Raw genomic sequence first — 56,825 nt, forward strand, 5'->3', positions numbered from 1 at the left:
CGGAGGCAGGTCATATCCGGTATTAGACCTCGTTTCCAAGGCTTGTCCCAGAGTTCAGGGCAGATTTCCCACGTGTTACTCACCCGTTCGCCACTGATCCACCCCGAAGGGCTTCACCGTTCGACTTGCATGTGTTAAGCACGCCGCCAGCGTTCGTCCTGAGCCAGGATCAAACTCTCCGTGAATGTTTACCCGTAATCGGGTCGACACTCGCGTTGAGCGGCACGGCAACCACCGGAATAGGGCGGCCCCGCGCACTGCGTCCTCGCTAGTGTTATTTCAAAAGGAATCTCCAACCCCAGGAAATCCTGAGGCCGGGGATGTCAACATATCTGGCGTTGACTTTTGGCACGCTGTTGAGTTCTCAAGGAACGGACGCTTCCTTCGGACCGCCTTCCAGCGGACCCTCCGGGCTTCGTTCTTTCGTGTTCCCAGCTTATCAGATGTTTTCCGCTCCGTTTCCGGGGCTTCGTTCATCCAACTCGCCGGTGTCTTCCGGAGCTTGACGCCCTGTCCGACGTTTCAAACTCTAGCCGATCCCCGCTCCGAAAAGCGAATCCAGCCGCAATCCGATAAAACGAACACGCCGAATAAGAACCGAGCCGCGACGCACAAATGCAGACGCAACCCAGCCCGAACCTGGGAAGTGGTGTTTCAGAGGATTGGCCGCCCCGGGACCGTCCGCGCCGATGCGTGTCCGGTGCTCCCTGCCGAGCGACTAGAGAACACTACGCCTGTCCGGCGCCGGAGGCAAACCGGTCCCGGGGACGGTCCGGGTGCAGAGCGCCCGGCCGGGTTTCACGTACTCGCCGTTGGGGTGGTCGTTGCCGGTGACCCACTGGTGGGCGGTGGTTTCGTCGCGGCCGCCGGCGCGGTGGCGGCCGAGCAGGCGCTCCTCGCGGACGGCGTCGTCGGTGTGGACGTACCAGAGTTCGCGCAGCAGGCGGCGGGCGTCCGGCCAGGGGGAGTCGGCGGAGGCGAGGTAGTTGCCTTCGGTGATGACGAGCCGGCTCCGCGGGCGGACCACGTGGCGGGCGGCGACCGGTTCGTCCAGGGTGCGGTCGAAGTCCGGGACGTAGATGTCCTGGAAGCGGTCGGCGGCGATGCGGCGCAGCAGGGCGACGTAGCCGTGGGCGTCGAAGGTGGCCGGGGCGCCCTTGCGGTGGGTCAGACCGAGGCGGCCGAGCTGGGCGCCGGAGAGGTGGAAGCCGTCGAGCGGGACGTAGGCGGCGGTGCCGGGTCCTTCGGCGCGCTCGACCTCGGCGACCAGGTGGCGGGCCAGGGTGGACTTGCCGGCGCCCGGCGGGCCGACAAGTCCGAGGATCGTACGGGCGTTGCTGCCCTGGCCGCGGAGGAAGCCGAGGGCGAGGGCGGTGAGGCGGTCCTCGTTCATGGCCGCACCTTACTCACCGGGTGTCCGCGGAACCGGGCGTTCGATAACGCTGCGGTCAGCGGGGCCGCTCGGCCAGCGCGGGCAGGTCCAGGGTGAGCGTGCCGGCGTCGGCGTCGAGCAGGGCGGGGACGCCCAGCGGGACGGTGAGGGTGGAGGGGCAGTGTCCGAACCCCAGTTCCCAGAGCACCGGTATGCCGAGCGCGCCGAGCCGGTCGAGCATCAGCTCGCGGATCCGCTCGGGCCGCCCGCAGCCCTCCCAGGAGCCGAGGGCGATGCCGGCCACGCCGTCGAGGGCGCCGGAGCGCAGGAACTGGGTGAGGAGGCGGTCGAGCTGGTACGGGTGTTCGTTCACGTCCTCGAGCACGAGGATGCTGCCCGCGTACGTGGGTCGGGCGGCGGGAGTGCCGCGCTCGGCGGCGAGGACGTGGGCGCATCCTCCGGCGGTGACACCGCGGGCCCGGCCGGGGATGAGCGGTGCGGCGGTGGCCGAGGTGAGGACCGTGGTCGTGGCGGGGTCGAAGAGGGTGCGGCGCAGGTGTTCGGCGGTGGGGCCGTCGGAGATGAAGGAGCCGGCGGCGGCCATCGGCCCGTACAGGGTGGCGAGGCCGAGGCGCTGGGCGAAGGCCTCGTGCAGGGAGCTGACGTCGCTGAAGCCGATGAAGGGCTTGGGTGCGGCGGCGCGCATCGCCGTCCAGTCGAGCAGGTCGACCATGCGGTGCACGCCGTAGCCGCCGCGGGCGCAGATGACGGCGTCGACGGTGGGGTCGAGCCAGGCGTTCTGGAGGTCGGCCGTGCGGTCGGCGTCGGTACCGGCGAGGTAGCCGAGGGTTGGGTGGGTGTCGAGGACGTGCGGGGCGACGGTGACCCGCAGTCCCCAGGAGCGGAGGATCGCGCAGCCGGCGGTGAGGCGTTCGGAGTCGATCGGGCCGCTGGGGGCGACGACGACGATGTGGTCGCCGGGGCGCAGGTGCGGCGGGCGGGTCAGCCCCTGGCCGGGTGTGGTCGGGTTCTGGTCCATGGGCCGGGCCGCCTTTCGGGCGCGGGAGCGGGGTAGGGCACGGGCGGCCGCGGTGTGGTCGCGGCCGCCCGGTGACGATATGCCCTCGCATCGTCACGCCGATGTCTGCGGGTCGGCGCCCAAGGGGCGGCACCCGCGAGACGCGGCCCCGCCGGGTGATGGCTCTTCAGATCACCGCGCCCATCACCTCTCGGACCTCCGCCAGGGTGGCGTCCGCGACGGCGTTGGCGCGTTCGGCGCCGTCGCGCAGGACCTGCCGCAGGTGGCCGCGGTCGGCGGCGAGTTCGGCGCGGCGGGCGCGCAGCGGGCGGAGGTACTCGTTGACGGACTCGGTGACGACGCGCTTGAGCACGGCGGCTCCACCGTCGCCGATCTCCTCGGCGACGGCTTCGGGGCGCGGTCCTGGCAGAGCGCGGCGAGCAGGACGAGGCTGGACACCTCGGGCCGGTCGACGGGGTCGTAGCCGATGCGGCGGTCGGCGTCGGTCCTGACGCCGCGGATGATGCGGGCGGTCTCGTCCTCGGTGGCGCCGAGGGCGACGGCGTTGCCCCGGCTCTTGCTCATCTTTCCGCCGTCGGTGCCGAGCAGCATCGGGGCGTCGGAGAGCAGGGCCTGCGGGCGGGGGAAGACGGCGCTGCCGTCGGCGTGCGGGTAGCGCTCGTGGAAGCGGCGGGCGATGGTGCGGGCGACTTCGAGGTGGGGCAGCTGGTCCTGGCCGACCGGGACGAGGTCGGCCTTGCAGAAGAGGATGTCGGCGGCCTGGTGGACGGGGTAGGTGAACATCAGTCCGCTGACGGCGGACTGGCGGGAGTGGGCGATCTCGTCCTTGACGGTGGGGTTGCGGTTCAGTTCGGCGACGCTGACCAGGCTGAGGAACGGCAGCAGCAGCTGGTTGAGGGCGGGGACGGCACTGTGGGCGAAGATCGTGGCCCGCTCGGGGTCGAGGCCGGCCGCGAGGTAGTCGAGGACGAGGTTCTCGGTGTGCTCGGCGAGCCGGTCGGCGAGGTCGCGGTCGGTGATGACCTGGTAGTCGGCGACCACGACGAACATCTCGATGCCCTGGTCCTGTAGCCGGACGCGGTTGCGCAGGGTGCCGAAGTAGTGGCCGAGGTGGAGCGGGCCGGTGGGGCGGTCCCCGGTGAGGACGCGGTGGGCGGTCGGGTCGTCGATGAGCGCGGGATCGGCGCCGGCAGCGGCGGCAGTAGCGGCGCCGGGCTCGGCCACGGCAGTGGCGGCGGCGGTGGCAGCGGCTGCGGTGTCGGCAGTGGCGATGGTCTCGACGGTCACGGTTTCTCCTCGGTACGGCGGTGGTGGCGGCCGTCCGGGGCGAGGGGCCCGTCCCGCGGGAGAGCGGGGAAACGCAACAGGGCCGTCCATCCCGGACGGCCCTGGTCAGGCGAGTGCTGGTGGCCGTCCTAGGACGGCCACCAGCACAGGCCCACGAAGCGCTTCATGTGCTCAAGATTAGCGTCGTTCCACCACCAGCGCGGGGGTTTCCTTGCGCAGCGTCTCGCCGCGGAGGAACTCCGGCCGCACCAGGCCGTAGCCGGTCATCAGCGCGGCGCCGAGCAGCCTCAACTTGGAAGCGATCGCCGCACTCAAGCCGAACCTCATCCTCGGTCGCCAACTGCGCACCCAGGACCAGTACGCGCAACTGTCCAAGATCGCCCTGACCGTCTTCTCACTGCGCCCCGGCTACCCCTGGAAGCAGAACTTCCTGCTCAACCCGAGCACGTTCGGCCTGGAAGCCGAGGCCAAGACACAGCTCGACGACTACCAGGCGGCGGCCACCGCGATCGGCGCCAAACTCGGCGACATGTTCGGCGACAAGCGGCCCACCATCACGCCGCTGCGCCTCATGCCGGGCCGGACCCGGCTGTACGCCGAGCCCTCCTTCAACGGCACCATCCTCACCGACGTGCCGCTGCCGCAGCCGCAGATCGAGCAGGTCGAGGAGCTCGCGGTCGAGGTCAGCCCGGAGCAGATCGGCAAGGCCGACGCCGACTGGATCTTCTACGGCGCGTACGGCAGCCCCGGTTCGACCAACCAGGACGCGATGCTGGGCGGCGCCCTCGGGAAGACGCTCGGAGCGGTCAAGTCCGGTCAGGCCCGGCCGGTTTCGGACGAGACGTGGTTCCTCGGGCTCGGCGTCATGGCGGCGAACGCGGTGCTCGCCGACCTCAAGGGGCTTGTCGCACCCGGCAGTTGATCCGGCATCCCGGGAAGGGGCGAGGTGACGCGGCCGTGACACCGCGGACGTGGCGCCACGGCGGTGCGACGACGGCGCGGTGGTGATCCCTTGGTGGCGCCTTGGTGGTGCCTTGGCGATCTCACGACGATCTCGCGACGGTTGCCGAAGTGATCTCACGATGATCTCCGCAGGGGTCCCCCAGTGATCCCCCAGTGATCCCGCAGCGGGCTCGCGATGGTCCCGCGGTGGTCTCGCGCACACCGCCGGGTTCGGCGCTTGGAGCTGGTCGCGCGGTGCGGGAGGATCGTCGAGACCGTCCCCCGAAGGGCCCGCCGATGACCTCGCTCCACCCCGCCCCGACCGATCCGTCCTTGCCCGGCCCGCCGGGGGACAGCGCCGGATCCCCACCCCCACCCGCCGTACCCGGGACGGCCGCCACGACCGTCCCGATGTGCTCGATCGCGACCGCCGCCGAGGCCGGCGCGTCCGCGTCCGGTTCCTCCGGCGGGGTGATCCGCCAGGGCTCCCTGTCCCGTCACGACTCGGTGCCGCAGCCGCGCTGCCGGGACGACGCGGATGCGTACGTCCTCCCGGCAGCGGCCCCCGCGACGGATCGCTCCACCACGGACGGCGATCCGACCGCGGCGCGCCTTCGGGCGGCGTTCGCCGAACGGCTGCGGGCCGCACGCGCCCAGGGCCGCTCGGTCGCCGAGCTGGCGGCCGCGTGCCGTCGGCCGGTCGCGGAGGTACGGGCGCTGCTCGGTGAGGCGGCCGGGGACGGTGCGGATACGTTCGCGCCCGCGCCCGTCCGTGACCACGGCCAGGACGGGGAGGCCGGAGGCGGGACCGAGACCGACGGCGGTGCCGAGGTCGGCGGGGAGGCTGAGGCCGAGGTCGGGTTCGTCCGTTTTCCGCCGGTCGCCGCGCCGGAGGGCGGCCTACCCACGCGCGCGGCACGTCCGGTACGAGAAGAGCTGTGGCCCATGGGGTCCCGGCGGCCGTCGCCCTCGCGCCGACTGCGCCGGATGCACCCGCAGGCCACCCCGAGCGGGCAGGAGGCGACCGCACGGGAGACGGCCGCGACCGGCCCGGCCGGCGTGGGCCTCCCTGGTACCACCGCGTGGACGGGTGAACTCGCCGGTACGGCAGGGACGGTGGCGGATGGGGTGCTGTTCGGGGCCGACGCCGCGACCGCGATCACCCCCGACACCCGTGCCGACGCCGGCGCCCCCGGCACCGAGGCGCCGCACGCCGAACCACCGCGTGCCGAACCACCGCTCGGGATCCTGATCGGCGGCAGCCCCGGTCAGCCCGAGGCTGTCGGCCGGCCCGAGGAGAGGGCGCCGGTCCGGGTGGTGGCCGAGCCGATCCGGGTCGGGCGCGGCACCAGCCTGGTGGTGCTGCCCTCCTGGCGCCCCGCCATCGCCGTCTCGGTGTCGACCGAGCAGCTGCTGTCCGCGACCGGGCTCGGCTTCGAGCAGCTCGCCGACGCCCGGCTGACGGTGCTGATGAACCCGAGCGCGCTGCACGACCGGGAGCTGGAACTGCACGGTTGGGAGCCCGGTCCGGCCACGCGCGGCCGGCGCGGCGGGCGGTCCTGAGGCAGTCCTCGGGCCGGTTCCCGAACCTGGGTCGACGGCCGGCAGTGGGCGGGGTGGAGGCCGGCGGCTATCGGTCGGCGGTCAGCGGACCACCGGGGCGTTCGGGATGTACCCGAGGTCGACGGGCACCGGCGGGCGTCCGTCCACGGCCCAGCCCCGGCGGACTGAGTCCAGCAGTTCCGGCAGCCGGGGCGGCCACAGCGCGTCGGCGTTCTCGTCGGCGAGGTCGGCCGGGGTCCACCAGCGCCAGTCGAGGATCCGGTCGACGGCGTGCACCGCGCTGACGTCGCCGACCGGGCCGCGGTGCGGTCCGCCGGTGAGGTAGATGTGCTCGTGCTGGCGGACCGGGGTGCCGTGCCAGGTGAAGTCGTGTTCCCAGGTGCAGAGCAGCGGGCCGGGTTCGAGGTCGGTCCAGCCGGTCTCCTCCCCCAGCTCGCGCCGGGCGCCCTCCCACGGGGACTCGCCCGGTTCCAGTCCGCCGCCCGGCATGGTCCAGTGGACGCCGACCTCGTCGTTGTCCGAACGGAGCAGGAACACCGAGCCGTTCTCGTCCAGGACCACCGTGCGGGCGGCCTGCCGGGGCACGCGCTTGTGGGGGCGGAGCAGATTGCGCATCGGATTTCGCATCGGATCACTCTCGCAGCGGCCGCCGGGGGCGTCGAGCGGATTCGACACTCCGGTCCGGCGTACGAGAGCTCCGAACCGCCCGGCGCGGCGCGGGACCTGTCCGTTCGCCGTACCCTGACGGCCATGCCCGTACCCGCGATCATCTTCCCCGCCGATCCGCTCAACCCGCGCCGGCCCGATCCGCACTTCGCCTGGGAGGCCAGGCTGCTGCGGGAGTTGGGCGGCGAGCACCACCTGGTCGACCACGACGCGCTGCTCGCCGGGCAGGCCGAGGAGGCGGTCCGGCGGGTGCCGCAGGACAGCGGCCCGCTCTGGTATCGGGGTTGGATGCTCCCCTCGGCCCGGTACGCCGACTTCGCCACCGCGCTCACCGCCCGGGGCGGCAACCTGCTGACCAGCGCGCCCGGTTACGCGGCGGCGCACGAACTGCCCGGCTGGTACGGCGTGTTCGAGGGGGCGACCCCGGCCAGTGCGTGGATCCCGTCCGACGGGCCGGTGGCGCCCGACCCGACGGAGCTGGCAGCGGCCGTGGCCCGGCTCGGCGGGAGCGGCCCGGCGATCGTCAAGGACTACGTGAAGTCGCGCAAGCACGAGTGGCACGAGGCCTGCTACGTACCCGAGTTGGCAGACCTGCGGGCCGTCGGCCGGGTGGTGGAGCGGTTCGTCGAGCTGCAGGGCGAGTTCCTGGCCGGCGGGGTGGTGCTGCGGCGGTACGAGGAGTTCGAGCGCGCCGCCGGTGCCGCGGAGGATGCCGAGGGCCAAGCGGGCGACGGCCCGGGTACGGGCGGGCGGCCGGATGCGGGCGACGGACCCGGTGCGGGCGGGCGGGCCGTCGAGGCGCGGGTGTGGTGGCTGGACGGCCGGCCGATCCTGGTCGGACCGCACCCGGACGCCCCGCGCCGGAACGTCGAGCCCGACCTCACCGACGTCCGGGCGCTGGTCCGGACGCTCGGCTGCCGCTTCATCACCACCGACCTCGCCAGCCGGGCCGACGGCTCCGGCTGGCGGGTGGTCGAGGTCGGGGACGGACAGGTGAGCGACCTGCCGCGGGGCATCGACCCGTCGGGATTGCTGACCTCGCTGATCGCCGCCTGACGGCCCATGCGTGCCGGGCCGTCAGGCAGATGATTCGGGGCGGGCGGCTTCCCCAGGCGGGCGGCCGCCCCCAGGGCAGGCGGCCTCCCGTGCGAGCGGCCCCCGGCCTGGCGGCCTACCCGGCGGCGACGGTCTCGACCGCCGGGTGGCCGTCCGCGATAAACGCCTGCCAGAGCCGGGCGTACGTGCCGCCCCGGGCGAGCAGTTCGGTGTGGGTGCCGTCCTCGACCACCCGGCCGTGGTCCAGCACGATCACCCGGTCGGCGCGCTCGGCGGTGGTCAGGCGGTGGGCGATGACCAGGGTGGTGCGACCGCCGCTGAGCCGGTCCGCGGCGTGGTTGACGGCCGCTTCGGTGGCCAGGTCGAGCGCCGCGGTGGCCTCGTCGAGCAACAGGATGTCCGGGTCGACCAGTTCGGCCCGGGCCAGCGCGATCAGCTGGCGCTGGCCCGCCGAGAGGTTGCGGCCGCGGCCGGCCACCTCGTGGTCGTAGCCGCCCGACAGCCGGACGATCATGTCGTGCGCGCCGACCGCCCGGGCCGCCGCCTCCACCTCGGCGGCCGATGCGCCCGGCCGGCCGTACGCGATCGCCTCGCGGACCGTGCCCGCGAACAGGTAGGCCTCCTGCGGTACCACGCCCAGGCGGTGGCGGTACTGCGCCAGGTCGTAGCGGGTGAGGTCGACCCCGTCGACCCGGACGGTGCCCTCGGTCGCGTCGTAGAACCGGGCGACCAGCTTCACCAGCGTCGACTTCCCGGCGCCGGTCTCGCCGACCAGCGCCACCGTCTGCCCGGCCGGGATGTGCAGGTTCACGTCGGCCAGCACGGTCGGGGCGCCGTCCGCGCCGCCGTTGTAGGCGAAGCCGACCCCGTCGAAGTCGATCTCGCCGCGCAGCCCCTTGGGCACCGGGACCGGGTCGGCCGCCTGGGCCGTGGTGGTCGGGGTGCGCAGCAGCTCGCGGATCCGGCCGAGGCCCACCGAGGCCTGCTGGTAGCCGTCGAAGACCTGGGACAGCTGGTTGACCGGCGCGAAGAACAGGTCGATGTAGAGCAGGTACGCGACCAGCGCGCCGACCGTCAGCGTCCCGGCGTCGACCCGGGCCGCGCCGACGATCAGCACCAGCGCGGCCGCCACGCTGGAGAGGAACTGGACGAACGGGAAGTACAGCGAGATGTACAGCTGCGCGCGGACCCGGGCCTCGCGGTAGGCGATGCCGCGCGCCACGAAACGGTCGGTGTTGGTGTCCAGGCGGCGGAAGGCCTGGACGATCCGCATGCCGGCCACGTTCTCCTGCAGGTCGGCGTTGACGGCGCTGATCAGGTCACGGGAGCGCTCGTACTGGTCCTTGGACTTCCTGCGGAACACCAGCGTGGCGATGACCAGCAGCGGCAGCACGGCGAAGACCACCAGGGCCAGGCCGGCGTCGATGATCAGCAGGGCGGCGAAGATCCCGGCGAAGGTCAGCAGGCTGACCACCGCGGTGACCATGCCGGTCTGCAGGAAGGACGTCAGCGAGTCCAGGTCGGTGGTCATCCGGGTCATGATCCGGCCGGTCAGCTCGCGCTCGTAGTAGTCCAGGCCGAGCCGGTTGAGGTGGGCGAAGATCTTGAGCCGGAGCGTGTAGAGGACCCGCTCCCCGGTGCGGCCGCTGACCCGGTTCTCGGCGCCCTGCACCAGCCAGTCCAGCAGCACCACGACCAGCGCGGTGAGCGAGGCCACCGCCACGCCGGACATCAGGCCCTTGCGGACACCCTCGTCGATGCCGTGCCGGATCAGCACCGGCAGGACCAGGCCGGCCGCCGCGTCCAGGGCGACCAGCAGGAGGGCGATGAGCAGCGGGGCGCGGAAGGGGCGCAGCAGGCGGCTCAGGGCGAAGTCGGAGTCGCCGGCCTCCGCCTCGGCGCGGGAGACGGCCGGGGTGTCGGTGGCGGGCGGGAGGGCGGCGACCTTGGCCAGCAGGTCCGGGTCGGCGGTGCGGGCGGCCTTGCCCAGGGCGGGGGTGGGGAGGTCGGGAACGCTCGGGGCGGGCTCCGGTCCGGCCTGCGCCTCGCTCTGCGGTCCGGCCTGCGGTTCGGCTTGCGCCTCGGCTCGGGCTTCGGTCTGTGCTTCAACCGGTTTCCCGGTCGGCGTCGCGGAGGCGGAGTGCTGGGTGGCGCGGCCCGCCTCCGGGTCGGTGATCAGGGCCCGGTACTGGGGACATCGGGCCTCGAGTTCCTCGTGCGTCCCGATGTCCAGCAGCCGGCCGCGGTCGAGGACGGCTATCCGGTCGGCGAGCTGGAGGGTCGAACGGCGGTGGGCGATCAGCAGCGTGGTGCGACCGGTCATCACCGAGCGCAGCGCGTCGTGGATCTCCGCCTCGACCTGCGGGTCCACCGCCGAGGTGGCGTCGTCCAGCAGCAGGATCCGGGGGTCGGTGAGGATCGCCCGGGCCAGGGCGATGCGCTGGCGCTGTCCGCCGGAGAGAGTCAGGCCCTGCTCGCCGACCTTGGTCTCGTAGCCGTCCGGGAGCTCGCGGACGAACTCGTCGGCTTGGGCGGCGCGCGCGGCGGCGACGATCTGCTCGTCCGTGGCGTCCGGGCGGCCGTAGGCGATGTTGGTGCGGACCGACTCGGAGAAGAGGAAGCTCTCCTCGGGAACGATGCCGACCGTCGCGCGGACCGAGTCCAGGGTGAGGTCGCGCAGGTCGTGGCCGTAGAGGCGGACGGTACCGGCGGCCGGGTCGTAGAAGCGGGGCACCAGCTGGGCCACCGTCGACTTGCCCGAGCCGGAGGCGCCGACCACGGCGAGGGTCTCGCCGGGGGCCAGCTTCAGGCTGAGGCCGTGCAGGACGGGGGCGGGGTGCTCGGGGTCGTAGCGGAACTCGACCCGGTCGAACTCCAGGGCGACGTCGGGGGTCCGGGGGCCGACGGTGGCACTGTGCGGGGTGTCACCCTGTCGGGTGGTGCCGTGCGGGGAGCCGTCCTGCTGCCGGGTGCCGTCCTGTTGCCGGGTGCCGCTCTGCTGCGCGGTGCCGTCCTCCGCGAGATCCAGGGTGAGCGCGTCCGGGCGCTCCTGGACCAGCGGGCGCTCGTCGATCAGCTGCAGGACGCGCTCCACGCCCGCCCGGGCCTGCTGGCCGACCGTGATGATCATGGTCAGCATCCGCACCGGGCCGGTCATCTGCGCGACGTACGTCGAGAAGGCGACGAAGGTGCCGAGCGTGACCCGGCCGTCGACCGCCAGCCAGCCGCCGAAGGCCAGGACGGCGACCTGGGCGAGGGCCGGAACCGCCTGCATCGCCGGGTTGTAGCGGGCGTTGAGCCGGATCGAACGCAGCCGGGCGGCGAACAGGTTGTGGGAGGCCTGCTCCAGCTTGTCCAGCTCCTGCGCCTCCTGGCCGAAGCCCTTGACCACGCGGACGCCGCCGATCGCGCCGTCCACCACGCCCGCGACCTCGGCCGCCTCCTGCTGGGCGGCCCAGGTCGAGGGGAACAGGCGCTTACGGCTGAACGCGGAAACCCACCACAGCGCGGGCGCCATGACCAGGGCGACCAGGGTGAGCGGCGGGGACAGCCAGACCATCACGACCAGCGACATCCCGAACATCAGCAGGTAGCCGGTCATCATCGGCACCATCGAGAGCAGGCCGTTGACCAGCTGGAGGTCCGAGGTCGCGCGCCCGACCACCTGGCCGGTGTCCAGCCGGTCCTGGCGGTGGCCGTCGAGCCGGCCGAGCGAGCGGAACAGGTCGCTGCGCAGATCGTGCTGGACATCCAGGGCGAGCTGGCCGCCGTAGTACCGACGGACCTGGGTACAACCGAAGACCACGGCGGCGGCCAGCAGCAGCACCACTGCCCAGGGGGTCAGCGAGCGGGTGTGGGCGATGATGACGTCGTCGATGATCAGCTTGGTGACCAGCGGCACCAGCGCGGTGACGGCCATGCCGAGGAGTGAGGCACCGAAGGCGAGCAGCAGGCTGCGGCGGGACCGCCAGCTGTAACCGACCAGGCGGCGCAGCCAGCCGGCGGGCTCGGTGCGCCCGTCGGTGGCGTCCGCTCCCGTGGCGTGCTCGTCGACGGGGACCTCCGGGGTCGTCGGACCGGCCGGTGTGCCGCTCGGGGATTGCTCCACCGTGGATCCGTGAGTCTCAGGCATATTTAGGGATGCTAACCATTTCGTCGAGTGGCCGCCACGACGTTTCCGACCCGGGTGGGTTCGGGGCGGGTCGGGGCAGCCCGGATCGTCCGGTCCGGTGGACGGGGCAACAGCCTGCGGCCGACGGAGATTCCCGATCGGACCTCCGCCCGGCCGGCATGGACCACCGCCCGCATCCAGGATCACCCACCGCCCGTCGAACGCCCAGCGGCCGGGGGTGGGCCGACCCCGTTCTTTCGACCTAGGCCTCCGGGCGGGGAGTGAGCGCGGGATTCGCCGCTCGCGGGCTCGCTCAGCCGCTCGCGGAAGCAGAACCCGCGGTGGCCGAGCCTGCGGAAGCCGAGCCCGCGATGGCCGCGTCCGCGGCAGCGGCGAACGCGCCGTGGGCGAGGGTGTGCAGCAAGGCGGCCATTGCGTCGCGCTGAAGACCGGACCGTTCGCCCTGGCCGGGGTGCGAGCCGAGGCTGTGCGGGGTCGAGTTGATCAGGCCGAAGACGGCGTGCACGGCGGCACGCGCCACCGGCTCGGCGGCGGGGTCGGCCAGCGGCGGGTAGGCCTGCCGGACCACGTCCACCCACAGCTCGACGTAGCCGCGCTGGAGCCGGCGGACGGTGCGGCGGTCCTCCTCCTTGAGGTTCAGCAGCTCGCGGTCGTGCAGCGTGATCAGGTCGCGGTCGTTCAGGGCGAAGTCGACGTGGCCGCCGATCAGCGCGTCCAACGCGGCGGCCGGACCGTCGCCACCGCCCGCCCGGCGGCGTCCCTCCTCCAGCAGGCGCTCGCTGATGCCGATCAGCAGGTCGGCGAGCATCGCGTCCTTGCCGGCGAAGTGACGGTAGAGGCCGGGGCCGCTGATCCCGACGGCTTTGCCGATCTCGTCCACGCCCACGCCGAGGAAGCCCCGGGCGGCGAACAGCCGGGCGGCCTCCCGGCGGATCTGGTCGCGGCGTGGGAGCGCGGAGGCTGCGGGGACGTTCGGCATGCCGCCCATCGTAGACAGTCGGGTTATCGGCCGTTAACCTGGCGGCGTAAGTTAACGTTAATTAACGTGGGATTCCAAGGGCGCACTACATCCGGCGCCCACCTGGTGCCGAGGGCAAGGGAGCTCTTGGGAATGGTCATCTCAACCGCCGGTGTACCCACCGGCGTCCCGTTCAGCGCAGCGAACGGGACCGGAGCGGTGCCGACAGCCGTACCGCCCGGAGCCGCCGCACCGGCGCCCCGGCTCGGCACCGCCGTCGACCCGGGCTCCGCGGCCTACCGCGCCAACACCGACGCGCACCAGGAGCTGGTCGCCGAGCTGCGCGCGAAGCTCGACGCGGCCGCCCTGGGTGGCGGCGCCAAGGCCCGCGCCCGGCACACCTCGCGCGGCAAGCTCCTCCCCCGCGACCGGGTGGACACCCTGCTGGACCCGGCCTCGCCCTTCCTGGAGCTGGCCCCGCTGGCCGCCGACGGAATGTACGACGGGGCGGCGCCCGCGGCCGGGGTGATCGCCGGCATCGGCCGGGTCGCCGGACGCGAGGTGGTGGTGGTCGCCAACGACGCGACCGTCAAGGGCGGCACCTACTACCCGATGACGGTGAAGAAGCACCTGCGCGCCCAAGAGGTCGCGCTGGAGAACCGGCTGCCCTGCGTCTACCTGGTGGACTCCGGCGGCGCCTTCCTCCCCATGCAGGACGAGGTCTTCCCGGACCGCGACCACTTCGGCCGGATCTTCTACAACCAGGCCAGGCTCTCCGCCGCGGGCATCCCGCAGATCGCCGCGGTGCTCGGCTCCTGCACGGCCGGCGGCGCGTACGTCCCGGCGATGAGCGACCAGGCCGTGATCGTCCGCAACCAGGGCACGATCTTCCTGGGCGGTCCGCCGCTGGTGAAGGCCGCCACCGGCGAGGTGGTCACCGCCGAGGAGCTGGGCGGCGGCGACCTGCACTCCCGCACCTCGGGCGTGACGGACCACCTGGCCGAGGACGACGCCCACGCGCTCTCCATCGTCCGCACGATCGTCGCCGGCCTCGGACCGCGCGCGGCCAAGCCCTGGCCGCTCACCCCGGTCGAGCCGCCGGCGGTGGACCCGGCGGGCCTGTACGGGGCCGTCCCGGTCGACCCGCGCACGCCCTACGACGTGCGCGAGGTGATCGCCCGGCTGGTGGACGGCAGCCGCTTCGCCGAGTTCAAGGCCGAGTACGGCGCGACCCTGGTCACCGGCTTCGCCCGGATCCACGGCCACCCGGTCGGCATCGTCGCCAACAACGGCGTGCTGTTCTCCGAGTCCGCCCTCAAGGGCGCCCACTTCATCGAGTTGTGCGACCAGCGCGGCATCCCCCTCCTCTTCCTGCAGAACATCACCGGCTTCATGGTGGGCCGGCAGTACGAGGCGGGCGGCATCGCCAAGCACGGCGCCAAGATGGTCAACGCCGTCGCCTGCACCCGCGTCCCGAAGCTGACCGTGGTGATCGGCGGCTCGTACGGAGCCGGCAACTACTCGATGTGCGGCCGGGCCTACTCACCCCGCTTCCTGTGGATGTGGCCGGGCGCCAAGATCTCCGTGATGGGCGGTGAGCAGGCGGCCTCCGTCCTCGCCACCGTTCGCCGCGACCAGCTCGAGGCGCACGGCGAGCAGTGGCCGGCCGAGGCGGAGGAAGAGTTCAAGCGCCCCGTCCGCGAGCAGTACGAGCGCCAGGGCAACGCCTACTACGCCTCCGCCCGGCTCTGGGACGACGGTGTGATCGACCCGATGGACACCCGCACCGTCGTCGGTCTCGCGCTCACCGCCTGCGCCAACGCCCCGCTGGCGCCGCCCGCCCCGTACGGCGTCTTCCGCATGTGATTCCTCCTCATGGCGCCCCTGCGTTCGTGACCCCTCCCTTCCGGGTGTGACGTCCACGGCGCCGGTCCGGAACCGGGCCGGCGCCCGACCGCCCGCCACCTCCTTCGTACGGCTCCCCTCGACCCGGAGGAACGCCTCCCATGTTCGACACAGTTCTGGTCGCCAACCGCGGCGAGATCGCCCTCCGGGTGATCCGCACCCTGCGGCGGCTCGGCGTCCGCTCGGTCGCCGTGTTCAGCGACGCGGACGCCGACGCTCCGCACGTCCGCGAGGCGGATGTCGCGGTCCGACTCGGCCCGGCCGACCGCAGCGACAGCTCGGCGGCCGAGACCTACCTGCGGACCGACCAGATCCTCGCCGCCGCCCGCCGCACCGGCGCCCAGGCCGTCCACCCCGGCTACGGCTTCCTCGCCGAGAACGCCGGCTTCGCCCGCGCCTGCGCCGACGCGGGCCTCGTCTTCATCGGACCACCTCCCGGTGCGGTCGAGCTGATGGGCGACAAGATCAACGCCAAGGAGGCCGTCCGGGCCGCCGGCGTCCCGGTGGTCCCCGGCAGCCAGGCCACCGCGCCCACCGACGAGGAGCTCGTCGCCGCCGCCGACGAGATCGGCTACCCCGTGCTGCTCAAGCCGTCCGCCGGCGGCGGCGGCAAGGGCATGCGCCTCGTGCGGGACCGGGCCGACCTGCCCACCGAGATCGCCGCCGCCCGCCGCGTCGCCCGCACCGCCTTCGGCGACGACACCCTGCTGCTGGAGCGCTGGGTCGACCGGCCGCGCCACATCGAGGTGCAGGTGCTGGCCGACGCCCGCGGCACCACCGTCCACCTCGGCGAGCGCGAGTGCAGTCTGCAGCGCCGCCACCAGAAGCTGATCGAAGAGGCTCCCTCCGTTCTCCTCAATGCCGAGACCCGCGCCGCGATGGGCGCCGCGGCCGTCCGCGCCGCGGAGTCCTGCGGCTACACCGGGGCCGGCACCGTGGAGTTCATCGTCCCCGGCATCGACCCGGACGCCCCCGCCACCGCCGACGACGGGGTGAGGGACTTCTTCTTCATGGAGATGAACACCCGTCTCCAGGTGGAACACCCCGTCACCGAACTCGCCGTCGCCGTCGGCCCCGACTCGACCCGGCTCGACCTGGTCGAGTGGCAGCTGCGCGTCGCCGCCGGTGAACCGCTCTCCTTCACCCAGTCCGACATCTCCTTCCTGGGCCACGCCATCGAGGCCCGCATCTGCGCCGAGGACCCGGAACGGGACTTCCTGCCCACCGGCGGCCGCATCCTCACCCTGGACGAGCCCCGGGGCGAGGGCATCCGCGTCGACTCCGGAGTCGCCCCCGGAACCGTCGTCACCAGCGCCTACGACCCCATGCTCGCCAAGGTCATCGCGTACGGGCCCGACCGCCCGACCGCGCTGCGCCGGCTCCGCGCCGCGCTGGCCGACACCCGCATCCTGGGTGTCACCACCAACACCGGGTTCCTGCGCCGGCTCCTCGCACACCCCGAGGTCGTCGCCGGCCGACTGGACACCGGTCTGGTGGAGCAGACCGCCCAGCAGCAGCCGGCCCTGCTCACCGCGCCGTACTCCCCCGTCAACGCGAGCGCCCCGGCCGAGGCCGCGACGCCCGCCCACCCCGGGAACGGGACCGACGCCGCAGCGGCCGAACCGCCGTCGCCCGCCCACCTCCTCTACTACGCGGCCGCGCTGGCACGGCACCTGGAACTCACCCCGACCGCCACCACCGGCGGCTGGACCGACCCGTTCTCCCTTCCCTCCGGCTGGCGCCTGAGCGGCACCCCCGCCTGGACCACCCACCGGCTCCGTACCCCCGGCCAGGATCCGGTCTCGCTGCGCATCCGTTCGATCACTGCGAGCAACGTAGCCGATGTCACTGACAATTCCGCCGGGCTCACCCGCGAGGTGGAGCTCCGGCTCGGCGACGGCCCGGTACACCGGGCCCGCGCGACCCTGGTCGGCGACCGGCTGCACCTGACCGTCGACGGCCTGCAGACCACGTTCTCGCTGGCCACCGACGCCACCCCCGGCCTCGCCGCCGGACCGGTGACCTGGCTCGGCATCGAGGGCGACGCCTGGCCGCTGCACGCCTACGACCCGGTCGTCGAGAGCGCCGCCGGGGCCGGCGCCCACCACGGCGCCCTGACCGCCCCGATGCCCGGCACCGTCACCGTCGTCAAGACCACGGCGGGCGAGACGGTCCGCAAGGGCCAGCCCCTGCTCGTGCTGGAGGCCATGAAGATGGAACACGTGATCGCCGCACCGCACGACGGCGTGGTGGCGGAACTGCGGGCCACCGCCGGCGCCACCGTCGCCATGGAGGACCTGCTGGTCGTGGTCACCCCGGTCGAGGAGGCCCCGACCGGGGGACCCGCGGCCGGAGCGGCCGCCGCCCCCGCCGAGCCCGCGGAGGTGCGGTCATGACCACCCCCGCCCCCGCCCACGAGCCCGACGCCCTCGACCTGGGCCTGCCCGACCCCGCCCGCGCCCCCGGCCTGCCCGAGGAGGTCCGGATCCACGAGGTCGGTCCGCGCGACGGCCTGCAGAACGAGAGCGCCCTGGTGCCGGTCGAGGTCAAGGCCGAGTTCATCGCCCGGCTCGCCGCTGCCGGCCTGCGCACCGTCGAGGCCACCAGCTTCGTGCACCCGAAGTGGGTGCCGCAGCTGGCCGACGCCGAGGAGCTGATGCCCAGGCTCGCCGACCTGCCGGAGCGCCACCCCGGCCTGCGGCTGCCGGTCCTGGTGCCCAACGAGCGCGGCCTGGACCGCGCGCTCGCCCACCGCGCCGGCGACATCGCGGTGTTCGCCAGCGCCACCGAGACCTTCGCCCGCCGCAACCTCAACCGCTCGGCGGACGAGGCCATGGCGATGTTCCGCCCGGTCGTGACGCGGGCCACCGAGGCCGGGGTCGCGGTCCGCGGCTACCTCTCGATGTGCTTCGGCGACCCGTGGGAGGGGCCCGTCCCGGTCCCGCAGGTGGTGCGCTACGGCGTGCAGCTGCTGGAGATGGGCTGCTCGGAGCTGAGCCTCGGCGACACCATCGGCGTGGCCACCCCGGGCCAGGTGAGCGCCCTGCTGACCGGCTTCGCCCGGGCCGGGGCCCCGGCCGACCGGCTCGCCGTGCACTTCCACGACACCTACGGCCAGGCGCTCAGCAACACCCTGGCGGCGCTGCGCGAGGGCGTCACCACGGTGGACGCCTCGGCGGGCGGCCTGGGCGGCTGCCCGTACGCGAAGAGCGCCACCGGCAACCTGGCCACCGAGGACCTGGTCTGGATGCTGCACGGGCTCGGCATCCGGACCGGCGTGGACCTGCGCGCCCTGGTCGCGACCAGCGGCTGGATGGCCGAGCGCCTCGGCCGCCCCAGCCCCTCCCGCACCGTCCAGGCGCTGCTCGGCGCCGCCCGGGGCTGACCGCCCCGCCCCCGATCCGGCGCCGGCCGCGCCCCGTACGGTCCGGCCGGCGCCACGCACCACGCCCGTCCCGCACCGCTCATCCCTCAATCACACCGTGCGACCGTCGGACCATCAGACGGACGCCCGGTCGTCCCGTTCACGCCCGCGGCCGACCCGGCCGGGCATCAGGAGGATCATCACCATGCTCGACCACCGGATCAGCAGCGAGTACGAGGAACTCCGGCGCACCGTCGCCGAGTTCGCCCAGGACGTGGTGGCACCGAAGATCGGCGAGCTCTACGAGCGGGAGGAGTTCCCCTACGAGATCGTCCGCGAGATGGGGAGGATGGGGCTCTTCGGCCTGCCCTTCTCGGAGGAGTACGGCGGCATGGGCGGCGACTACTTCGCCCTCGGCCTCGTCCTGGAGGAGCTCGCCCGCGTCGACTCCTCGGTCGCGATCACGCTGGAGGCCGCCGTCTCGCTCGGCGCGATGCCGATCTACCGCTTCGGCACGGAGGCGCAGAAGCGCGAGTGGCTGCCCCGGCTGACCTCCGGCGAACTCCTCGGCGCCTTCGGCCTCACCGAGCCCGAGGGCGGCTCGGACGCCGGGGCCACCCGCACCACCGCGCGGTACGACGAGACCACCGACGAGTGGGTCATCAACGGCACCAAGTGCTTCATCACCAACTCCGGCACCGACATCACCGGTCTGGTCACCGTCACCGCACTCACCGAACCGATCGCTCGTTCGAGTGAAGAAGGCGAATTCCGCTCGCCCACGCGGGAGATCTCCTCCATCATCGTGCCCACCGGGACCCCCGGGTTCCAGGTCTCGAAGAAGTACTCGAAGGTCGGGTGGAACGCATCCGACACCCGCGAACTGTCCTTTACCGACTGCCGCGTTCCCGCGGCCAACCTGCTGGGCGAGCGTGGCCGAGGCTACGCCCAGTTCCTGCGGATCCTCGACGAGGGCCGCATCGCGATCGCGGCCCTGGCCACCGGCCTGGCCCAGGGCTGCGTCGACGAGTCCGTGAAGTACGCCGGCGAGCGCCGGGCCTTTGGCCGGCCGATCGGCGCCAACCAGGCCATCCAGTTCAAGCTTGCCGACATGGAGCTGCGCGCCCACACCTCCCGCCTGGCCTGGCGGGACGCCGCCTCCCGGATGCTGCACGGTGAACCGTTCAAGAAGGAGGCCGCGATCGCGAAGCTGTACTCGTCCGAGGCCGCCGTCGACAACGCCCGCGAGGCGACCCAGATCCACGGCGGGTACGGCTTCATGAACGAATTCCCGGTCGCCCGATTCTGGCGCGACAGCAAGATCCTGGAAATCGGGGAGGGCACGTCCGAGGTCCAGCGCATGCTCATCGCCCGGGAGCTCGGCGTCACCTCGTGACCGCACGCTGGTGACCGGCGCGGTCGCGACGGCACCTTCGTGACCGTCACGTCGCCGTCGCGGTCGTGACCGTCACGCTCGTGGTCGCTGCGGTCACGTCCTGAGCCGAGCCCTCCGGGTCAACGCCCCGCTCCGCAACCGGTGTTGCGGAGCGGGCCACGGCGGAGGAGGCAACAGGAGGAGACGCCCGGAACAACCCTCGGGCGAACCCTCAGGGGATCACGATCACCGGGCGGTTGGCCCGCCGCGCCAGCCGTCCGGAGACCGAGCCGAAGATCTTGCCGAGCAGGCCGTGCGTCGTGCCGACGACGATCGCGTCGGCGGCGTACTCGCGGCCGACCTCCTCGATCTCGTGGCAGATGTCGCCACCGCGCTCGATCAGGATCCACGGCACCCCGGTGAGGAAGTCCGCGCAGGCGAGTTCCAGGCCGAGGACCTCGGTCCGGTGGTCGGGGAGGTCGACGAAGACGGGAGGTTCACAGCCTGCCCAGACCGTGGCGGGCAGACGGTTGGCGACGTGCACGATCACCAGGCCGCACTGCGAACGGCGCGCCATCCCGACCGCGTAGGCGAGAGCGCGCTCGCTCGACAGCGAGCCGTCGAACCCGACCACCACACCGTGCTGGAACGTCGGGTCGAGAGATGGCGCGGGAGCGTCCTGCGCCGAGGGCTCGGTGCGCCCGCCGAACGCGTCGGCCGCGCCGGAGGCCGCCTCGGGACGCTCCGCGCCCGGGCCCAGGCGGCCCGTCACCGGAGACCCCGCAGGGTCGGCCGGGGGCTCGCCACGCCGCTGGCGGGGCCCTGAGCGGTCACGGCGGGCGAGGTTGCCACGGCGGGCGAGGCCGCGCAGAGCGCGTCCGAGGCCCTGGACGCCGTCTCCCCCGGTCGCGGCGCCCGCGCTGCGGGGCGTGTCCGGTTCAACCGGTCGGGGAGGCTCAAAACCAGCCATGGCTCACGGCTCTTCGATGGAGAGGGGCCGACAGGAGAGGACGACGCTGCCCGGGCAGCAGACCCGCCCACGGGATGACGTCGGTCTGCACCGCGCAGCACCGTATGTGACCTGTTCCTTTCAGAGTACGACGGGCACGGGGCCCAGCCCAGCGGCGAAGCCCCGGAGCGACGTTGTTCCCGCGAAAGAGGGATGCGCCCGCCGCGGCAGTGCGCCCTGCCCGCAGGCCATCGCGCCCCCTCCGGAAAGGAGGTTCCCTGGAGCTTGACTGAGCGGACCGGGCGACGCAACAGGCCCGCGGGACACCGTGACCGGACTGTCATTGATCGGCGACGATCCGTTGCGACACGTCGCGAACCGTTACGCCCCACCAGTCCCGCCCGCCCCACGGGCCTGCCCGTACACCACCCGCACCCGGCCCCGCGCGGGATCGGTACGTCAGGTGCCGGAGCCCGATTCAGCCACTTCGTACGGCTTCGCGACGCGCTCTGGCATTTGCCACGTGCATAGGCGCGGGCGCTGGCACCATGCTCGACATGCCCCTGCTCCTGTTCGACCTCGACAACACGCTGCTCCCCCGGGACGCCGCTTTCCGGGCCTGGGCGCAGGACTTCCTGTCCGAACACGGCCTGCCGCCCGGCGACCTCGACTGGTTCGTCACCCTCGACGGCGGCGGCTACGTACCGCGCAGCACCGTACTGTCCGCGGTCCGGCGCCGCTACGGCCTGGACGTCTCCGCCGACTTCCTGCTCGCCCACTACCGACGCGGCATCAACTCCCACATCCACTGCCCACCCCGGCACGTCGAGGCGTTGCGGGCGGCGCGGGCGGCCGGGTGGACGCTGGGGATCGTCAGCAACGGCGGTACCCGGCCGCAGTTGGAGAAGATCCGGCGGACGGGGCTGGGGCCGCTGGTCGACGGCTGGGTCATCTCCGAGGAGGCCGACTGCGTCAAGCCGGATCCGCTGATCTTCGAGATTGCCGCCCAGCGCTGCGGCATCGCGCCCACCGGGGACTGGGCCGCGCACACCTGGATGGTCGGGGACCACGCGCCCGCCGACATCGCCGGGGCCGACCTGACCGGACTGCGCAGCGTCTGGCTGCACCACGGCCGGCCGTGGGCGGAGATCGGCTACCGGCCGACGCTGAAGGCGGCCGGGCTGCCGGAGGCCGTCGGCCAGGTGCTCGCCGCCCGCAACGCGCCCTCGCCCCGGCCGGGGACTCTCGCCGGCGGGTCGGCCCGGCGGAGGGCTGCCGGGGTGCCGGCGCGGGCGGCGGCGCCGCTCGGCGCACGGTCCGGCGCGCGCCCCACAGCGGCCGCCCCGGAGGGCCTCGGTGCGCCCGTTCCCGCGAACGCCGGGGCGGGCGGCGCGTCGAGTGCCGGAGCCGCGTCCGGTGTCCGAAACCGATCCGGCGGGTTTGCCGTGATCGCCGATGCCCGCTCCGGCGCCGGAGCGGTCTCCGGGGCACCGGCGAGCGCCTCACCGGACACGGGCGCGGACGACCGCGGGGCCGCCCCGGTCGTACCTCCGACGCCCCTCCGTACGGCGGCCGACGGGGTCGCGCCCGCTCGGACCGCCTTCGCCGCGAAGCCCGCCGCGGCCGCCGTCCTCACAGCGGCCTCGGCAGCGGTCGCAGCGGTCGCCCGGTAGCGTCCCGGCGGCACGGCGCCCCTGCGACGGCCGGGTGCCGGCCGGGCGCCCGGCCCGTCAGCCCTCCGCCGACGTGCGGCTCCACCAGCAGGTTCGGGCCTGCTCGACGAACCCGAGCTTGCGGTAGAGCGGTTCGCCGAGCGAGGTGGCGACCAGGGTGGCCGGGCGGTCCGGGTGTGCGTGGACCAGGGCGGTCTGCACGACGGCCCTGGCCACCCCGCGGCCCCGCCAGTCGGGCAGGGTGGCGACCCAGTACACGCCGGTGGCCCGTCCGTCGTCGTAGGTGAGGCAGGTGCCCGCCGGGGCGCCGTCGACGCGGCCGAGCCACGCCCGCCACCCGGGTTCGCCCAGCAGCTGCTCGGGGAGCGCGTCGCCGCGGACCCACGGCTGGCGGGCGGGCAGCGGGAAGCCCTCCACGATCGCCCGTTCGACCAGCGCGAAGCTGTCCCTGTCCGGCGCCTCATCGACCGTCAGGGTTCCGCCCCCGTGCGCCTCGTGGACCGCGGGCAGGGCGGTCGTCACGCCTTCGACCGGGCCCGGGTCCCGGACCATCACCGGCATGATCGGCATCCGGGTGGCCCCGAAGCGGGAGAGGTCGAGCCCGCCGTACGGGTCCTCCAGGGTGAAGCGTATGGTCGCCCAGTCGTCCAGCAGGTCCGCCAATTCCTTTTCCACCGAACCTGGTTCGGTGTAGGGACGGGTCACCACGACGCGGTGCGCATCGTCCGGGGTACGGGCGCAGCGGACCGCCGTCAGGCCCGGGAGGACACGGGTTCGCCAGCCGTGCACGCGGGCTTGGGCGAGCCAGAAGGCGGCAGCGTTGTCGTTGGCCCGTTCGAGCCGGCTGTTGGTGTTCACGGCAGGACCGTAACCCGGCAGTCCGGATAACGGTTCTCCCGCATCAGGCTTGGCCGGATGAAGCCTGGGAGGCGCACGACTCATGCCCGTGCGCCCTCTTGTGCACCGCCGATTTTCGGTCAATTTCGCGCCGATCCCTCCCGCTTGGGCAAATCCGCAGTCCAGACCCGCCGATCGGGCGCACGGGGGCCGGACGCCCCAGGAGCGGCCCTGCGACAACCAGCCACCGTTGCCTCGGCCCTCTTCCCAGAAAGGTCGACGGGTGCCACGCTTCGTGATCGAATGCATCACGCCAAATTGCCATGTCGACATAGCGTCGGATGGTGAACTTGTCACAACGGTGATGGTCCACCCGATAGATTTCGATCTTGGCTAGCGGTGCCGCACCACCCACACCACACCACCGAGGGGGCTTGAGCGCCTTGAGCAGGGTGAGCAGGAGCGACGCGGGTCCTGACAGCGGCCAGGCGGTGGCCGGCACCACAGGTCGGTCCGCGAGAAGCACTGGCACCTCCGCGATCGCCGCCACCACCCGCACCTCCGGCGGCTCGGGCGGCTCGGGCGCTGCCCCGCATCCCTCGTACCCCGCAGCGCACTCCGCCGTCGGCGGCCCGGGCGCGGCCCCCGCCGTCGAGCACGGCGCGGCGGCCCCGTACGGAGGCCAACCAGGCAGCGGGCAGTACGTCAGTGGGCAGCACGCCGGTGGACACGCCACCGGACACCCCGTCAGCCGAGGCCTCGTCGGCCACGCCCCGGCCTACGGCGGCGAGTACCCCGGATATCCCGGCCATCCCGCCCACTCCGGCTACGCCGGCCACCCCGCCTACCCCGGCGGCGCGCCGGGCCTGAACAGCGCCTCCGGAGCCGTCGGCGGCCCGCCCGGCGGCCTCGCGCTCGGCAGCGCCCCCGGCCACGGCCCGCTGGGCCACGGTGGCGGCCCCGGTGCGAACGGCTCCCCGGCCTCGGTGACGGCCGCCGCCCCGCGCAAGCTGTCGGGCCGGCGCCGCCGGGAGACCGTCGCGGTGCTGATCTTCGGCGGTGCCCCGATCTTCGAGAGCTCCATCCCGCTGTCGGTCTTCGGCGTGGATCGCCAGGACGCCGGGGTGCCCCGATACCGCCTGCTGGTCTGCGCCGGCGAGGAGGGCCCGCTGGCCACCACCGGCGGCCTGACCCTCTCCGCCCCGTACGGCCTGGAGGCCCTCGCCCGGGCCGGCACGATCGTCGTACCGGCCTGGCGGTCGATCTCGCAGCCCCCGCCGGTCGAGGCCATCACCGCCCTGCGCAAGGCCCACCACGAGGGCGCGCGGATCATCGGCCTCTGCACCGGCGCCTTCGTCCTGGCCGCCGCCGGCCTGCTCGACGGCCGCCCGGCGACCACCCACTGGATGTACGCGCCGACGCTGGCCAAGCGCTACCCGCGGGTGCACGTCGACCCGCGCGAGCTGTTCGTCGACGACGGCGACGTGCTCACCTCGGCCGGCACCGCCGCCGGCATCGACCTGTGCCTGCACGTGGTGCGCAGCGACCACGGCGCCGAGGCGGCCAACGCGCTGGCCCGCCGTCTGGTGGTGCCCAGCCGCCGCGGCGGCGGAGGACAGGCCCAGTACATCGATCAGTCTTTACCGGAGGAGATCGGCAACGACCCGTTGGCCGAGGTGGTCACCTGGGCGCTGGAGAACCTCAACCAGCAGTTCGACGTCGAGGTGCTGGCGGCTCGCGCGTACATGAGCCGGCGCACCTTCGACCGGCGGTTCCGCACGCTCACCGGCAGTGCGCCGCTGCAGTGGCTGATCACCCAGCGGGTGCTCCAGGCGCAGCGGCTGCTGGAGACCTCGGAGCTGTCGGTGGACGACGTCGCGCGCCGGTGCGGGTTCCGTTCGCCGGTGGCGCTGCGCGGGCACTTCCGCCGTCAGCTCGGGGTCTCCCCGGCCGCGTACCGGACCAGCTACCGGGCGCGCCGCCCCGGGCAGCAGCAGCCCACGGCGACCGGTGCGCACGGCGGCGACCTGCGGCTGCCCGGCGCGCTGTCGCACGCGGCGGCCGGCGCAGCGCCGGGCGGTCCGCTGTTCGGCGGGGCGCCCGGCGGTCAGTCGGCGCAGCCGTTCCCGGCCGGGCCGGGGGCTCCGCTGCCGGTCGGTCCGCACGGGCAGCCGTTGCACGGTCAGCCGGTCGGCCACGGCCAGCCGGGCGGGTTCGGTCCGGGACAGGCCGGGACGCCGGCCGCCCAGGCCTTCCACGCCCGCGCCGGTCAGCCGTACCCGCACCAGCAGGCCGCGCAGCAGGCGCACCCCGGGCAGCAGGGTGCGACAGGGCGCGGTCCGATGCGGCCGCCGCTGGTGCCGCCGCAGGCCGGGCCGGGTGCGGGGGCGGGACGTCCGCCGCGCACCGCCGAGCACGCGGCGGCCGAGGACGGTCTGCCCCAGCCGGGGGCGCGCGGTCAGGGCCAGGGGCACCGGAGCGCGGTCGAGCGGCCCGCGGACGAGCCGGGTGCGACCGGGCGCGGTCACGGCGCGGCCACCGGACGGACGCCGGCACCCGCCGGGCAGCCGACGCCGGGGGCGGGGGCGGCCGAGCTCCGCGGTCGGCAGGCGCGGGCGCCGCAGGTCCGTGCCCAGGGCGCTCGGCCCGCGGGCGACGGCACCCGGGCGGCGCGCGAGGCCCGTCCCGGCCGGGACGGACACCCGGTCCGCACCGGCCGGGAGGACGAGCACGCGGACGGCCGCGGCACGCACGACGGGGCGGAGGAGCACCAGGCCGAAGCCACCGCCGCGGCACCCCGCTCGGCTCCACCGGTCCCCGCGGCACGTGATCGCGCCGTAGGGTGAGTTGTGTGAATGACCGTTTGGTATGGATCGACTGTGAAATGACCGGCCTCGACCTCGACCGGGACGCCCTGGTCGAGGTCGCGGTGCTGGTGACGGACTCCGAGCTGAACATCCTCGGCGAGGGTGTGGACGTCATCATCAGGCCGCCGGCGGAGGCCGTGGCGAACATGCCCGAGGTGGTGCGCGCGATGCACACCGCCTCCGGCCTGCTGGAGGAGCTGGAGCAGGGAGTGACCCTGGCCGAGGCCGAGGAGCGGGTGCTCGCGTACGTGCGCGAGCACGTGCCGGAGGCCGGGAAGACGCCGCTGTGCGGCAACTCGGTGGCCACCGACCGCGGCTTCCTGGCCCGGGACATGCCGGCCCTGGAGAAGCACCTGCACTACCGGATCGTGGACGTCTCCTCGATCAAGGAGCTGGCCCGCCGCTGGTACCCGAAGGCGTACTACAACAGCCCGCCGAAGGGCGGTAACCACCGGGCGCTCGCCGACATCCGGGAGAGCATCGACGAACTGCGGTACTACCGCGAGGCCGTGTTCGTCCCGCAGCCCGGTCCGGACGCTGACACCGCGCGTGCCATCGCCGGGAAGTACCAGGCCCCCACCGGCTGATCCCGAGAGCAGCGGACGCCCGGCGGGCACCCGCTGCGGGTCCGCGGGGGTGCCCGTGTCCGGGGGAACGAAACCCTGGCGCGAGCACCCTCTCGGATCCTGTAGAGTTCTTCCTGTCGGAACGGGAACGCGAGAGCGGGAACGGACCGGACAGATGGTGGGTGTAGCTCAGTTGGTAGAGCACCTGGTTGTGGTCCAGGTGGCCGCGGGTTCGAGTCCCGTCACTCACCCCAGAGCCCGAGGGGCCGATCTCTTCAAGAGGTCGGCCCCTCGGGCGTTTTCGCGTTCCCCCTGTTTCGCGTTCCTTCAACTGCGCCCGGTGGCCCGGCTTTTCCGTTCGGCCCCTGCCGCCGGAAGCTACCGGCTAGTAACATCGTCGCCATGACCACACCTACGATCGGCCAGATGCTCGACGCCACCGTGCCGATGGCACACACCCTCAAGCTCGAGTACCTGGAGACCACCCCGGAGCGCGCCGTGCTCCGGCTGCCCGACCAGCCCGCGTACCACAACCACGTCGGCGGCCCGCACGCCGGCGCGATGTTCACGCTCGCCGAGTCCGCCAGCGGCTGCATCGTGCTCGCCGCCTTCGGCGACCAGCTGTCCCGGGCCGTGCCGCTGGCTGTGAACGCCGAGATCGCGTACAAGAAGCTCGCCATGGGCGAGGTCACCGCGACCGCCGTGCTCGGGCGCCCGGCCGCCGACGTCGTCGCCGAGCTGGACGCCGGCGGCCGACCGGAGTTCCCGGTCACCGTCGAGATCACCCGCGCCGACGGCGCCGTCACCGGTGTGATGACGGTCACCTGGACCCTGCGTCCCAACTCCTGACCGCCGCGCGGTCGGTGGCCCCGGGAACGCCGCCCCGGGGCCGCTCGCACGATGACTGTCCGTGACGGCTGGGCGTGACCTCACCGCCCGTCCGCTCGTTCTCAACTCACGTGCGAGCCAATCACGCGACCAAGCCCCAGGAACCCGTCCCCCGCGGCGTCGCCGAAGACCGGCGCGGCATCGCCCGCCGGCTGCCCCGCCCCCGCGCCGTCGCGGCCGCCGGCGCCCTGCTCGCACAGCTCTGGGGCCTCGGCGCAGCCGGCGCGTACGCGGCCTCCGCCGACCCACCGCGGGAACCTGCCCGACCCGCCGCGCACCACGCCCCGTACGGCGCACCGGCGCCCGCCGGGCCGACACTCGATGCACCGGCGCTCGACGGACCAGCGCTCGACGGCCAGTCAGCCGAACACCCCGTCGGGCCGGGGCCGTCGACGGGCGGGGCGCCGCGCCGCTCCCCCGGGCTCGCCGGGGAAGTCTCCGGCGGCGGCACCGTCGAAGGGGCCCCCGGGACGGTCGGCGACACCCTGCAGGAGCAGATCCGGGCCGGTGGCCTGCCCCTGCCCGGCCAGCAGGCCGCTGTGCCCGACGCCTTCGCGCTCGCCTCCGGCCTGCTCGACACCGTCCCCGCCCAGGCCCGGCCCGCCGAGGCCCGCGCCTCCCGCGAAGGCGAGCCCACCGGACTGCCCTCCGCCGACCGGCCGCAGCCCGGCACCACCCGCTCCACCGTTCCGCGGCAGCGCGAGGCCTCGGAGGCTCCGCCGGCCCCGGAGACGTCCGAGGCCGACACCCCTGCCGGGACCTCCGCCGACCCCGAACGCGCGCCGGCCCCCGCAGGCCCTGCCACGGCGGTCGCCGTGCCGGGCGCCGGCGGGACGCCGGAGACGCTCGTCGTCGCCGACACCGCCACGGTGACCGCCGTGGCCGACGGCTCCGCCACCGCGACCGCCGTCCTCGCCCCCATCGCCGCCGGGCTGCTGCTCACCGGGGCGGCCATGTGCAAGCACCGCGGGCTGCCGCGCGGGCACTGAACAGGCGGGCACTGAACGGGCGGCCGCGAGCAACTCGGTCGCCTGCCAATGACTTTACGGCCGTCAGGGAGCGCGATGTCGCCCGCGAACCGGCCGTGCCGGCACCGTTCCGCCGATGGTGGGCCTTCTCTCGGGGTGCCTGCGGAAACAGCGACCGGCGTCCGTCAGTGGAAGACGCCCGGCGGCGGTTCCGGGGACGGCGCGGCCGTGGCGTCCGTCGCCGGGGTGGCTCCGGCGGCGAAGTCGCCGAGGGTCCGGCCGTGTTCGACGCGGGCGTGGGCGGAGTCGGAGGCGGCGCGACGGGTGAGGTCGGCGGCCGGGAGGGGGGTGTGGGCGGCGGCGAGTACGAGGTTGCCGAAGCGCTTGCCACGCAGGACGGCCGGGTCGGCGATCAGACAGAGCTCGGGGAAGACCGCGCCGAGGGTGGCGACCTGGGAGCGGGCGAAGGGGAGGGCGCCGCCGTCGGCGATATTCGCGGTGTACCAACCACCGGGGGCGAGGGCGCGGGCGGCGAGCGAGGTGAATTCGACGGTGGTGCAGTGGGCCGGGGTGCGGGCGCCGGAGAAGACGTCGGTGATGACCAGGTCGACGCTGCCCTCGGGGGTGCGCTCCAGCACGCTGCGGGCATCCCCGCCGCGCACCTTGATCTGCCAGCCGCGCTCCAACGGCAGTTCGGCGCGGACGAGTTCGGTGAGCGCGGTGTCGATCTCGGCGACCTGCTGGCGGGAGCGCGGCCGGGTGGCGGCGACGTAACGGGCCAGGGTGAGGGCCCCGCCGCCCAGGTGCAGGACGGTCAGCGGGCGGCCGGGCGGGGCGACCAGGTCGATCAGGTGGCCGAGCCGGCGCTGGTACTCGAAGCCGAGGTGGGTGGGGTCGGCGAGGTCGACCAGGGACTGCGGGGCGCCGTCGATCAGCAGCGACCAGGCGGCCGGTCGGTCTCGGTCGGGCCGCAGTTCGGCCAGGCCGGAGCCGACGGGACGGGTCAGCGGCCCCTGGGCGTGGGTGCGCCCGCCCACGCCGGTGGTGACCGCCGTCTCGCTGCCGCGCGCGGCTCTGCTGCTTCGTCCCATGAGGGCCATTATCGCCGCAGGCGCGGGAGGAGCTGCCGCCGCAGGCGCGGGAGGAGCTGCCGCCGCAGGCGCGGGAGGAGCTGCCGCCGCAGGCGCGGGAGGAGCTGCCGCCGCAGACATGGGGGACCTGTCTCGGCCGGCGCGGGGCACCAGTCGCCACCACGGCGATACACCCCCGCTCAGGGGCGCGCCGCGGGGACCCGGCCGGCGGGGCGAGCGGTGCTCGCGGGCCCGGCGGGATCCGCGCGGCACACCCGCTAGAACGGGCCGAGGCCGCCTGCGGTGAGCGTGCAGGCGGCCTCGCAGAGGGCGGAGCGGAGTACCCAGGCGTCGGTGGGGCGGGCGGTGCAGCCCGAGCCGGCGGGTGGGATCACCCAGCGCGGGTCGGTGGCGGCGGGGACGAGCGCGCCGGCCGTACAGGAGCTTCCCGGCAGGTGCCAGGTCTCCCAGGCGCCGGCCGGGACGAGGAAGGAGAGGGTGCTGCCGTTGCGGCTCTGCAGCACGGCCCCGCAGGCGCGGCGCAGTCTCAGGATGTCGACGGCCTCCAGGCCGTGCCGGAGGGCGACCGTCACGGTGTCGCAGGCGGTGACGAGGGTGACCTCGTCGGGGACAGCGCGCTCGCGCCGGGGGCCGCCGCAGGAGGCGCGGCCGCCCTCGACCGGGCCCCGGCCGGGGATCCGGTCGTCGGCGGGGTCGGGCAGCAGGGCGGGGGCTGCGCCGGCGAGCACGCCCCCCGCGACGGGTCGGTGCTGCGGCAGTCCGGTGGCCATCATGGGCCCTCCTGTACCTCGTCGGATCCGGAAGCACAGCCGCCCGGAGGGGCCACCGGGCTGGGACGGGCCGGGGCGACGGCCTGGGCTTCCACGTATCAGGACAACGCGGAGGATGCACCTGAGGCCACGGGGCGCCTTACAGCAAGGCATGGCATTTCATGGCAGATATCCCGCAACATCGCCTGTTTTGCCCGGGATTGTCAGCATATCTCCCGCCAACCCAATGTGGCCGGTCGGTGACTCCTAGTACTCTCGGCGCCATGGCAGCCACCCCACCGGCCGAGCCGAACCGACCGTTCCCCAACACCGTGATGCGCGCGCTGCGCGGCGACCGCTCGCCGGGCGAGTTCGCCATGGTGGTACGCCGGGCCGCGCGCGAGATCGGCGAGCACGTCTCCTGCGACGCACGCTACGTCGGACGGGTCGAGTCCGGTGAGATCCGCTGCCCCAACTACGCCTACGAACGGGTCTTCCGGCACATGTGGCCGGGCCACACGCTCGAAGACCTCGGCTTCGCCCCCCGGGCCGCCGTCCGCCGCCGCTCGGCGGACGGCGGCGGACGGACCGAACCGCCTCCGCTCCACCCGCCGCTCCCGCCCCTGCCCGCCCCGCGCTCACCACTTTCCACTCAACTCCCGTACGCTGCCTCGCCGTACGCGGATCCAACCGCTCCGTACGGCCCCCCGTGGCCGAGCCCTGGCGCGGTGCCCCGGGGGCTCGATGGATCGCCCTATCTCGACGAGGAGAACGACGACGTGCGTCGCCGTACGTTCCTGGCCGGCGGCACCACCGCGCTGGCCTCCGTGATCGGCATCGACCGGTCGGCCGTGGCCGCCGGTCGACAGGCCGGTGCCGACGGTGCCTCCGGTGTGCTCACCGGCCAAGGCGCCCTTCCCGGTGCGGAGTTCGCCGCACCGTCGCTGCTCTCGACCGACCCCCTGGTGCCCGGCCGGCCCGGGCCGGTGCCGCCGCTGCGGCGGGTCGGCGCCGCCGAGGTGTTCGGTGTCGAACAGGCCGTCCGAGACATCCGGCTGGCCGACGACGCGCACGGCGCCGACGCCCTGTACGAGCTCGCCGGGCAGTCGCTGCGCAATGCGTACGTGCTGCTCAACGAGGGCGAGTACAGCGCCGAGACGGAACGCCGACTGCAGGCCGGAGCCGGCGAACTCGCCATCTCGGTGGGCTGGTTGGCGCACGACTCGAACCGGCTCGCGGACGCCCGCTCGCTCTACGCCGAAGCGCTGGCCACCGCCAGGATGGCCGGGGACTCCGCGCTGGAGGCGCACGTCTTCTGCAACAGTGCCTTCCTCGCCCGGGACGCCGGCCGCCCCCGCGAGGCGCTGCGCGCCGCCCAGGCCGGGCAGGTCGCCGCCCGGGAGCTGGGCTCCGACCGGCTGCTCGCCCTGCTGGCCATGCGTGAGGCCGGCGCCTGGGCCGTGCTGCAGGACCGCACCTCCTGCGAACGCGCGCTCGGCCGGGCGTACGCGCTGTTCGACCACGGCCCCTCCGAGGCCGATCCGGAGTGGATGTCCTTCTTCGGCGAGGCCGAGATCGCGGGCCTCCAGTCGCAGTGCTGGTCCGCGCTCGGCGACTGGGACCGTGCCAGCGAGCAGGCCGGGCTGGCCATAAGGCTGCAGAAGCCGCAATTCGTCCGCAACCGGGTGCTGTACACCGCCGAGTTGGCCCACGACCGGCTCGGCCGGGGGGACGTGGCCGGCGCGGCCCACCACGGCTCGTCCGCTGTCGCGCTGTTCGCCGACGTCCGCTCGGCCCGGATCCGGAGCATGCTGGCGGACACCGCCGGTCGGCTGCGCCCGCACGCTGCGGTGCCCGAGGTGCGCCGGTTCCTGGCCGAGTACGACCGGGCGGCCGCCGCCTAGGCCAGAGGCCGCCGCCCGGGGACGCCGCGGGCGTCCGTGCCCGGCGTTCAGTGCCCGCGCCGGGAGCCGGCGCAGGACGGCGGCCCGGCGCTCAGTGCCCTGCGTTCAGTGCCCGGCGTTCAGCCCGTCCAGGTGGGAGAGGTCGTTCCAGATCTCCACGGCCGGGGCGCCGTACTCCCAGGACAGCACGCACAGCGCCGCCGTGCCGAGCTTGAACCGCTGGGCGAACTCGGGCGGCAGGCCCAGCCAGCGGGCGGCCAGGATGCGCAGCAGGTGGCCGTGCGCGAACAGGACGACGTCCTGGTCGGCGCAGTGCATCACGGTGGTGTCCGTTTCCGGGACGCCGTGCTCCTGGTTGAGGTCGGCGAGGAAGGCGTCCACCCGGGCCGCCACCTCGGACAGCTTCTCGCCGCCGGGCACGCCGTCCCGCCAGATCAGCCAGCCGGGGTGGTCGGTGGCCCGGATGTCCACGCCGGTGCGGCCCTCGTACAGGCCGTAGTCCCACTCCATCAGCTCCGGGCGATCCACCGCGCGATCGCCCAAGCCCGCCAGGGCGCAGGTCTCCTTCGCGCGGCCGAGCGGGCTGGTGTAGACGAGCGCGTCCGGCAGCCCGTTCCAGGGGGCCTTGGCGAGGCGGGCACCGAGGGCCCGGGCCATCGCGCGGCCCTCCTCGGTCAGCGGAATGTCGGTGCGGCCGGTGTGGCGGCCGGTGGCGGACCACTCGGTCTCGCCGTGGCGGACCAGCACGATTCGGGCGGGCATGGGGGGCTCCTCGCAACGGGGCGGCAACGGTCGGTCTCACCCTTGAGCACCGGGCTCCATGATCCCCCACCCGGGTTGCGGCCACGATCGCGGGCCGGTGCGGACGGCCGCGGGCACCGGTTCCGGCCACCCGCCGCGTCGCCCGGCGGCCGGTCCGCACCACGTTGTCGGACCCGGATGCGACACTGGGCCGCACCATGAACGTCTCGACGAACGTCCCGCCCGGCGGGTCCGCTGAGCCGCTCGCCCAGCGGCTCGCCGAGCTGCGCGGACCGGCCCCGCAGCGCAGCCTGAACGCCCGCTCCCTCGCCGCGCTCGCCGCCAATCCCGGCTGCCACCGCCGCGCGGTGCTCGACGCGGCCGGGATCGACAAATCGGCGCTGGCCGCCCGGCTCGGCCGCCCCGCCCCCTTCGGCCAGTCCCCCTTCGCGATCGCCCGCGGCGTGATCTTCGAGTCCCGGCTGAAGGCCGACGACTACGCCGCCCTGCTGGAGCCGCTGCGCCGCCACCTCGACGTCCCGACGGACGGCCATGCCCCGCTGGAGGTGCCGGACCTGCTGCAGCGCTCCGGCCCGGCCGTACGCGCCGAACGGACAGTCCAGGCGCTGGCCCGGGCCGCCGCCGACCCGGAGGCCTGGACACTGCTCGACCACCCGCTGCTGCGCCTGGACGTGGCCGGCAGCACCGCCTACCTGGAGCCGGACGCGCTCGTGGTGCACGGCGGTCGGTGCACGGTGGTCGAGATCAAGTCATTCCCGGTGGTCGACGGCAGCGCGGACCCGGCCAAGGTCGGCGCCGCCGCCCGCCAGGCCGCCGTGTACGTGCTGGCACTCCAGCAGGCCGCCGCCGCAGCGGCCGGGGTGCCCCCGAGCGACGACCCGTACACCGAGCAGCGGCTGCCCGGCAGCCCCCGGACGAGCGTGCTGCTGGTCTGCCCCAAGGACTTCGGCAACCGGCCGACCGCGGTCGCCGTCGACGTCCGCCGCGAGCTGGCCACCACCCGCCGCCAGCTGAGCCGGATGACCGGCATCGGCCGGCTGCTGGACGCGCTGCCGCCGGACGCGGACTTCGACCTGGCGTCCGACGAGGCGGGCGCGCCGACGCGGTCCACCGAGCGGCTGACCGCCTCGGTCGAGGCGGTGCCCGCCGCGTACAGCCCGGACTGCCTCTCCACCTGCGAGCTCGGCTTCCACTGCCGAGCCCGGGCCCGCTGCGGCGACCGGGTCGAGCAGCTCGGCCGGGGCGTGCGCGGCGAGCTGGGCAGCATCCGGACGGTCGCCGGCGCGCTGGCCGCAGCCTCCGGCACCGAGACCGGCGCTACGGACGACGCCGCCGAGCGCCTGGCCTACGCGGCCGCCCTCCGCGCGGAGGCCCTGGCCCTGGCTGGGGATCAACGCATGAACGAGCGCAGCGAGGCGGGCGCATGAGTCTGCTGACCACCCTGGCCCGGCTGGAGGCCGTCCGCAGCGGCCGGGCCGAGCCGCTGGCCACCGTCCGGCACCGGCACCTGTCCGACCGCCCGATGGTGCTGGTCCCGCTGACCGCGGCCGGCGAGGCCGGCGCGCCGCTGGCGGTGATGCTGGGCACCGACCGGGACGCGCCCCGGCTGCACCTGGTGCCGCAGCCGCTCAACCGCACCCTGCGGTTCGACTTCCTCGCCGCGCTGGCCGCCGACCTGCTGCCCTACCTGGAGTCCTTCGCCGACGACGTCGAGCAGGTCGAGGGTTCCGAGAAGGACCCGGAGACCGGCGAGAAGACCCAGGTGTTCCGCGAGCTGTGCGCGGACGCCCCGCAGCTGGTCGTGCCGAACGGCGCGGGGGTGCAGCACCTCGCCCTGATCGGCCGCTCGACCCGCTTCCGCCGCACCGCCGAGGACGCCGAGCCGGGCCCCTACCCGGCGCCGGTCCGGGTGCCGCTGCTGGGCCGCTGGCTGACCCATCTCACCGACCGCGCCCAAGTGCCGGGCTCCAGTCTGCTGCTGCCGATGACCGGCCTGCTGGCCCGGCACTGGGCCACCGGCCAGAGCCACCTGGAGGACCAGCACCTGGCGGCCCGGCTGGCTTGGCACCGCCCGCCAGCCGGTCTGACCGGTGCCGAGGCGGCCGAGCTGGCCGAGTCCGCGCGGGACGACCGGGGTCAGCTGCTGCACCCGCCGGCCGGACCGGCCACCGACCCCCGCTTCGACGAGGCCGTGCTCGCCCCGGCGATCACCCGCTACGACTCCGCCGTGGGCGCTCTGCAGCACAGCACCGAGCAGCGCGACGAGGCGGCCGCCGAGCGCGCCCGGGCGGCCGTGCGGGCCGCGGTCGGGCAGTTGGAGGAGGCGCTGACGGCCGTCCTGCTGCCCACCTGGCGGGACGTCTGGCAGGGCCTGGACCTGCTGCGCGAGCTGCCGCCGGCCGGCCACCTGGAGGAGCGCTGGACCGCCGACCGCTGGTCCTTCACCGGCCACCGGGACCGTCTGGCGGCCGGCGAGCCGCCGCAGCCCCGGCAGGACGACGCCGTCACCGCCGCCCGCAAGCTCGCCCAGCGCGAGCGCGAGCAGGCCCGGCTGGACGTCCAGGAGGCGCTGGACGACCCGCTGGCGATGGCCGAACACCGCCTCGCCGGTGAGGCGTTCAGCGGCGTGGTGACCGAGGTGGTGCCGGACTGGGACACCACCGGCCGCTCCCCCAAGCCCCGCCCGCTGGTCACTCTGCGTACCGCCGACCGTCCGCACGCGGACCTCGGCCGGGAGGCGTACCGGGTGCACGGCCCGTCCGCGCAGAAGGCCGAGATCGTGGCGGTCGACACCGCCGAGGGCACCATCACGCTGCGGGTGCTGTCCGGCATGGGCCGCAGGAAGGAGCCGGAGCCGGGCAGCCTGCCCGAGCCCGGCGAGCCGGTCACCTTCACCCTGTTCGAGTTGACGGTCCGCCAGTCCGCGCCGCTGCCCGAGCCGGACGACACCCCCTGGACGCACGGCGGCCCGCCCGTCCCCGGCCCGTCCGCCGCCGCCCCGTCCGCCTTCGCCCCGTCCGCCACCCCGTCCGCCGCCGCCCCGTCCGCCTTCGAGGAGTGGGAGTGATGACCATCTCGACCCCCCAGCCGGGCCCGACAGCCCGGCCGACGCCCCAGCAGGCCCCGGGCGCGGCCGCCGACGCCGCCGTGGCCGGGATCCTGGCGGCGACCGTCCGCCCGCCGGTCGGCGCCCCGCGCGGCGTGGTGGTGGACTCCCCGCCCGGCGCCGGGAAGTCGACGCTCGTGGTGCGGGCCGCCCGTGAGCTGGTCGAGGCCGGTGAGCGGCTGATGATCGTCGCCCAGACCAACGGCCAGGTGGACGACCTGGTGGGCCGACTGGCCGAGAAGGCGCCGGAGTTGACGATCGGCCGGCTGCACGCCGCGGATTCCCGTCCGGGTCCGGAGGTGCTGAAGCACGCCAACGTCACGCCCTCCGACAAGGTCGCCGACCTGGTCGAGCACGACGTGGTGATCTCCACCTCCGCCAAGTGGCAGTGGGTGCGGGCCGAGGCGCCGTGGCGGCACGCGATCGTCGACGAGGCGTACCAGATGCGCTCGGACGCCCTGCTCGCGGTGGCCCGGCTGTTCGAGCGGGCGCTGTTCGTCGGCGACCCGGGCCAGTTGGACCCGTTCACGGTGGTCGGAACCGAGCAGTGGGCCGGCCTGTCGTACGACCCGTCCGGCAGCGCCGTGGTCACCTTGCTGGCGCACAACCCGCAGATCGAGCCGCACCGGCTGCCGGTCTCCTGGCGGCTGCCCGCCAGCGCTGCGCCACTGATCTCCCAGGCCTTCTACCCGTATACGCCGTTCCGTTCCGGCACCGGGCCGGACGACCGCCGGCTGACGGCCGCCGTCCGCCCCGACGGCTCGGCGCTGGACGCGGCGATCGACCGGGCCGCCGAGCACGGCTGGGCGCTGCTGGAGCTGCCCGCCCGGCACACCGTGCGGACCGACCCGCAGGCCGTGGCGGCGGTCGCGGCGACCGTGCGCCGGCTGCTGGAGCGCGGGCTGACCGCGCACTCCGAGCAGGGCGAGGCACCGCTCACCGCGGACCGGATCGCCGTCGGCACCGCCCACCGCGACCAGGCGGCGGCGGTGCGCGCGGCCCTGCTCAAGGCGCGCGTCCCGGTGGACGGCGCGGCCGGGCCCGCCGTGACGGTGGACACCGCCAACCGGCTGCAGGGCCGCGAGTACGACGTCACGGTGGTGCTGCACCCGCTCTCCGGCCGCCCGGACGCGACCGCCTTCCACCTGGAGACCGGCCGGCTCTGCGTGCTCGCCTCCCGCCACCGGCACGCCTGCATCGTGGTGGCGCGGGCCGGGATCGCCGAGTTGCTGGACGAGCACCCGGCAACCGAGCCGGTGCAGTTGGGCGTCCCGGTGGCCTTCCCGGACGGCTGGGAGGCCAACCACCAGGTGCTGCACCACCTGAGCGGCCACCGGGTCCACCTGCGCTAGCGGGCCGGCGGGTCAGTCCTCGGTCTCGCAGACGGCGTAGGCCACGACGGACCCCCGCTCGGCCTGCGCCCTCCACCCGGTCGCGTCGAGGGTCGGCCCGTTGGCGCGGACCGGGCCCTCCGCGTCGGGCTGGAGCCGGTAGCCGCCGCCGGTCAGGTGGGTGCCGCTCGGGCAGGTCGCCGTCGAGAAGCCGCCGGGGTTGCTCGGCTGCCCGACCACGACCTTCGCCGTCTCGGCGGCGGAGGCCGGCGCCGCCGAGGCCAGACCGAGGAGGGCGGGGGTGGCCAGCAGGACGCCGACGGGCAGGACCTTGCGCATACGCATGCGGATCTCCCGGTTCTGTGAGTGGCTGATAAGACCGAATGCCCTGCCAACCGATTCGCATACGACCAGGTCACGCGGCGCACGAGGCACGCCCCCCGGCGCGCGCCGGGGAATAGCGCCCGCACGCGCACCGTTCCGTTACCGGCCGCCGCCGCGAGACAATGGACGACGGCCACAACCCGGGCGGCGCAGCCCGGAGCAGCTTCGCCCGCCCCATCGAGACCCCGGAGGTGTCCGTCCATGCCCGACTCCCCTGCAGAGTCGACCGAGCCCACCAGGCGCGTGCGTCCGGCGCAGCTGCTGTTCGAGCCGCAGTCCGCCGAACCGGAGCCGGAACGATTCTTCGATCTGGAGTCGATCGAGGACCCGGCGGAGCTGCTGCGCCGCTCCACCGAGCTGGCCCTGGCCTTCCGGGCGGCCGCCGAACGGGCCACCGACTTCCAGGCGGTCGCCGCCGCCCAGCTGGCCGATCCGCGCCGGTTCGACGCGCTGTCGGACGCCGACGTCGCCGAACGGGCGGACTGGACCCCGGACTACGCCGCCAAGATGATCGAGTACGGCCGCACCCTGCTCCAGCCGCGCCGCCACGAGGACTGATTTCCCGGGCCTCCGGCATATGCCAGCGGCGGAGGGTACGCGATTCCCCGCCGCCCTGTCCGGCGAACCGCCCTTTCCGCCGTGCCGGGGGCACACACGGCGCACGCTGCTGTGCGTGGACATCTGGACGCATCAGTCGGTGGAGTACGTCAGCGTGGCCGGGGAGGCCTGGCTCGCCTCCGCCAGTGAGTACCCGCGCAGCATGCGCGCCCTCTGGGAGACCCGCCCGTGGGCGCCCTCGGTGCTGCCCTGCGGGCGCGCCTTCGACGTGATCAGCATGCCGGCGCTGTTCGGCCGCCGGGTGCTGGACGAACTGTGGGCCTCCGGCCCGGGCTGCGGCCCGGTCGCGGCCTACCGGGGGCGGACCCTGCTGTTCGTCCAGCCGGGCGCGGCACCCCGGCTGCGCCGGCTGCTGGCCTGGGAGGAGTGGGCGCGGGACGTGCCGCCGCTGCTGTGCCACGGCAAGGGCGACGCGGTGACCGTGCCGCCGCTGCAGCGCATGGTGAACAGCCCGGACTCCCCCGGCCAGGGGGCCGGCCGGTGGATCGTCGCCCCGGAGGACCGGGAACCCTGGCTGCCCGGCGCCTCGGTGGTGCTGTGGGCCTGCGTCCGGGCGGCGCGCGAGCCGGGCGTACCGGTGCCCGCCGGGGCGGCCGTCGTGACCGGCGGGTGAACACGGAGCGACCGGTATTCGATTTTGGCTCGGCCGCACGGCGCTGCTACAGTCTTCTCTGTCAGCAGGCGCCGCTAGCTCAGTTGGTTAGAGCAGCTGACTCTTAATCAGCGGGTCCGGGGTTCGAGTCCCTGGCGGCGCACAGACAGCCGGAAGGCCCCTTGCGAAAGCGAGGGGCCTTCCGGCATTTCCGGCCTCGGGAGAAACGGACCGGGCCGCCCGCCGGAGCGGACGGCCCGGCCGGGGCTCAGCGGCCGCGCAGCGCGCGGTAGCGGGCGACCAGCTCGGCGGTGGAGCTGTCCAGCTGCTCGGCGCCCTCGCCGGTGAGCAGCACCGGCTCGATCCGCTTGGCGAGCACCTTGCCCAGCTCGACGCCCCACTGGTCGAAGGAGTCGATGTTCCAGATCGCGCCCTGGACGAACACCTTGTGCTCGTAGAGCGCGACCAGCTGGCCGAGCACCGACGGGGTCAGCTCGCCGGCCAGGATCGTGGTGGTCGGGTGGTTGCCCTTGAAGGTCTTGTGCGGGACGAGTTCGGCGGGCACGCCCTCGGCCGCGACCTCCTCCGGGGTCTTGCCGAAGGCCAGCGCCTGGGTCTGGGCGAAGAAGTTGGCCAGCAGCAGGTCGTGCTGGGCGACCAGGCCCGGGAGCAGGTCGGCGACGGGCTCGGCGAAGCCGATGAAGTCGGCGGGGATCACCTTGGTGCCCTGGTGCAGCAGCTGGTAGTAGGCGTGCTGGCCGTTGGTGCCGGGGGTGCCCCAGACCACCGGGCCGGTCTGCCAGTCCACCGGCGTGCCGTCGCGGGTCACCGACTTGCCGTTGGACTCCATGTCCAGCTGCTGCAGGTAGGCCGTGAACTTGGACAGGTAGTGCGAGTACGGCAGCACCGCGTGCGCCTGGGCGTCGAAGAACGCGCCGTACCAGACGCCCAGCAGGCCGAGCAGCAGCGGGACGTTCTCCTCCGCGGGGGCGGTGCGGAAGTGCTCGTCGACGAGGTGGAAGCCGTCCAGCATCTCGCGGAAGGCGTCCGGGCCGATGGCGATCATCAGCGAGAGGCCGATCGCCGAGTCGTAGGAGTAGCGGCCGCCGACCCAGTCCCAGAACTCGAACATGTTGGCGGTGTCGATGCCGAAGTCCTGCACGCCCTGGGCGTTGGTGGACAGCGCGACGAAGTGCTTGGCCACCGCCTCGGTGCCGGCGCCCAGGCCGTCGAGCAGCCAGTCGCGGGCGGAGACCGCGTTGGTGATGGTCTCGATGGTGGTGAAGGTCTTGGAGGCGACGATGAACAGCGTCTCGGCCGGGTCGAGGTCGCGGACCGCCTCGTGCAGGTCGGCGCCGTCCACGTTGGAGACGAAGCGGACGTCGAGGTCGCGCTGCGTGAAGGAGCGGAGCACCTCGTAGGCCATCGCGGGGCCGAGGTCGGAGCCGCCGATGCCGATGTTGACGACGGCGCGGATCCGCTTGCCGGTGTGGCCCTTCCACTCGCCGCTGCGCACCCGCTCGGCGAAGGCGGCCATCCTGTCGAGGACAGCGTGCACGGCGGGCACCACGTTCTCGCCGTCGACCTCGATCACGGCCTCGCGCGGGGCGCGCAGCGCGGTGTGCAGGACGGCGCGGTGCTCGGTGTTGTTGATCTTCTCGCCGCGGAACATCGCGTCCCGCAGCTCGGCGACGCCGGTGGCGGCGGCGAGTTCGCGCAGCAGCTCCAGCGTCTCGTCGGTGACCAGGTGCTTGGCGTAGTCCACGTGCAGGTCGCCGACCCGCAGGGTCAGGCGGCGGCCGCGCTCCGGGTCGGCGGCGAACAGCTCGCGCAGGTGGGTGTCGCCCAGCTCGGCCCGGTGCTTGGCCAGGGCGGCCCACTGGGGGGTGCGGTCCAGCGGGGTACGGGCGCCGGCGCGGGTCTCCGACATCGGTGGGTCCTCGATTCATCTGGGTGCAGAAACCGGCAGGGCCAGGCGTGAGGGTGCTTCGCGAGGTCGTGCGGGTACTGGTGGTGCGCCGACTCCGTTGACGGCCTGCCCGGGTTCAGCCTATGCAACCCCGGGGGCGGTCGCGCACATTCCGCCCCGCCACGGCGGACAGCCCGTCACTTCCGTTCCGAGCGCAGGTCGAGCCCGCGCAGCACCCGGTCGACCAGCTCCGGATCGGCGCCGAGCTCGCTGCGGGCGGCGAGCATCTCGCGGCGGGAGGCGGCGATCATCTCCTGCTCGACGTCCCGGGCGGCCCGCCACTGGGACAGCCGCAGTTTGGCCTCGGCGGCCTCCTCCTCGGCGTAGTTCTCCGGGCAGAGCCGGGCCAGCCGGTCGTGCTGACGGTCCCGCAGCCGGTCGGCGACCTCGGCCGGCAGCCGGTCCTGCTTCTCCAGCTCGACCAGCCGGCTGAGCCCGGCCTTGGCGGCCCGCCACCAGAGCTGCCGGACGGCCTGCTCGTGCGCGTCCTGGTCGATGTCCAGCCGGAGCCGCTTGGCCAGCCACGGCAGGGTCAGGCCCTGCACCAGCAGGGTGAAGAGCACCACGCTGAAGGCGATGAAGACCAGTCGGCCGCGCTCGGGGAAGTCCGCGCCGGAGTGCAGGGTGAGCGGGATGGCGAGCGCCAGGGCGACGGTGGCCACACCGCGCATGCCGGACCACCAGAGGACCACGCTCTCCTTCCAGCTGAACGGGGTGTCCTCGTCCTCGCCGCTGCGCAGCTTCCGGGACACCCAGCCGGCCGGCAGCAGCCAGAGCAGCCGGACCACCACGACGACGCCGATCACCACGGCGGCGTCGCCGAGGAAGCCGGTCCAGCCCCGGCCGGCCTCCTTGAGCACGGTGGCCAGTTCCAGGCCGATCAGGCCGAAGGCGACGCCGGTGATCAGGATCTCGACCACCTCCCAGAAGGCGTTGCCGACCAGCCGGTAGGAGACGGCATCGGCGTCGGAGGCCCGCTCGGCGAGGTAGAGCGCGCAGACCACGACGGCTAGCACGCCGGAGCCGTGGATCTCCTCGGCGATGGTGTAGGCGGCGAAGGGCACCAGCAGGTTGAGCGCGACCTGCTGGGTCGGGTCGTCCAGGCGCTCGGCGAGCTTGGCGTTGACCCAGCCGAGGGCGACGCCGACGACCACGGCCAGCACCGCGGACAGGACGAAGCGCAGCACCGCGTGGCCGACCGAGAAGTCGCCGCTGACCACGGCCTCGATGGCCAGCGAGTAGATGACGATCGCGGTGACGTCGTTGAACAGGCCCTCGCTCTCCAGGATCGACACCAGGCGGCGGGGCAGGCCGACACTGCCGGCGACCGCGACGGCGGCGACCGGGTCGGGCGGGGAGACCAGCGCGCCGACCGCGATCGCGGCGGCCAGCGGCAGGGTGGGCAGCAGCCAGTGCACCGTGCCGGCCACGGCGGCCGTGGTGACCACCACCAGGGCGACGGCCAGCAGCAGGATCGAGCGGACGTTGGCCTTGAAGTAGCGCACCGAGGAGCGCCGGGCGACCGCGAAGATCAGCGGCGGCAGGACCAGCGGGAGGATCAGCTCGGGCTCGATGGTGACGTCCGGGATCTGCGGGACGAGCGCCATGACGATGCCGAGCAGGGTCATCAGGACCGGCTGCGGCACGCCCGTCCTGCGTCCGAGCGGCATGGTGACCACGGAGGCGAGCAGCACCAGGAAGAACAGGGGCAGCTGGCCCACGGGGAGGTTCCTCTCGACGACGGACGGCTGAGCGCCGCCCAAGATAAATCTGACAATGCGCCCATCAGTGAAGACGCGCCGAATAACGGCTTGACCTCAAGCGGACTTCAGGTCCGAGAATCAGTTCAGATTCGATGATCAGTTCGGATCAGAGGATCGCTTCAGGTTCGACGTTCGGTCCAGGTTCGACGTTCGGTTCAGGGGCGGGGAGCAGACATGAAGGCAGTCACCGTGACGCAGTCCGGCGGTCCGGAGGTCCTGCGGGTGGGCGAGGTGCCCGATCCGCAGCCCGGCCCGGGCGAGGTGCGGGTACGGGTGTACGCGGCCGGGGTGCAGCCGGTGGACCTGGCGATCCGGGAGGGGTTCCGGCCGCCGGGGCTGGCGGTCGAGCCGCCGTTCGTCCTCGGCAACGAGTTCGCCGGGGTGGTGGACCGGCTGGGACCGGACAGCGGGGACTGGAAGGTCGGCGACGAGGTGCTGGGCTTCCGGGTGCTGGACAGCCACGCCGAGCTGGTCACGGTGGACGCGGCCCAGCTGGTGGCCAAGCCGGCCGGGATGCCCTGGGAGCTGGCCGGCTCGCTCTCCGCCCCCGGCCAGACCGCGCACGCGGCGCTCTCCCTGCTCGGGGTCGGCCCCGGCGACACCCTCCTGGTGCACGGTGCCACGGGCGGGGTCGGCACGGTGGCCGTCCAGCTGGCCCAGGCCTGGGGGGCCGCCGTGGTCGGCACCGCGAGCGAGCGCAACCACGCCTACCTGCGCGAACTGGGCGCGATCCCGGTCGCGTACGGGGAGGGGCTGGTCGAGCGGGTCCGGGCGGCGGCGCCGCGGGGGGTGACCGTCGCCTTCGACGCCGCCGGGCGGGGCGCGCTGGAGGCCTCCGTCGAGCTGGTCGCCGACCGGGACCGGATCGGCACCGTGGTCGACTACCCGGGCGCCCAGCGGCTGGGCGTGCGGCAGCTGCGGGCTCCGCGCACGGCCGAGCGACTGGCCGAGCTGGTCCGGCTGTGGGAGGCGGGCGGACTGCGGCTGGAGATCGCCGAGACCCTCCCCCTGGAGCGGGCCGGCGAGGCCCACCGGCTGGTCGGCACCGGGCACGTCCGGGGCAAGGTGGTGCTGACCATGTGAGGCCCCGGCCGAGGACTCCGGGCCCGCCGTGGCGCCCTCCGGGCCGATTGTGTGTTTCGGCCGCTGACCAGGTAATGTCTCCGACGTCAGCAGGCGCCGCTAGCTCAGTTGGTTAGAGCAGCTGACTCTTAATCAGCGGGTCCGGGGTTCGAGTCCCTGGCGGCGCACAGACAACCGGAAGGCCCCTTGCGAAAGCGAGGGGCCTTCCGGCACTTCGGGCTGTGTACGGCCGGGATCGGACCACGGGACCGGGCCATGGGATCCGGCCGGCACGTCAGCCGCGCACCGGGGGGAAGGCGTGGCGGCGGGCGCCGACGGCCACGGCGAGGGCAGGGAGCATCAGCGCGAGGACCGTCCAGGGCAGGGCGCCGGTGCCGAGGCCGCTCAGGACCAGGCCGCCGACCACTCCGCCGGCCGCCATCGCGACGTTCCACAGGGTCACCAGCATGGCCTGGGCGGCGTCGGCCTGCTCCCCGCCCGCGTCGCCGAGGGCGGTCTGCAGCAGGGTCGGGGCACCGCCCCAGCCCAGGCCCCAGAGCAGCGCCGCGAGGTACACCAGCGGCGCGCTCCCGGACCATACCGCGAGGGCGCCCGCCGTCACCGCGACCAGCAGCGCGCCGCCGATCGTCAACTGCCGCAGCCGGCGGTGGATGTGGGCACCGGTGAGCCAGATGCTCGCCATCGAGGCCAGGCCGAAGACCAGCAGCACGGTGCCGGTGGCGCCGCCGAGGCCGGCCCCGTCGAGGAAGGGCGCGATGTAGGTGAACAGGATGGTGTGCGCGAGCACGTAGAGCACCGTCATGGTGAGCACCGGCAGCACGCCGGGCACGGTGAGTGCGTGCCGGACCGGGGCACGCTCGCCGTCCGGCTGCCCGGGCTGCTCGGGCAGCATCGCCGTGATCCAGCCGACCACGCCGACCGCCAGTGCCGTCATGGCCAGAAACGGCACCCACCAGGCGAACATCCGGCCGAGGAAGGTGCCGACCGGCACCCCGAGCGACAGCGCCACCGGCACCCCCGCCATCGCGACGGCCATCGCCCGGCCCTGCTGCTCGACCGGCACCAGCCGGCGGGCGTACCCGGCCAGCAGCGCCCAGGCGAGGCCGGCCGCGACGCCCGCGAGGAAGCGGGCGGCCAGGGTGAGCGGGTAGTTCCCGGAGACCGCCGTCACCGTGTTGGCCACCGCGAAGCCGCCCATCGCGGTGAGCAGCAGCCGCTTGCGGCCCCAGCCGGCGGTGGCTGCGGTGAGCGGGATCGCGGTGACGGCGGAGCCGATCGCGTAGACGGTGACGGTCTGCCCGGCGGCCGACTCGCTGACGCCGAGGGACTCGCCCATGCCGGGCAGCACCCCGGCGGGCAGGTTCTCGGTGAGCGCGGTGACGAAGACGGCGGTGGCCAGGGCGAGCAGGGAGGGGAGCGGGAAGGGCTTGCGGAGTACCGGAGTCGGGAGCTGTGTGGTCGCCATGGGGACCATGGTTGGACCTCACACCGGTGTCAGGTGCAAGCGTGGTCCCCGTCGGCGTGCGGAGCCGCTCCGTTCGCCCCCGGCGGCCCGTCCCGGTTGCCGGGTGTGACACCCCGTCGAAGGATGGAGGGGTGACCCCGCCCGGCTACCTCCGCCACCCCCACCTGCACGGCGACCTGCTCACCTTCACCGCCGAGGACGACGTCTGGATCGCCCCGCTGGACACCGGCGGCGCCGTCACCGGCCGGGCCTGGCGGGTCACCTGCGACCGTACCCGGGTCAGCCACCCCCGCTTCTCCCCCGACGGCACCACCCTCGCCTGGACCAGCTGGCTGAGCCTCACCCCCGAGGTGTGGACCGCCCCGGTCGACGGCGGCGAGGCCCGCCGGCTCAGCTTCTGGGGCAGCCAGGACACCCGGGTGCGCGGCTGGCTGCCAAACGGCGAGGTGCTCGCCGTCACCTCCTTCCACGAGCCCTTCGGCCACTACACCTGGGCGCACGCCCTGCCCCCGGACGGTTCCCCCGGCCGGCGTATGCCCTGGGGCCCGGTCGGCGACGCCCAGATGAGCCGTGAGCGGACCGTCCTGCTCACCGGCGCCGCCCCGCACGAGCCCGCCGCCTGGAAGCGCTACCGGGGCGGCGCCGTCGGCCGGCTCTGGGCGGACGGCGAGCGGATCCTCCCCGACCACACCGGGCACCTCGCCGCCCCGATGCCGGTCGCCGGGCCCCTCGGCGACCGGGTGGCCTTCCTCTCCGACCACGAGGGCATCGGCAACCTCTACTCCTGCCGCCCGGACGGCACCGACCTGCGCCGGCATACCGACCACGCCTCCTACTACGCCCGCGAAGCCGCCACCGACGGCACCCGGATCGTCTACCAGCACGCCGGCGACCTCTGGCTGCTGGACGGCCTGGACGCCCCCGCCCCGCGCCGGCTGGACGTCCCGCTCGGCGGCGCCCGGGCCGGCCGCCGCCCGTACCAGGTCGGCGCCGCGTCGCAGGTCAAGGACCTCGCCTGCGACCAGAGCGGCCGGGCCGGGGTGATCACCGTGCGCGGCAGCCAGTACTGGCTCACCCACAAGGACGGCCCGGCCCGCGCGCTCGCCGACACCCCGGGAGTGCGGACCCGGCTGCCGGTGCTGCTCGGGCACACCGGCGAGGCGGCCTGGGTCACCGACGCGGAAGGCGCCGACGCGATCGAGGTGATGCCGCTGCCCGGCCACGAGGGGACCCCCGGGTCCGGCAGCGGAGACAAGCACCGCCACCGGATCCTCGCCGCCGGCCGGCTCGGCCGCGTCCTGGAGCTCACCGCCTCCCCCGACGGCAGCCGCCTCGCCGCCGCCGCCTCGGACGGGCGGCTGCTGCTGGTCTCCGCCGCCGACGGCGAGGTGCGCGAGCTCGCCGCCTCCGAGTACGGGCCGGTCTCCAGCGCCCGGTTCTCCCCCGACTCGCACTGGATCGCCTGGTCCCAGCCGGTCGCCGGGCGCTCGCTGCGCCGGATCCGGCTCACCCGCACCGAGGCGCCCGCGTCGATCACCGAGGTCACCGACGGCCGCTTCGAGGACGAGCAGCCGGTGTTCACCCGGGACGGCCGCTACCTGGCCTTCCTGTCCTGGCGCGGCTTCGACCCGGTCCACGACGTGCACACCGGCGACCTCTCCTTTCCCGTCGGCTGCCGCCCGTACCTCGTCCCGCTCACCGCCGACACGCCCTCGCCGTTCACCGCGCCGGTCGAGGACGGCGCCCCGCGCGGGGACGGCGGCGGCGACGGCACCGTCCGGGTCGAGCCCGAAGGCATCGCCGAACGGCTGCTGCAGTTCCCGGTGATCGCCTCCAAGTACTCGGCCACCGACGCGGTGCGCGGCGGCCTGGTCTGGCTGCGCTGGCCGATCGCCGGCACCCTCGGGCAGACCTTCGCCAGCCCGGAGGACACCTCGGGCCGCCCCTCGCTGGAGCACTTCGACCTGGCCCGGGGCACCCGCAGCACGCTGGTGGACAAGCTGGACGGCTACGCGGTCTCCGGCGACGGCGGCTCGATCGCCGTCTACTCGGCCGGCACGCTCCGGGTGATCCCGGTCGCCGCCCCCTCCGCCGGCACCAGCGTGGACCTGCGCCGGATCACCCACACCGTGCACCCGGCCGCCGAGTGGCGCCAGGCCTACCACGAGGCCGCCCGGATCGTCCGGGACCAGTTCTGGGACGAGCGGATGTCCGGCCTGGACTGGCCCGCCCTGGTCGCCCAGTACGAGCCGCTGCTGGAACGCGTCTGCTCACCCGACGACTTCGCCGACCTGCTGCGCGAACTCCTCGGCGAACTGGGCACCTCGCACGCCTACGTCACCCCGTCCCGGCGCGCCGAGGGGCCCTCCCTCGCCCAGCAGCCGCTCGGCCTGCTCGGCGCCACCGCCCACCGTGCCCCCGACGGGCGCTGGTTGGTCGACCGGGTGCTGGCCGGCGAGTCCTCCGACCCGCGCGCCCGCGCCCCGCTGGCCGCCCAGGGCGTCCGGGACGGCGACGAACTGCTCTCGGTCGGCGGACGCCCGGTGGACCCGGTGCGCGGGCCGCTGCCGCTGCTGGCCGGCACCGGCGGCACCACCGTGGAACTGGCCCTGCGCAGCGGCCCGGACGGCCCGGTGCGGCGGATCGCCGTCACCCCGCTGACCGACGAACGGCCCATCCGCTACCAGGACTGGGTGTCCAAACGCCGTTCCCTGGTCCGGGAGTTCAGCGACGGGCGGTGCGGCTACCTGCACATCCCGGACCTCGGCGGCTCCGGCTGGGCACAGTTCAACCGGGACCTGCGGCGCGAACTGGACAAGCCCGCACTGGTGCTGGACGTGCGCGGCAACGCCGGCGGCAACGTCTCCGAACTGGTCCTGGAGAAGCTCACCCGGCATGTCCTGGCCTGGGACTTCACCCGGGACCGCCAACCGGTCCGCTGGCCCCGGCACGCACTGCGCGGCCCGCTGGTGGCCCTCGCCGACGAGGCGACCAGCTCGGACGGGGACGTGATCATCGCGGCGATCAAGCTGCTCGGGCTCGGCCCGGTGGTCGGCAACCGCACCTGGGGCGGAGTGGTCGGCATGTCCGGACGGCACACCCTCGGCGACGGCACCCAGATCTCGGTGCCGAAGAACGCCTCCTGGTTCGGCGGCGGCCTCGGCTGGACGGTGGAGAACCGGGGCGTCGAGCCCGACGTGCACGTGCTGCGCACCCCGCGGGACTGGGCCCGGGGACGCCACCCCGAACTGGTCGCCGCCGTCCAACTGGCCCTGGAGCTGCTGGAGGACGCGCCCGCCGCGGCGCCCCCGCCGGAGTCCACGCCCCGGCCGGACCTGCGGCGCCCCCCGCTGCCGCCGCGGGAGCGGTGACACGGGGGGCCGCTGGACGTGGGGGCCACGACCGGTGGCGGGTCAGTCCCAGGGATCGCCCTCGGCCGTCATGTTCTCGGCGGCGCGCCGGTCGGCCTCCTCCTGGGAGAGCCGGTCCCGGGTGAGCCGGTCGTGGGTGAGCCGGTCCTGGGTCTCGCGGGTGCGCTCGACCTCGTCGCCGAACGCGTCGACGGCCTCGTCGTGGGCGAGGGCGGCCCGCTGGGAGGCGTCCGGCCCGCCGGCCTCGTGCGGCGCGCGGTGGAACAACCTGTCGAAGATGCCCATGGCTCCTCCTCCGGAGGGAATGACGGAATGCCGGGCTGCCCCCACTCTCACACCGGGTGCGAACGGGCGCACCTCGGGCCGGGAGCAGCGGCGGCCGGGTGGACGGGTCGGGGGCAGGGCGCCGCGCGGGTTGAGCCTTTGGTCCCGGGTGGACGCGCCCGACGGCCGTAGCCGGGTGGCGCCGGCCGGGCGCAGGGTGGAGCCGTCGGCCGAACTGACGCCACCGTCTTGAGCCCGCTGTGACCGTCGTACCTTCCGGAAGCCACGCCCGGCGCACCGCCGAGGACCCGCACGACGGACCGCGCCGGCGGGTCGGCCCGCTCGCCGCACCGGACGGGCGGCTGCCCGGCGCCCACGACCTGCTGCTGATGCACGGCGCGGTGCAGCTGACCGAGTACGCGGCCTCGCCGTACACCCTGACCCCGCTGACGCCGTACGGGCCCCGGGAGGTCCGCGATCCGTGGTTCCCGCGCGGCCCGTTCGGCTGAGCCTGCCTGCTACGCCCGGCGGGCGTCGCTGATCCGGGTGGGGACGGTGCCGAGCCACCAGGTGGGGTCGGCGGTGCCGTCGGTGGTGCGGCCGTCGTCGTGGACGTAGTGGCGCACGTCGCGGCCCGGCTCGGCGAACTCCCCGTTCAGGGCGCGCTCGACCCACTCGGCGCCGAACCGGAACACCTCGGCGGCGGTGCCGCCCAGCGGGTGGAACTCGTTCTCGTAGACGCGGATCTCCTTGGGGGCGCGGACCCGCTCGTAGTTGGCCAGCGCCTCCTCCAACACGGTGAGTTCGTCGAACTCGCCGATGCCGTAGAGGACCGGGCAGGCGATCTCCCGGACGAGGTCGCCCAACGGCATGCGGGCGACCAGGTCGCGGTCGAAGGCGTCCTCGTCGCTGTAGCCGGCCATGAACATGTAGTTGTTCTTGAAGGTGGGCTGGGCGCGCTCGAAGATGGTGGTGAAGTCGCCGGTGACGGCTTCGAAGGCGGCCAGCGCGGCGAGGCGGCGGTCGGTGGCCGCGGCGCGGGAGCCCCAGTAGCCGCTCATCGAGATGCCGAACATGCCGATCCGGGCCGCGTCGACCTCCGGCAGCGAGGCCAGGTGGTCGATGTAACGGCTGATGGCGCGCTCGTAGTTGGTCAGGTCGACGGTCAGCCCGTTCGCCCGGCTCTCGCCCTGGCCGGGACCCTCGATGGACAGGGCCACGATGCCGCGCGAGGTGTAGTACCGCTCGGCCGCGTGGATGTAGTCCTCCTTGATCATGTCCATCCCCGGGCCGAGGATCACCGCGGGGGCGTTCCTGACGTCTCCGGCCGGCAGGTGGAGGAGGGCGAAGATCTGCTTGCCCTCGAAGTCGAGGACGACGCGGCGCACCCGGTTGCCGCGCAGCGCGCCCAGGCGCTCGACGCAGTGGTTGGCGCGCTCGCGGAAGGCGAGCTTGCGCGGGTCGGTGGCGTCGAAGACGGAGTACTGGGCGCGGCCCCACATCACCGAGGCGCGCACGTAGAGGTCGGCGGCGGTCTGCGCGAAGCCGCCGCGCTCGTGGTGGGCGGCGCGCTCCTCGGCCTGGCCGGCGATGGTGGCCCACGCCTTGGGCAGCATCACGCCGCTCCGGACCAGGTCGAAGACCTTGTCGAAGTCGGTGTGGTCGTGGCCCAGTTGCTCCAAGGTGCCCTTCGCCTGGGGGTGCAGGGCGTCGAAGCCGCCCTGGGCGAGGGCGATGTCCAGGGCCCAGCTCTGGCCGGTGGATCGTGCGGTCATGACAGGTGTCCTCTCTCGACGGGGTACCCGACCCCGCTCCGCAATGTCTAGCTAAGTACTTATCTATTAAGTACTTAGGCTAAACTCCTGTCAACTCGCCTCTCGCCCGCACTCCGGAGACCACCCCATGTCACAGCCGCAGGCCCAGCCACAGCCCGAACCGCCGTCCGGCGCCGCCCGCGACCAGGCCCTGGACTCGCTCGCGCGCGCCGCCTACAGCCTCAGCGCCGCCGACTCCCGACTGCGCGGACGCGCCACCCGCACCCCCGGCGCGCTCTCCCTCACCCACGCCCGCGCCCTGCGGGCCCTCGCAGAGACCGGCCCGCTGCCGATCGGCCAACTGGCCGCCGCCACCGAGACCACCGGCGCCGCCACCACCCAACTGGTCAACGGCCTCGTCGCGGCCGGCTACGTCACTCGCGAGCGCCCCGCCGGCGACAAGAGATCCGTGCTGGTCGCCCTCACCGACACCGGCCGGAGCCGCCACCAGGAACGCCAGGCCGCCCTGGTCCGGGCACTCGACACCGCACTCGCCCGGCACGACACCACCGCCCTGGACGTCGCGACCGACGTCCTGCGGCAGCTCGCCACCATTTACGACCGGCTCTGAAGCCGCCCGGAGTCAGCCGCGTGTCCGTGACGGCGGGCATCCGCGGGAGAGGCCGCCGGCAGGAAAGCCTCGTCGCCACCATGCACGTGGCGGTCTCGCCGGTGGAGCTCGGATCCGGACTGCGGTTCTGGGAGTCCCCCGACGGGCTGCTCGACCGGTTCCACCCGGAGGTCGTGCCCAGCCCGAGCGGCGTGACGCACCACCCGTTCCGGCGAAGGTGACGGGAGGGCCCGCTCGGGGACGACGGCGGCCCCACCACCCGAGGTGCCGGGTCGTGGGGCCGCCGTTGCACGCGGTGAGGGCGGTCGTCAGCCGGTGATGCTGGGCGTGCCCGCCTCCAGGTGGCCGGTGAAGCGCTGGGACCAACTGCTGTCCGCGTCCACCGTCACCGTGAAGTCGTACCAGCCGTTGGTGTACGCCACGGCGTTGAAGAAGTCGCTGACGCTGCCGCCGGCCGGGACCTGGTACGTCCAGGGGCCGTCCGTGCGGTAGTTGTTGGACGCGATGGTGAAGGTCAGCGGCGTGCCGCCGTTGTTGGCCAGCGTGAAGTAGAGGGCGAGCTTGCCGGTGCCCGGCTCGATCGCGTACGAGGCGGTGACGGCCGCGCCCTTGCCCGCCTTGGTGGCGTCACCCTTGAAACGGCGCAGGAAGCGGTTGGGGCCGACCACCGTCAGGTCGTACGGGCCGCCGCCGAAGCCGGTGCCGCAGTTGAAGAAGTCGCTGGTGTTGCCGCCCGGGTCGACGGTGTACTGCCACGGGCCGCCACTGCGGTAGGCGTTGGCGTAGGCGGCGAAGTGCGCGGACTTCAGCGCTGCCGCGCCCTGGTTGGCCATCGTGATCCAGACCTTCATCACCCCGCCGGAGCCGAACTCCAGGTGGTCCAGGTTGGCGTTCGGCTGGTAGGGCAGGGCGCGGGCCGGGCGGGTGCCGCTCTCCTGCAGCGGCAGCTGGTTGTTGACCGGCGCCGGGTTGGGCAGCGGACCGCAGGCGGACAGGCCGATGGTCTGCGAGGTGTCCGGCAGCGCGGGCAGGCCGTAGACCGGGTTGGCGAAGTCGAACGCACTGGTCAGGTCGCCGCAGACGCGGCGGCGCCAGTCGCTGATGTTCACGCACTGCGCGGGCGTGCCGAGGGCGGCCGTCCAGGTCTCCAGGAAGCGCAGCACCGAGGTGTGGTCGAAGGTCTCGGAGTTGACCCAGCCGCCGCGGGTCCAGGGCGCGACGGCGATCAGCGGGACGCGGAAGCCGAGGCCGATGTTGGTGCCGTTGTAGAACTCGCCCGGGGTGCCGGCCGGGGCGACCGGCGGCGGGACGTGGTCGAAGAAGCCGTCGTTCTCGTCGTAGTTGATGAACAGGACGGACGAGTTGAAGACGTTCGGGTCCGCGTTGAGCGCGTCGATCACCATGTGGACGAAGTGCGCGCCGTCGGCCGGGGTGGCGTACGGGTGCTCGGAGGAGGCCTGGTCGGGGACGATCCAGGAGACCTGCGGGAGGGTGCCGTTCAGCACGTCGGCCTTGATCGCGGCGGCGATGTCGTCCGGGGTCTTGCCGGTGACCTTGGGCACCGAGCCCATGCCCTTGACGGCCAGCGGGCTGCCGGCCGGGGCGCCGGAGAACTGGCTGAAGTAGGCGAGGGCGTTGTCGCCGTAGTTGTCGGCGGCGTTCTGGTAGACCTTCCAGCTGACGCCGGCGTTCTCCAGGGCCTCGGCGTAGGTCTGCCAGCGCAGGCCCTTCTCGTCGCCGCCGTCGTAGGCCGGGCCGCCCGCGGTGCCGGCCGGGTCGATCTGGCCGGACCAGTGGTAGGTGCGGTTGGGGCCGGTCGCGCTCAGGACGGAGCAGTGGTACGCGTCGCAGATGGTCCAGTTCTCGGCCAGCGCGTAGTGGAACGGGATGTCCTGGCGGGTGAGGAAGCCGAGCGTGCGGACGTTGCCCTTGGCGGCGACCCAGGAGTCCAGCTTGCCGCCGTTCCACGCCTTGTGCTGGTCGCTCCAGCCGTGGCTGAGGTCGCCGTTGCACTGGGCGAGGCGCTCGGGGTCGGCGCCGCCGGCCGGCTTGGTCTGGCTGAACTGCCACGGGTACTGGCGGCTGAGCAGGCCGTTGGGCTGGTTGAAGACGCTGTAGCCACCGGCGATCTGGATCGCGCTGCGGTCGGCGAAGCCGCGCACGCCGCGCAGCGTGCCGAAGTAGTGGTCGAAGCTGCGGTTCTCCTGCATCAGGATCACCACGTGCTGCGCGTCGGTGATGGTGCCGGTCTGCTGGAGCGTGGTGGTGGAGGCCACCGCGGGCGCGCCCGGGGCTGCTCCCGCCGCACCGGTGCCGGCCACGGCGAGACCGGCCGCGGCGGCGCCGGACAGCGTGACGAACTTCCTACGACTCAACTCGGCCATCAGCCCAGTCCGTCCCTTCGCTGGCGATGTTGTGTACACAAGTCGGGCTCATCGATCGCGCAGCAGTTTCCACCTCGGACGGAGCGGCCACCAGATGCGTGCAGCAGGATTGGCGGACTGTTCGTCCGGGTGTCACCGAGCGACGCCGGGCTGAACGCACGACGGAAACGCCGGGGAGGGACGGAGGCGGCCCGCCGTCAGCGGTCCTTCACGTCGATGCCCAGCGCCTTCGCGAACTGGGGCGCCAGCTCCAGCAACTGGGTGGAGCTGATGACCGCGCCGCGCAGCCCCTGGTGGCCGTCGGCCAGCCCGAGCCGGACGGCGCCGCGCAGGTCGGTCTTGCTCAGCGTGGCCCCGCGCAGCCGGACCTCCTCCAGCGTCGAGCCGGGGAAGGACACCCCCGTCAGCTTCGCCTCGCCGAAGTCCACGTCGCGCAGCAGACAGTCCTCGAAGACGACGTCCCGCAGCACGGCCGCCCGCAGGTTGACCGCCTCCAGCTTGCAGCCGCGGAACACGACCCGGCGCAGCGCCGAGCCGTACCCGGCGACCCCGGCCAGCACACCGCCGACGAACGCGCTGTCCTGCCACTCGGAGTCACTGAGGTCGCAGGCCACCCAGCGGCCGGCCTGCACCCAGACCTCGTTGAACCGGGCCTGGCGCAGCTTGACCCCGCTGAGCGCGACACCGGTGAAGGCGCACTCCAGGAAGGCCGCCCCGGCGCCCGACTCGTCCGTGTGCTCGCCGCCGTCGAAGTGCGCGGTGTCGTACCGCTCGTCGCTGCGCAGCGGGCCGGCGTGCAGGCGCAGCAGTTCGGCGTACGGAAGGTCGTCGAGCCGGTCGGGGACGGAACGGGACATGGCGGCACCTTGCGGTCGGGGGCGTACGGTCTCGCCGCATGCTCGCACGCGGCACCGACAACGCCCCGCAGCGACCAGGCCCTTGAGTGACCGATCCCGGAACCCACGGCGGAGACCCCGGACCGGCCGCGAGGGGCGGCCGGTCCGGGGTCTGTCGGGAGCGTCAGCCGCGCGCCCAGAGGGAGTTGACGCGGCTGCGCTCGGTGCCGTTCGGGTAGGGGTTGGTGCAGGACGTGCCGGGGCCGCCGCCCGACATCAGCTCGCTGCACGGGCCGGAGTAGTGGTCCGGCAGGCCGAGCACGTGCCCGGTCTCGTGGGCGGTCACCCGCACCGAGTTGTACTGCCGGTTCTGCTGGTAGTCGAGGAAGATGTAGCCGCTGCCGTGCCCGTCGGTGCTGGCGTACGAGCCCCGGCTGTCGTTGCCCTCGTAGTAGCGGAAGTCGGCGGCCGAGCCGGACCGCAGCTGGACGTTGCCGACCGAGCTGTTCCAGATCTGCGCGGCCTGGGATATCTGGTTGCGGAAGGTCGGGGCCGAACTGGCGTCGTAGGTGACCACGACGGTCGCCAGGCCCGGGTTGGCGGCCTGCTTGGCCTTCGCGGAGGCCATCACGGCCTGGTAGAAGGCCTGGTTGTCCGCGGACTCGGTGGCCGAACCGGCGTACGTCGAGGCGGTGTAGCCCTGCACGGCCGGGGCGGCCGGGGCCGCGGCCGCGGCGGTGGTGGGCAGCACGGCGAGGCCGGCCGCGAGGGCGAGGCCGAGGGTGGCGGACAGCACGGATCGCTTCATGTGGGGGCTCCGATTCCTGTGGTGCCGTGGCCGGTTGGGGGCCGGCCCGGGGGGACACCTGGTCAACGGGTGATGTCCCCAGAGCTTCGGGCAGCCCGGCGGGCGGGCGGATGATGTCAATCCGCGATAGCTCCGTGCAATACCCCTGGGCTCTCGCCGATTCGAGCTGCCTTTCCCTGGCCTTGACCCAACCGTTCCCCTGGCATTCCGTTCGGGCGGCGGCTAGGCTCCGAGGCGGGGAAGTACCCAGAGCGGCGGGCCGCTCGATTCCGGCCGAGCGGCCCGTCGCGCCCCGAACTCGGCTACCGGACAGCCTGGTCGGCCGCCGCGAGACCGTTCGCCCAGAGGTAGTCGACCTGGCCGCGCTCGTTGGCGTCGGGGTACGGGTTGGTGCAGGAGGGGCCGGGTCCGCCGCCCGACATCAGCTCGCTGCACGGGCCGGAGTAGTCGTCGGGCAGGCCGAGTACGTGCCCGGTCTCGTGGGTGGTGACGCGCACCGAGTCGTACTCCTGGTTCTGCTGGTAGTCGAGGAAGACGTAGCCGTGGCCGTGCCCGTCGGTGCTGGCGTACGAGCCCTGGCTGTCGCTGCCCTCGTAGTACGAGAAGTCGCCGTTGCCACCGGCCTCCTGGAGCCGCACGTTGCGCACGGAGCCGTTCCAGATCTGCGCGGCGGTGGCGATCTGGCTGGTGAAGGACGGGGCGTTGGCGGTGTCGTAGGTGACGGTGACGGTCTGCAGCCACGGGTTGGCGGCCCGCTTGGCCTTGACCGAGGCCACCACGGCCCGGAAGAAGGCCCGGTTGTTCGCGGCCTCCGCGGCCGAACCGGCGTACGTCGCCGGGGTGTAGCCCTGAACGGCGTGGGCGGCCGGGGCGGCGGGCGCCGCCGGCGCGGCGACGGCGGTGGCGGGCAGGGTCGCGAGGCCGGCCGCGAGGGCGAGGCCCAGGGCGGCGGACAGCACGGATCGCTTCATGTGGGGGCTCCGAATGCACGGTGCGCGGCCTCGCCGGAGCCGGTGGGGGCCGGGCAACGGCGGCGGCGCACGGTGGGGGCCGCCTCGGCCGGTGGCCGGGGCGGGTTGCTGCCCCCGAGCTTCGACCCGCCCGGGCCTGTCGCGGATGATGTCAACCGGCGATAGCACCGCCGCATACCGGCGGGGTGCCGCCGTGCGGTCTGCCGTACGGTCCGTCACGCGGCCTGCCGTGCGGTTTGGCGTGCGAACCGCCCGGCGGGCCGCCGACGGGCCTTTGATTGCCTGTCATGTCCTTGGCGAGATGGCTCGATGGCGTCTATGCTCCCGACGTGGAGCTCGACGTGAGACACCTCCGGGTGCTGTGCGCCATCGCCGACACCGGCAGCCTCCGCAAGGCCGCGCTCCAGCTCGGCATGACCCAGCCCTCCCTCACCACCCAGCTGCACCGCATCGAACGGGCCATCGGCGGCACCCTGTTCACCCGCGAGCAGACCGGCAGCCGGCCCACCGCGCTCGGCCACTCGGTGCTCTCCCGGGCCCGGCCGGTGATCACCGAGATGGCCGCGCTGGTGGCCGCCGCCC

The 56,825-nt window shown here is 74.0% G+C and carries 43 protein-coding genes, 3 tRNA genes, 1 rRNA gene and 3 pseudogenes (1 of these 50 running past the window's edge); 27 read left to right on the forward strand and 23 right to left on the reverse strand.

The window, feature by feature from the left end:
- The 5 genes and pseudogenes from ACIBEC_RS23795 to ACIBEC_RS23815 form a co-directional block, all read right to left on the reverse strand.
- Positions 1-185: ribosomal RNA gene (locus ACIBEC_RS23795) — 16S ribosomal RNA — on the reverse strand; the annotation flags it as partial.
- Between the two features lie 533 nt (positions 186-718).
- A complete protein-coding gene (locus ACIBEC_RS23800) occupies positions 719-1,393 on the reverse strand; it encodes a nucleoside/nucleotide kinase family protein (protein WP_360497218.1) in 675 nt (224 codons plus the stop codon).
- A gap of 55 nt (positions 1,394-1,448) precedes the next feature.
- The gene (locus tag ACIBEC_RS23805) at positions 1,449-2,411 is read right to left on the reverse strand and encodes an LD-carboxypeptidase (protein ID WP_360497216.1); all 963 of its coding nucleotides are present in this window, start codon (positions 2,409-2,411) and stop codon (positions 1,449-1,451) included.
- 166 nt (positions 2,412-2,577) lie between these two features.
- A pseudogene (trpS, locus tag ACIBEC_RS23810) lies at positions 2,578-3,635 on the reverse strand (tryptophan--tRNA ligase).
- A gap of 240 nt (positions 3,636-3,875) precedes the next feature.
- Positions 3,876-4,013, reverse strand: a complete 138-nt coding sequence (locus tag ACIBEC_RS23815; RefSeq protein WP_360497213.1) for a hypothetical protein — start codon at positions 4,011-4,013, stop codon at positions 3,876-3,878.
- Here ACIBEC_RS23815 and ACIBEC_RS23820 point away from each other — a divergent pair.
- Both ACIBEC_RS23820 and ACIBEC_RS23825 read left to right on the forward strand, forming a co-directional pair.
- Positions 3,991-4,620, forward strand: coding sequence for an ABC transporter substrate-binding protein (locus ACIBEC_RS23820; protein ID WP_360497210.1), 630 nt, complete (start codon positions 3,991-3,993; stop codon positions 4,618-4,620). The two genes, ACIBEC_RS23815 and ACIBEC_RS23820, sit on opposite strands and share 23 nt — an antisense overlap.
- Positions 4,621-4,937: 317 nt before the next feature.
- On the forward strand, positions 4,938-6,203 hold the full coding sequence (locus ACIBEC_RS23825; protein WP_360497207.1) for a hypothetical protein: 1,266 nt from the start codon (positions 4,938-4,940) through the stop codon (positions 6,201-6,203).
- An 81-nt stretch (positions 6,204-6,284) separates the two neighbouring features.
- On the opposite strand, the gene ACIBEC_RS23830 is transcribed toward ACIBEC_RS23825, so the two are convergent.
- Complete coding sequence (locus tag ACIBEC_RS23830) at positions 6,285-6,830, reverse strand: NUDIX domain-containing protein (protein WP_360497204.1); 546 nt, start codon at positions 6,828-6,830, stop codon at positions 6,285-6,287.
- A 123-nt stretch (positions 6,831-6,953) separates the two neighbouring features.
- Here ACIBEC_RS23830 and ACIBEC_RS23835 point away from each other — a divergent pair, with 123 nt between their 5' ends.
- Complete coding sequence (locus tag ACIBEC_RS23835; protein WP_360497201.1) at positions 6,954-7,925, forward strand: ATP-grasp domain-containing protein; 972 nt, start codon at positions 6,954-6,956, stop codon at positions 7,923-7,925.
- A gap of 115 nt (positions 7,926-8,040) precedes the next feature.
- On the opposite strand, the gene ACIBEC_RS23840 is transcribed toward ACIBEC_RS23835, so the two are convergent.
- A complete protein-coding gene (locus tag ACIBEC_RS23840) occupies positions 8,041-12,057 on the reverse strand; it encodes an ABC transporter transmembrane domain-containing protein (RefSeq protein WP_360497199.1) in 4,017 nt (1,338 codons plus the stop codon).
- 292 nt (positions 12,058-12,349) lie between these two features.
- Complete coding sequence (locus ACIBEC_RS23845) at positions 12,350-13,036, reverse strand: TetR/AcrR family transcriptional regulator (protein WP_360497196.1); 687 nt, start codon at positions 13,034-13,036, stop codon at positions 12,350-12,352.
- Between the two features lie 132 nt (positions 13,037-13,168).
- On the opposite strand from ACIBEC_RS23845, the gene ACIBEC_RS23850 reads away from it, so the two are divergent.
- The 4 genes from ACIBEC_RS23850 to ACIBEC_RS23865 all read left to right on the forward strand — a co-directional run bounded on the left by ACIBEC_RS23850 (position 13,169) and on the right by ACIBEC_RS23865 (position 19,680).
- Entirely contained in the window at positions 13,169-14,881 is a 1,713-nt protein-coding gene (locus ACIBEC_RS23850) for a carboxyl transferase domain-containing protein (RefSeq protein WP_360497193.1), read from the forward strand.
- Positions 14,882-15,021: 140 nt separating this feature from the next.
- Entirely contained in the window at positions 15,022-17,316 is a 2,295-nt protein-coding gene (locus tag ACIBEC_RS23855) for a biotin carboxylase N-terminal domain-containing protein (protein ID WP_360497190.1), read from the forward strand.
- Entirely contained in the window at positions 17,313-18,305 is a 993-nt protein-coding gene (locus ACIBEC_RS23860; RefSeq protein ID WP_360497187.1) for a hydroxymethylglutaryl-CoA lyase, read from the forward strand. The genes ACIBEC_RS23855 and ACIBEC_RS23860 overlap by 4 nt, the downstream gene beginning before the upstream one ends.
- Before the next feature lie 184 nt (positions 18,306-18,489).
- Positions 18,490-19,680: an acyl-CoA dehydrogenase family protein gene (locus tag ACIBEC_RS23865; RefSeq protein WP_360497184.1), complete on the forward strand. Its 1,191-nt coding sequence runs from the start codon at positions 18,490-18,492 to the stop codon at positions 19,678-19,680.
- 211 nt (positions 19,681-19,891) lie between these two features.
- Here the strand turns inward: ACIBEC_RS23865 and ACIBEC_RS23870 are convergent, their stop codons facing one another.
- On the reverse strand, positions 19,892-20,431 hold the full coding sequence (locus tag ACIBEC_RS23870) for a universal stress protein (protein WP_396288805.1): 540 nt from the start codon (positions 20,429-20,431) through the stop codon (positions 19,892-19,894).
- A gap of 734 nt (positions 20,432-21,165) precedes the next feature.
- Here ACIBEC_RS23870 and ACIBEC_RS23875 point away from each other — a divergent pair.
- Positions 21,166-22,281: an HAD-IA family hydrolase gene (locus tag ACIBEC_RS23875; protein WP_360497181.1), complete on the forward strand. Its 1,116-nt coding sequence runs from the start codon at positions 21,166-21,168 to the stop codon at positions 22,279-22,281.
- Positions 22,282-22,338: 57 nt separating this feature from the next.
- Here the strand turns inward: ACIBEC_RS23875 and ACIBEC_RS23880 are convergent, their stop codons facing one another.
- Complete coding sequence (locus ACIBEC_RS23880) at positions 22,339-23,139, reverse strand: GNAT family N-acetyltransferase (RefSeq protein ID WP_360497179.1); 801 nt, start codon at positions 23,137-23,139, stop codon at positions 22,339-22,341.
- A gap of 965 nt (positions 23,140-24,104) precedes the next feature.
- On the opposite strand from ACIBEC_RS23880, the pseudogene ACIBEC_RS23885 reads away from it, so the two are divergent.
- The 5 genes and pseudogenes from ACIBEC_RS23885 to ACIBEC_RS23905 form a co-directional block, all read left to right on the forward strand.
- A pseudogene (locus ACIBEC_RS23885) lies at positions 24,105-25,107 on the forward strand (helix-turn-helix domain-containing protein); the annotation flags it as partial.
- An 862-nt stretch (positions 25,108-25,969) separates the two neighbouring features.
- Positions 25,970-26,572 (forward strand): oligoribonuclease, encoded by a 603-nt coding sequence (orn, locus tag ACIBEC_RS23890; protein WP_360497176.1) that lies wholly within the window; start codon positions 25,970-25,972, stop codon positions 26,570-26,572.
- A 157-nt stretch (positions 26,573-26,729) separates the two neighbouring features.
- Positions 26,730-26,805: transfer RNA gene (locus ACIBEC_RS23895), tRNA-His, on the forward strand.
- Between the two features lie 148 nt (positions 26,806-26,953).
- Positions 26,954-27,400, forward strand: a complete 447-nt coding sequence (locus ACIBEC_RS23900; RefSeq protein WP_360497173.1) for a DUF4442 domain-containing protein — start codon at positions 26,954-26,956, stop codon at positions 27,398-27,400.
- A gap of 110 nt (positions 27,401-27,510) precedes the next feature.
- Positions 27,511-28,428: a hypothetical protein gene (locus ACIBEC_RS23905; protein WP_360497170.1), complete on the forward strand. Its 918-nt coding sequence runs from the start codon at positions 27,511-27,513 to the stop codon at positions 28,426-28,428.
- 164 nt (positions 28,429-28,592) lie between these two features.
- Here ACIBEC_RS23905 and ACIBEC_RS23910 read toward each other — a convergent pair whose 3' ends face one another.
- Both ACIBEC_RS23910 and ACIBEC_RS23915 read right to left on the reverse strand, forming a co-directional pair.
- Positions 28,593-29,498, reverse strand: a complete 906-nt coding sequence (locus ACIBEC_RS23910; protein WP_360497167.1) for a fused MFS/spermidine synthase — start codon at positions 29,496-29,498, stop codon at positions 28,593-28,595.
- 257 nt (positions 29,499-29,755) lie between these two features.
- Positions 29,756-30,271: a hypothetical protein gene (locus ACIBEC_RS23915; protein ID WP_360497164.1), complete on the reverse strand. Its 516-nt coding sequence runs from the start codon at positions 30,269-30,271 to the stop codon at positions 29,756-29,758.
- A gap of 260 nt (positions 30,272-30,531) precedes the next feature.
- On the opposite strand from ACIBEC_RS23915, the gene ACIBEC_RS23920 reads away from it, so the two are divergent.
- Positions 30,532-32,151, forward strand: coding sequence for a tetratricopeptide repeat protein (locus tag ACIBEC_RS23920; RefSeq protein WP_360497161.1), 1,620 nt, complete (start codon positions 30,532-30,534; stop codon positions 32,149-32,151).
- A gap of 105 nt (positions 32,152-32,256) precedes the next feature.
- Here ACIBEC_RS23920 and ACIBEC_RS23925 read toward each other — a convergent pair whose 3' ends face one another.
- Entirely contained in the window at positions 32,257-32,913 is a 657-nt protein-coding gene (locus ACIBEC_RS23925; protein WP_360497158.1) for a histidine phosphatase family protein, read from the reverse strand.
- 197 nt (positions 32,914-33,110) lie between these two features.
- Between ACIBEC_RS23925 and ACIBEC_RS23930 the strand changes: the two genes are divergently transcribed.
- From ACIBEC_RS23930 to ACIBEC_RS23940, 3 genes are read left to right on the forward strand one after another with little or no spacing between them, the layout of a single operon-like run.
- Positions 33,111-34,340: a hypothetical protein gene (locus tag ACIBEC_RS23930; protein ID WP_360497155.1), complete on the forward strand. Its 1,230-nt coding sequence runs from the start codon at positions 33,111-33,113 to the stop codon at positions 34,338-34,340.
- A complete protein-coding gene (locus ACIBEC_RS23935; protein ID WP_360497153.1) occupies positions 34,337-35,980 on the forward strand; it encodes a hypothetical protein in 1,644 nt (547 codons plus the stop codon). The genes ACIBEC_RS23930 and ACIBEC_RS23935 overlap by 4 nt, the downstream gene beginning before the upstream one ends.
- Entirely contained in the window at positions 35,980-37,371 is a 1,392-nt protein-coding gene (locus ACIBEC_RS23940) for an AAA family ATPase (RefSeq protein ID WP_360497150.1), read from the forward strand. Before ACIBEC_RS23935 ends, ACIBEC_RS23940 begins: the two co-directional genes overlap by 1 nt.
- 12 nt (positions 37,372-37,383) lie before the next feature.
- Here ACIBEC_RS23940 and ACIBEC_RS23945 read toward each other — a convergent pair whose 3' ends face one another.
- A complete protein-coding gene (locus tag ACIBEC_RS23945; RefSeq protein ID WP_360497147.1) occupies positions 37,384-37,695 on the reverse strand; it encodes a hypothetical protein in 312 nt (103 codons plus the stop codon).
- Between the two features lie 240 nt (positions 37,696-37,935).
- On the opposite strand from ACIBEC_RS23945, the gene ACIBEC_RS23950 reads away from it, so the two are divergent.
- The 3 genes from ACIBEC_RS23950 (at position 37,936) to ACIBEC_RS23960 (ending at position 39,107) form a co-directional block, all read left to right on the forward strand.
- Positions 37,936-38,292: a hypothetical protein gene (locus ACIBEC_RS23950; protein ID WP_360497144.1), complete on the forward strand. Its 357-nt coding sequence runs from the start codon at positions 37,936-37,938 to the stop codon at positions 38,290-38,292.
- A gap of 115 nt (positions 38,293-38,407) precedes the next feature.
- Complete coding sequence (locus ACIBEC_RS23955) at positions 38,408-38,965, forward strand: bifunctional DNA primase/polymerase (RefSeq protein ID WP_396288811.1); 558 nt, start codon at positions 38,408-38,410, stop codon at positions 38,963-38,965.
- Between the two features lie 68 nt (positions 38,966-39,033).
- Positions 39,034-39,107, forward strand: a tRNA-Lys gene (locus tag ACIBEC_RS23960).
- A gap of 105 nt (positions 39,108-39,212) precedes the next feature.
- Here the strand turns inward: ACIBEC_RS23960 and pgi are convergent.
- Both pgi and ACIBEC_RS23970 read right to left on the reverse strand, forming a co-directional pair.
- Positions 39,213-40,874, reverse strand: coding sequence for a glucose-6-phosphate isomerase (gene pgi, locus ACIBEC_RS23965; protein WP_360497138.1), 1,662 nt, complete (start codon positions 40,872-40,874; stop codon positions 39,213-39,215).
- A gap of 176 nt (positions 40,875-41,050) precedes the next feature.
- Positions 41,051-42,634, reverse strand: coding sequence for a Na+/H+ antiporter (locus tag ACIBEC_RS23970; RefSeq protein WP_360497135.1), 1,584 nt, complete (start codon positions 42,632-42,634; stop codon positions 41,051-41,053).
- Positions 42,635-42,850: 216 nt separating this feature from the next.
- Here ACIBEC_RS23970 and ACIBEC_RS23975 point away from each other — a divergent pair, with 216 nt between their 5' ends.
- Both ACIBEC_RS23975 and ACIBEC_RS23980 read left to right on the forward strand, forming a co-directional pair.
- Positions 42,851-43,759 (forward strand): NADP-dependent oxidoreductase, encoded by a 909-nt coding sequence (locus ACIBEC_RS23975; RefSeq protein WP_360497132.1) that lies wholly within the window; start codon positions 42,851-42,853, stop codon positions 43,757-43,759.
- 93 nt (positions 43,760-43,852) lie between these two features.
- A tRNA-Lys gene (locus tag ACIBEC_RS23980) sits at positions 43,853-43,926 on the forward strand.
- Between the two features lie 107 nt (positions 43,927-44,033).
- Here ACIBEC_RS23980 and ACIBEC_RS23985 read toward each other — a convergent pair.
- Positions 44,034-45,224: an MFS transporter gene (locus tag ACIBEC_RS23985; RefSeq protein WP_360497129.1), complete on the reverse strand. Its 1,191-nt coding sequence runs from the start codon at positions 45,222-45,224 to the stop codon at positions 44,034-44,036.
- Between the two features lie 131 nt (positions 45,225-45,355).
- Between ACIBEC_RS23985 and ACIBEC_RS23990 the strand changes: the two genes are divergently transcribed.
- Positions 45,356-48,595 (forward strand): S41 family peptidase, encoded by a 3,240-nt coding sequence (locus ACIBEC_RS23990; RefSeq protein WP_360497126.1) that lies wholly within the window; start codon positions 45,356-45,358, stop codon positions 48,593-48,595.
- Between the two features lie 42 nt (positions 48,596-48,637).
- Here the strand turns inward: ACIBEC_RS23990 and ACIBEC_RS23995 are convergent, their stop codons facing one another.
- On the reverse strand, positions 48,638-48,880 hold the full coding sequence (locus ACIBEC_RS23995; RefSeq protein WP_360497123.1) for a hypothetical protein: 243 nt from the start codon (positions 48,878-48,880) through the stop codon (positions 48,638-48,640).
- Between the two features lie 239 nt (positions 48,881-49,119).
- On the opposite strand from ACIBEC_RS23995, the gene ACIBEC_RS24000 reads away from it, so the two are divergent.
- Positions 49,120-49,368 carry a hypothetical protein gene (locus ACIBEC_RS24000; protein ID WP_360497120.1) on the forward strand — a complete coding sequence of 83 codons (249 nt, stop codon included), beginning with the start codon at positions 49,120-49,122 and terminating at the stop codon, positions 49,366-49,368.
- Positions 49,369-49,377: 9 nt separating this feature from the next.
- Here ACIBEC_RS24000 and ACIBEC_RS24005 read toward each other — a convergent pair whose 3' ends face one another.
- Positions 49,378-50,634, reverse strand: a complete 1,257-nt coding sequence (locus ACIBEC_RS24005) for an alpha/beta hydrolase (protein ID WP_360497117.1) — start codon at positions 50,632-50,634, stop codon at positions 49,378-49,380.
- A 127-nt stretch (positions 50,635-50,761) separates the two neighbouring features.
- Between ACIBEC_RS24005 and ACIBEC_RS24010 the strand changes: the two genes are divergently transcribed.
- On the forward strand, positions 50,762-51,244 hold the full coding sequence (locus ACIBEC_RS24010) for a MarR family transcriptional regulator (protein WP_360497114.1): 483 nt from the start codon (positions 50,762-50,764) through the stop codon (positions 51,242-51,244).
- 68 nt (positions 51,245-51,312) lie between these two features.
- Positions 51,313-51,465: pseudogene (locus ACIBEC_RS24015) on the forward strand (deaminase); the annotation flags it as partial.
- Positions 51,466-51,552: 87 nt separating this feature from the next.
- Here the strand turns inward: ACIBEC_RS24015 and ACIBEC_RS24020 are convergent.
- The 4 genes from ACIBEC_RS24020 to snpA (ACIBEC_RS24035) all read right to left on the reverse strand — a co-directional run bounded on the left by ACIBEC_RS24020 (position 51,553) and on the right by snpA (ACIBEC_RS24035) (position 56,243).
- Positions 51,553-53,628 carry a phosphocholine-specific phospholipase C gene (locus ACIBEC_RS24020; protein WP_360497111.1) on the reverse strand — a complete coding sequence of 692 codons (2,076 nt, stop codon included), beginning with the start codon at positions 53,626-53,628 and terminating at the stop codon, positions 51,553-51,555.
- A gap of 197 nt (positions 53,629-53,825) precedes the next feature.
- Positions 53,826-54,485, reverse strand: a complete 660-nt coding sequence (locus tag ACIBEC_RS24025; RefSeq protein ID WP_360497108.1) for a pentapeptide repeat-containing protein — start codon at positions 54,483-54,485, stop codon at positions 53,826-53,828.
- Positions 54,486-54,648: 163 nt separating this feature from the next.
- Positions 54,649-55,272: a snapalysin gene (gene snpA, locus ACIBEC_RS24030; protein ID WP_360497105.1), complete on the reverse strand. Its 624-nt coding sequence runs from the start codon at positions 55,270-55,272 to the stop codon at positions 54,649-54,651.
- 302 nt (positions 55,273-55,574) lie between these two features.
- On the reverse strand, positions 55,575-56,243 hold the full coding sequence (snpA, locus tag ACIBEC_RS24035) for a snapalysin (protein WP_360497102.1): 669 nt from the start codon (positions 56,241-56,243) through the stop codon (positions 55,575-55,577).
- A gap of 329 nt (positions 56,244-56,572) precedes the next feature.
- Here snpA (ACIBEC_RS24035) and ACIBEC_RS24040 point away from each other — a divergent pair, with 329 nt between their 5' ends.
- Positions 56,573-56,825: the 5' end (the start) of a LysR family transcriptional regulator gene (locus ACIBEC_RS24040; RefSeq protein WP_360497099.1), read on the forward strand. Its footprint extends 722 nt past the window's final position; only the first 253 of its 975 coding nucleotides appear in the window; the start codon lies at positions 56,573-56,575; the stop codon falls past the right edge of the window.

Origin of the sequence: Kitasatospora sp. NPDC051164, from assembly GCF_044455625.1 — a bacterium.
Lineage (GTDB): Bacteria > Actinomycetota > Actinomycetes > Streptomycetales > Streptomycetaceae > Kitasatospora.

What these genes read in the sequence shown, in the direction of transcription:
- ACIBEC_RS23800 (WP_360497218.1), bottom strand. Translation starts at nt 1,393, where the DNA reads ATGAACGAGGACCGCCTCACCGCCCTCGCCCTCGGCTTCCTCCGCGGC.
- ACIBEC_RS23805 (WP_360497216.1), bottom strand. Translation starts at nt 2,411, where the DNA reads ATGGACCAGAACCCGACCACACCCGGCCAGGGGCTGACCCGCCCGCCG.
- ACIBEC_RS23825 (WP_360497207.1), top strand. Translation starts at nt 4,938, where the DNA reads ATGACCTCGCTCCACCCCGCCCCGACCGATCCGTCCTTGCCCGGCCCG.
- ACIBEC_RS23830 (WP_360497204.1), bottom strand. Translation starts at nt 6,830, where the DNA reads ATGCGAAATCCGATGCGCAATCTGCTCCGCCCCCACAAGCGCGTGCCC.
- ACIBEC_RS23835 (WP_360497201.1), top strand. Translation starts at nt 6,954, where the DNA reads ATGCCCGTACCCGCGATCATCTTCCCCGCCGATCCGCTCAACCCGCGC.
- ACIBEC_RS23840 (WP_360497199.1), bottom strand. Translation starts at nt 12,057, where the DNA reads ATGCCTGAGACTCACGGATCCACGGTGGAGCAATCCCCGAGCGGCACA.
- ACIBEC_RS23845 (WP_360497196.1), bottom strand. Translation starts at nt 13,036, where the DNA reads ATGCCGAACGTCCCCGCAGCCTCCGCGCTCCCACGCCGCGACCAGATC.
- ACIBEC_RS23850 (WP_360497193.1), top strand. Translation starts at nt 13,169, where the DNA reads ATGGTCATCTCAACCGCCGGTGTACCCACCGGCGTCCCGTTCAGCGCA.
- ACIBEC_RS23855 (WP_360497190.1), top strand. Translation starts at nt 15,022, where the DNA reads ATGTTCGACACAGTTCTGGTCGCCAACCGCGGCGAGATCGCCCTCCGG.
- ACIBEC_RS23860 (WP_360497187.1), top strand. Translation starts at nt 17,313, where the DNA reads ATGACCACCCCCGCCCCCGCCCACGAGCCCGACGCCCTCGACCTGGGC.
- ACIBEC_RS23865 (WP_360497184.1), top strand. Translation starts at nt 18,490, where the DNA reads ATGCTCGACCACCGGATCAGCAGCGAGTACGAGGAACTCCGGCGCACC.
- ACIBEC_RS23875 (WP_360497181.1), top strand. Translation starts at nt 21,166, where the DNA reads ATGCCCCTGCTCCTGTTCGACCTCGACAACACGCTGCTCCCCCGGGAC.
- ACIBEC_RS23900 (WP_360497173.1), top strand. Translation starts at nt 26,954, where the DNA reads ATGACCACACCTACGATCGGCCAGATGCTCGACGCCACCGTGCCGATG.
- ACIBEC_RS23910 (WP_360497167.1), bottom strand. Translation starts at nt 29,498, where the DNA reads ATGGGACGAAGCAGCAGAGCCGCGCGCGGCAGCGAGACGGCGGTCACC.
- ACIBEC_RS23915 (WP_360497164.1), bottom strand. Translation starts at nt 30,271, where the DNA reads ATGATGGCCACCGGACTGCCGCAGCACCGACCCGTCGCGGGGGGCGTG.
- ACIBEC_RS23920 (WP_360497161.1), top strand. Translation starts at nt 30,532, where the DNA reads ATGGCAGCCACCCCACCGGCCGAGCCGAACCGACCGTTCCCCAACACC.
- ACIBEC_RS23925 (WP_360497158.1), bottom strand. Translation starts at nt 32,913, where the DNA reads ATGCCCGCCCGAATCGTGCTGGTCCGCCACGGCGAGACCGAGTGGTCC.
- ACIBEC_RS23930 (WP_360497155.1), top strand. Translation starts at nt 33,111, where the DNA reads ATGAACGTCTCGACGAACGTCCCGCCCGGCGGGTCCGCTGAGCCGCTC.
- ACIBEC_RS23935 (WP_360497153.1), top strand. Translation starts at nt 34,337, where the DNA reads ATGAGTCTGCTGACCACCCTGGCCCGGCTGGAGGCCGTCCGCAGCGGC.
- ACIBEC_RS23940 (WP_360497150.1), top strand. Translation starts at nt 35,980, where the DNA reads ATGACCATCTCGACCCCCCAGCCGGGCCCGACAGCCCGGCCGACGCCC.
- ACIBEC_RS23945 (WP_360497147.1), bottom strand. Translation starts at nt 37,695, where the DNA reads ATGCGTATGCGCAAGGTCCTGCCCGTCGGCGTCCTGCTGGCCACCCCC.
- ACIBEC_RS23950 (WP_360497144.1), top strand. Translation starts at nt 37,936, where the DNA reads ATGCCCGACTCCCCTGCAGAGTCGACCGAGCCCACCAGGCGCGTGCGT.
- pgi (WP_360497138.1), bottom strand. Translation starts at nt 40,874, where the DNA reads ATGTCGGAGACCCGCGCCGGCGCCCGTACCCCGCTGGACCGCACCCCC.
- ACIBEC_RS23975 (WP_360497132.1), top strand. Translation starts at nt 42,851, where the DNA reads ATGAAGGCAGTCACCGTGACGCAGTCCGGCGGTCCGGAGGTCCTGCGG.
- ACIBEC_RS23985 (WP_360497129.1), bottom strand. Translation starts at nt 45,224, where the DNA reads ATGGCGACCACACAGCTCCCGACTCCGGTACTCCGCAAGCCCTTCCCG.
- ACIBEC_RS23995 (WP_360497123.1), bottom strand. Translation starts at nt 48,880, where the DNA reads ATGGGCATCTTCGACAGGTTGTTCCACCGCGCGCCGCACGAGGCCGGC.
- ACIBEC_RS24005 (WP_360497117.1), bottom strand. Translation starts at nt 50,634, where the DNA reads ATGACCGCACGATCCACCGGCCAGAGCTGGGCCCTGGACATCGCCCTC.
- ACIBEC_RS24010 (WP_360497114.1), top strand. Translation starts at nt 50,762, where the DNA reads ATGTCACAGCCGCAGGCCCAGCCACAGCCCGAACCGCCGTCCGGCGCC.
- ACIBEC_RS24020 (WP_360497111.1), bottom strand. Translation starts at nt 53,628, where the DNA reads ATGGCCGAGTTGAGTCGTAGGAAGTTCGTCACGCTGTCCGGCGCCGCC.
- ACIBEC_RS24025 (WP_360497108.1), bottom strand. Translation starts at nt 54,485, where the DNA reads ATGTCCCGTTCCGTCCCCGACCGGCTCGACGACCTTCCGTACGCCGAA.
- snpA (WP_360497105.1), bottom strand. Translation starts at nt 55,272, where the DNA reads ATGAAGCGATCCGTGCTGTCCGCCACCCTCGGCCTCGCCCTCGCGGCC.
- snpA (WP_360497102.1), bottom strand. Translation starts at nt 56,243, where the DNA reads ATGAAGCGATCCGTGCTGTCCGCCGCCCTGGGCCTCGCCCTCGCGGCC.